Origin of the sequence: Ornithinimicrobium cavernae, assembly GCF_003121625.1 — a bacterium.
Taxonomy (GTDB): Bacteria; Actinomycetota; Actinomycetes; order Actinomycetales; family Dermatophilaceae; genus Ornithinicoccus; species Ornithinicoccus cavernae.
Genome location: NZ_QDDJ01000017.1, coordinates 1 through 57,671 on the forward strand (window position 1 = coordinate 1; position 57,671 = coordinate 57,671).

General features: G+C 72.2%; 48 protein-coding genes and 1 riboswitch (1 of these 49 running past the window's edge). Of the genes, 31 read left to right on the forward strand and 17 right to left on the reverse strand.

Annotated elements, in window-relative coordinates:
- The first annotated feature begins 188 nt into the window (after positions 1-188).
- A complete protein-coding gene (locus tag DA085_RS17610) occupies positions 189-896 on the forward strand; it encodes an NAD(P)H-dependent oxidoreductase (RefSeq protein WP_109474305.1) in 708 nt (235 codons plus the stop codon).
- An 18-nt stretch (positions 897-914) separates the two neighbouring features.
- On the opposite strand, the gene DA085_RS17615 is transcribed toward DA085_RS17610, so the two are convergent.
- Positions 915-1,997, reverse strand: coding sequence for an MBL fold metallo-hydrolase (locus DA085_RS17615; RefSeq protein WP_109474306.1), 1,083 nt, complete (start codon positions 1,995-1,997; stop codon positions 915-917).
- Between the two features lie 276 nt (positions 1,998-2,273).
- Between DA085_RS17615 and DA085_RS17620 the strand changes: the two genes are divergently transcribed.
- The gene (locus DA085_RS17620) at positions 2,274-6,047 is read left to right on the forward strand and encodes a S8 family peptidase (protein WP_109474307.1); all 3,774 of its coding nucleotides are present in this window, start codon (positions 2,274-2,276) and stop codon (positions 6,045-6,047) included.
- A 53-nt stretch (positions 6,048-6,100) separates the two neighbouring features.
- On the opposite strand, the gene DA085_RS17625 is transcribed toward DA085_RS17620, so the two are convergent.
- From DA085_RS17625 to DA085_RS17635, 3 genes are all read right to left on the reverse strand, one after another.
- Complete coding sequence (locus DA085_RS17625) at positions 6,101-7,102, reverse strand: LuxR C-terminal-related transcriptional regulator (RefSeq protein ID WP_109474308.1); 1,002 nt, start codon at positions 7,100-7,102, stop codon at positions 6,101-6,103.
- A 120-nt stretch (positions 7,103-7,222) separates the two neighbouring features.
- A complete protein-coding gene (locus DA085_RS17630; protein WP_161958542.1) occupies positions 7,223-7,864 on the reverse strand; it encodes a DedA family protein in 642 nt (213 codons plus the stop codon).
- Between the two features lie 167 nt (positions 7,865-8,031).
- Positions 8,032-8,481: a hypothetical protein gene (locus DA085_RS17635; protein ID WP_154402244.1), complete on the reverse strand. Its 450-nt coding sequence runs from the start codon at positions 8,479-8,481 to the stop codon at positions 8,032-8,034.
- 145 nt (positions 8,482-8,626) lie between these two features.
- Between DA085_RS17635 and DA085_RS17640 the strand changes: the two genes are divergently transcribed.
- On the forward strand, positions 8,627-9,412 hold the full coding sequence (locus DA085_RS17640) for an AMIN-like domain-containing (lipo)protein (RefSeq protein ID WP_109474311.1): 786 nt from the start codon (positions 8,627-8,629) through the stop codon (positions 9,410-9,412).
- A 76-nt stretch (positions 9,413-9,488) separates the two neighbouring features.
- On the opposite strand, the gene DA085_RS17645 is transcribed toward DA085_RS17640, so the two are convergent.
- On the reverse strand, positions 9,489-9,857 hold the full coding sequence (locus DA085_RS17645) for an ArsR/SmtB family transcription factor (RefSeq protein ID WP_109474312.1): 369 nt from the start codon (positions 9,855-9,857) through the stop codon (positions 9,489-9,491).
- Positions 9,858-9,912: 55 nt separating this feature from the next.
- Between DA085_RS17645 and DA085_RS17650 the strand changes: the two genes are divergently transcribed.
- The 5 genes from DA085_RS17650 (at position 9,913) to DA085_RS17665 (ending at position 14,065) form a co-directional block, all read left to right on the forward strand.
- The gene (locus tag DA085_RS17650; protein ID WP_109474313.1) at positions 9,913-11,016 is read left to right on the forward strand and encodes a cation diffusion facilitator family transporter; all 1,104 of its coding nucleotides are present in this window, start codon (positions 9,913-9,915) and stop codon (positions 11,014-11,016) included.
- Between the two features lie 331 nt (positions 11,017-11,347).
- Positions 11,348-11,438: riboswitch (SAM riboswitch) on the forward strand.
- 4 nt (positions 11,439-11,442) lie between these two features.
- Positions 11,443-11,568 carry a hypothetical protein gene (locus DA085_RS21890; RefSeq protein ID WP_272914500.1) on the forward strand — a complete coding sequence of 42 codons (126 nt, stop codon included), beginning with the start codon at positions 11,443-11,445 and terminating at the stop codon, positions 11,566-11,568.
- Between the two features lie 231 nt (positions 11,569-11,799).
- Positions 11,800-12,366 (forward strand): flavin reductase family protein, encoded by a 567-nt coding sequence (locus DA085_RS17655; RefSeq protein ID WP_109474314.1) that lies wholly within the window; start codon positions 11,800-11,802, stop codon positions 12,364-12,366.
- Between the two features lie 2 nt (positions 12,367-12,368).
- The gene (sfnG, locus tag DA085_RS17660; RefSeq protein WP_109474315.1) at positions 12,369-13,526 is read left to right on the forward strand and encodes a dimethylsulfone monooxygenase SfnG; all 1,158 of its coding nucleotides are present in this window, start codon (positions 12,369-12,371) and stop codon (positions 13,524-13,526) included.
- Complete coding sequence (locus DA085_RS17665) at positions 13,526-14,065, forward strand: OsmC family protein (RefSeq protein WP_109474316.1); 540 nt, start codon at positions 13,526-13,528, stop codon at positions 14,063-14,065. The genes sfnG and DA085_RS17665 overlap by 1 nt, the downstream gene beginning before the upstream one ends.
- An 18-nt stretch (positions 14,066-14,083) precedes the next feature.
- Here DA085_RS17665 and DA085_RS17670 read toward each other — a convergent pair whose 3' ends face one another.
- The gene (locus DA085_RS17670; protein WP_109474317.1) at positions 14,084-15,511 is read right to left on the reverse strand and encodes a M1 family metallopeptidase; all 1,428 of its coding nucleotides are present in this window, start codon (positions 15,509-15,511) and stop codon (positions 14,084-14,086) included.
- 137 nt (positions 15,512-15,648) lie between these two features.
- Between DA085_RS17670 and DA085_RS17675 the strand changes: the two genes are divergently transcribed.
- Positions 15,649-16,431, forward strand: coding sequence for an SDR family oxidoreductase (locus DA085_RS17675; RefSeq protein ID WP_109474318.1), 783 nt, complete (start codon positions 15,649-15,651; stop codon positions 16,429-16,431).
- 29 nt (positions 16,432-16,460) lie between these two features.
- Here the strand turns inward: DA085_RS17675 and DA085_RS17680 are convergent, their stop codons facing one another.
- Entirely contained in the window at positions 16,461-17,534 is a 1,074-nt protein-coding gene (locus DA085_RS17680; RefSeq protein WP_109474319.1) for a class I SAM-dependent methyltransferase, read from the reverse strand.
- An 88-nt stretch (positions 17,535-17,622) separates the two neighbouring features.
- Between DA085_RS17680 and DA085_RS17685 the strand changes: the two genes are divergently transcribed.
- A complete protein-coding gene (locus tag DA085_RS17685; RefSeq protein WP_154402245.1) occupies positions 17,623-20,541 on the forward strand; it encodes an ATP-binding protein in 2,919 nt (972 codons plus the stop codon).
- A 53-nt stretch (positions 20,542-20,594) separates the two neighbouring features.
- Here the strand turns inward: DA085_RS17685 and DA085_RS17690 are convergent, their stop codons facing one another.
- The gene (locus tag DA085_RS17690; protein ID WP_109474321.1) at positions 20,595-20,972 is read right to left on the reverse strand and encodes a type II toxin-antitoxin system VapC family toxin; all 378 of its coding nucleotides are present in this window, start codon (positions 20,970-20,972) and stop codon (positions 20,595-20,597) included.
- Positions 20,969-21,223 carry a hypothetical protein gene (locus tag DA085_RS17695; RefSeq protein WP_109474322.1) on the reverse strand — a complete coding sequence of 85 codons (255 nt, stop codon included), beginning with the start codon at positions 21,221-21,223 and terminating at the stop codon, positions 20,969-20,971. The genes DA085_RS17690 and DA085_RS17695 overlap by 4 nt, the downstream gene beginning before the upstream one ends.
- Before the next feature lie 173 nt (positions 21,224-21,396).
- Between DA085_RS17695 and DA085_RS17700 the strand changes: the two genes are divergently transcribed.
- The 4 genes from DA085_RS17700 to DA085_RS17715 all read left to right on the forward strand — a co-directional run bounded on the left by DA085_RS17700 (position 21,397) and on the right by DA085_RS17715 (position 31,139).
- A complete protein-coding gene (locus tag DA085_RS17700; protein WP_109474323.1) occupies positions 21,397-24,417 on the forward strand; it encodes a cell wall-binding repeat-containing protein in 3,021 nt (1,006 codons plus the stop codon).
- Between the two features lie 204 nt (positions 24,418-24,621).
- The gene (gene hrpA / locus DA085_RS17705) at positions 24,622-28,632 is read left to right on the forward strand and encodes an ATP-dependent RNA helicase HrpA (protein ID WP_109474324.1); all 4,011 of its coding nucleotides are present in this window, start codon (positions 24,622-24,624) and stop codon (positions 28,630-28,632) included.
- A 65-nt stretch (positions 28,633-28,697) separates the two neighbouring features.
- Complete coding sequence (locus DA085_RS17710; RefSeq protein WP_109474325.1) at positions 28,698-28,889, forward strand: hypothetical protein; 192 nt, start codon at positions 28,698-28,700, stop codon at positions 28,887-28,889.
- A 144-nt stretch (positions 28,890-29,033) separates the two neighbouring features.
- Positions 29,034-31,139 (forward strand): S8 family serine peptidase, encoded by a 2,106-nt coding sequence (locus tag DA085_RS17715; RefSeq protein ID WP_109474326.1) that lies wholly within the window; start codon positions 29,034-29,036, stop codon positions 31,137-31,139.
- A 145-nt stretch (positions 31,140-31,284) separates the two neighbouring features.
- Here the strand turns inward: DA085_RS17715 and DA085_RS17720 are convergent, their stop codons facing one another.
- Genes DA085_RS17720 through DA085_RS17730 form a run of 3 tightly spaced genes read right to left on the reverse strand, consistent with a single transcriptional unit; the run spans position 31,285 to position 33,604 of the window.
- Complete coding sequence (locus tag DA085_RS17720; protein ID WP_109474327.1) at positions 31,285-32,214, reverse strand: peptidase M56 family protein; 930 nt, start codon at positions 32,212-32,214, stop codon at positions 31,285-31,287.
- A complete protein-coding gene (locus DA085_RS17725) occupies positions 32,214-32,738 on the reverse strand; it encodes a SigE family RNA polymerase sigma factor (protein WP_109474328.1) in 525 nt (174 codons plus the stop codon). The genes DA085_RS17720 and DA085_RS17725 overlap by 1 nt, the downstream gene beginning before the upstream one ends.
- Before the next feature lie 59 nt (positions 32,739-32,797).
- Positions 32,798-33,604, reverse strand: coding sequence for an SDR family NAD(P)-dependent oxidoreductase (locus DA085_RS17730; RefSeq protein WP_109474329.1), 807 nt, complete (start codon positions 33,602-33,604; stop codon positions 32,798-32,800).
- A gap of 138 nt (positions 33,605-33,742) precedes the next feature.
- On the opposite strand from DA085_RS17730, the gene DA085_RS17735 reads away from it, so the two are divergent.
- Together DA085_RS17735 and DA085_RS17740 are read left to right on the forward strand one after the other, a co-directional pair.
- The gene (locus tag DA085_RS17735) at positions 33,743-34,150 is read left to right on the forward strand and encodes a YkvA family protein (protein ID WP_202619300.1); all 408 of its coding nucleotides are present in this window, start codon (positions 33,743-33,745) and stop codon (positions 34,148-34,150) included.
- Between the two features lie 285 nt (positions 34,151-34,435).
- The gene (locus DA085_RS17740) at positions 34,436-35,974 is read left to right on the forward strand and encodes an MDR family MFS transporter (RefSeq protein ID WP_237565592.1); all 1,539 of its coding nucleotides are present in this window, start codon (positions 34,436-34,438) and stop codon (positions 35,972-35,974) included.
- Between the two features lie 341 nt (positions 35,975-36,315).
- On the opposite strand, the gene DA085_RS17745 is transcribed toward DA085_RS17740, so the two are convergent.
- Positions 36,316-38,484, reverse strand: a complete 2,169-nt coding sequence (locus DA085_RS17745; protein ID WP_109474331.1) for a S9 family peptidase — start codon at positions 38,482-38,484, stop codon at positions 36,316-36,318.
- A 76-nt stretch (positions 38,485-38,560) separates the two neighbouring features.
- On the opposite strand from DA085_RS17745, the gene DA085_RS17750 reads away from it, so the two are divergent.
- Positions 38,561-39,628 carry a flavin-containing monooxygenase gene (locus DA085_RS17750; RefSeq protein ID WP_161958543.1) on the forward strand — a complete coding sequence of 356 codons (1,068 nt, stop codon included), beginning with the start codon at positions 38,561-38,563 and terminating at the stop codon, positions 39,626-39,628.
- A gap of 153 nt (positions 39,629-39,781) precedes the next feature.
- A complete protein-coding gene (locus DA085_RS17755) occupies positions 39,782-40,708 on the forward strand; it encodes a PAC2 family protein (protein ID WP_109474333.1) in 927 nt (308 codons plus the stop codon).
- A 109-nt stretch (positions 40,709-40,817) separates the two neighbouring features.
- Here DA085_RS17755 and DA085_RS21895 read toward each other — a convergent pair whose 3' ends face one another.
- Together DA085_RS21895 and DA085_RS21420 are read right to left on the reverse strand one after the other, a co-directional pair.
- The gene (locus tag DA085_RS21895; protein WP_272914501.1) at positions 40,818-41,678 is read right to left on the reverse strand and encodes a hypothetical protein; all 861 of its coding nucleotides are present in this window, start codon (positions 41,676-41,678) and stop codon (positions 40,818-40,820) included.
- Between the two features lie 241 nt (positions 41,679-41,919).
- Positions 41,920-43,224 (reverse strand): hypothetical protein, encoded by a 1,305-nt coding sequence (locus DA085_RS21420; protein WP_154402246.1) that lies wholly within the window; start codon positions 43,222-43,224, stop codon positions 41,920-41,922.
- Positions 43,225-43,342: 118 nt separating this feature from the next.
- Between DA085_RS21420 and DA085_RS17770 the strand changes: the two genes are divergently transcribed.
- From DA085_RS17770 to DA085_RS17830, 13 genes are all read left to right on the forward strand, one after another.
- Positions 43,343-44,023, forward strand: a complete 681-nt coding sequence (locus DA085_RS17770) for an EcsC family protein (protein WP_237565593.1) — start codon at positions 43,343-43,345, stop codon at positions 44,021-44,023.
- Between the two features lie 120 nt (positions 44,024-44,143).
- Positions 44,144-45,319 (forward strand): DUF4192 domain-containing protein, encoded by a 1,176-nt coding sequence (locus DA085_RS17775; RefSeq protein ID WP_109474337.1) that lies wholly within the window; start codon positions 44,144-44,146, stop codon positions 45,317-45,319.
- Positions 45,320-45,388: 69 nt separating this feature from the next.
- The gene (locus tag DA085_RS17780) at positions 45,389-45,619 is read left to right on the forward strand and encodes a FitA-like ribbon-helix-helix domain-containing protein (RefSeq protein WP_109474338.1); all 231 of its coding nucleotides are present in this window, start codon (positions 45,389-45,391) and stop codon (positions 45,617-45,619) included.
- Positions 45,606-46,007: a type II toxin-antitoxin system VapC family toxin gene (locus DA085_RS17785; protein WP_109474339.1), complete on the forward strand. Its 402-nt coding sequence runs from the start codon at positions 45,606-45,608 to the stop codon at positions 46,005-46,007. The genes DA085_RS17780 and DA085_RS17785 overlap by 14 nt, the downstream gene beginning before the upstream one ends.
- A 52-nt stretch (positions 46,008-46,059) precedes the next feature.
- On the forward strand, positions 46,060-46,470 hold the full coding sequence (locus tag DA085_RS17790) for a universal stress protein (RefSeq protein WP_109474340.1): 411 nt from the start codon (positions 46,060-46,062) through the stop codon (positions 46,468-46,470).
- Between the two features lie 231 nt (positions 46,471-46,701).
- Positions 46,702-48,357, forward strand: a complete 1,656-nt coding sequence (locus tag DA085_RS17795) for an NAD(P)/FAD-dependent oxidoreductase (protein ID WP_109474341.1) — start codon at positions 46,702-46,704, stop codon at positions 48,355-48,357.
- A 10-nt stretch (positions 48,358-48,367) separates the two neighbouring features.
- Positions 48,368-49,756: a sensor histidine kinase gene (locus DA085_RS17800; protein WP_109474342.1), complete on the forward strand. Its 1,389-nt coding sequence runs from the start codon at positions 48,368-48,370 to the stop codon at positions 49,754-49,756.
- 5 nt (positions 49,757-49,761) lie between these two features.
- Entirely contained in the window at positions 49,762-52,527 is a 2,766-nt protein-coding gene (locus DA085_RS17805; protein ID WP_202619301.1) for a winged helix-turn-helix domain-containing protein, read from the forward strand.
- Positions 52,528-52,662: 135 nt separating this feature from the next.
- On the forward strand, positions 52,663-53,358 hold the full coding sequence (locus DA085_RS17810; protein WP_202619302.1) for a hypothetical protein: 696 nt from the start codon (positions 52,663-52,665) through the stop codon (positions 53,356-53,358).
- Positions 53,355-54,065 carry a DUF2306 domain-containing protein gene (locus DA085_RS17815; protein ID WP_109474344.1) on the forward strand — a complete coding sequence of 237 codons (711 nt, stop codon included), beginning with the start codon at positions 53,355-53,357 and terminating at the stop codon, positions 54,063-54,065. Before DA085_RS17810 ends, DA085_RS17815 begins: the two co-directional genes overlap by 4 nt.
- Positions 54,062-54,385: a hypothetical protein gene (locus DA085_RS17820; RefSeq protein WP_202619303.1), complete on the forward strand. Its 324-nt coding sequence runs from the start codon at positions 54,062-54,064 to the stop codon at positions 54,383-54,385. Before DA085_RS17815 ends, DA085_RS17820 begins: the two co-directional genes overlap by 4 nt.
- Positions 54,386-54,388: 3 nt before the next feature.
- Complete coding sequence (locus tag DA085_RS17825) at positions 54,389-54,829, forward strand: hypothetical protein (protein WP_109474345.1); 441 nt, start codon at positions 54,389-54,391, stop codon at positions 54,827-54,829.
- Positions 54,830-55,062: 233 nt separating this feature from the next.
- Entirely contained in the window at positions 55,063-56,775 is a 1,713-nt protein-coding gene (locus DA085_RS17830; protein WP_109474346.1) for an RNA polymerase sigma factor, read from the forward strand.
- A 135-nt stretch (positions 56,776-56,910) separates the two neighbouring features.
- On the opposite strand, the gene DA085_RS17835 is transcribed toward DA085_RS17830, so the two are convergent.
- On the reverse strand, positions 56,911-57,213 hold the full coding sequence (locus DA085_RS17835) for a type II toxin-antitoxin system PemK/MazF family toxin (RefSeq protein WP_109474347.1): 303 nt from the start codon (positions 57,211-57,213) through the stop codon (positions 56,911-56,913).
- Between the two features lie 14 nt (positions 57,214-57,227).
- Positions 57,228-57,671, reverse strand: partial view of an NHL repeat-containing protein gene (locus DA085_RS17840; RefSeq protein ID WP_109474348.1) — the final stretch only. Its footprint extends 2,847 nt past the window's final position; 444 of the gene's 3,291 nt are visible here — the last part of the coding sequence; its start codon lies beyond the right edge, outside the window — the gene reads right to left on this strand; its stop codon occupies positions 57,228-57,230.

A 57,671-nucleotide genomic window follows, 5' to 3' on the forward strand; every position in this document is an offset into this window, starting at 1 on the left:
CCGACACCAGCTCTTCGGACAAGCCACTTCCCGGACCCGCACCACCTACCCTACGACCCCGCTTCCAGCAGCCTCTTGACACAGAGGGGTGCCAGATGAGCAAGGCGCCGAACCTCTGCTTCCGGGAAGGAAGCTCGCGTCCCCGATGTTGGTCACAGGAGCACCTCACGTCGGAAGGGAACACCACGATGCGAGCGCTCTGGGTCCTCGGGCACCCCGAGGCGACGTCCCTGAACGGGCAGCTCCGCGATGCCGGTGTGGCCGCGTTGCGCGAGGCGGGGTGGCAGGTCGAGGAGTCAGACCTCTACCGGGACGGGTTCGACCCCCGTCTGGTCTGTGAGGGCGGGGCCGACGTACGTGCCGAGCAGGACAAGGTGCGCGCCGCCGACCTGCTCGTCCTGCAGTTCCCGCTCTGGTGGTACGGCATGCCCGCGATCCTCAAGGGATGGGTGGACCGGGTCTTCGAGGCCGGGTTCGCCTACGACGTCATCGATCCGGCGACGGGTCGCCCGCGGAAGTATGGCGACGGCGGGCTGCGGGGCAAACGCGCGCTGACCATCGTCACGGCGGGAGACCGGCCCGGCTCGCTCGCACCACGCGGCATCAGCGGCAGCATCGAGGACGTGCTGTGGCCGTTGCTGCACGGCACGTACTGGTACACCGGCATGGACGCGCTGACGCCCCACCTGGTGACGCTCGCCCGAGATGTCGACGCCGAACGGATGGAGCAGCTGGCGGACGACCTCCGCACCCGACTCAGGGGGGTCATGACCGAGCAGCGGATCCCCTACCGGCCGCTCACCGAGGACGACTACGACCACTCCATCCGGTTGCTCCCGCACGTCGCGCCGCAGCACCGCGGGCTGGACGCTCACCTGGAGACCTGTCACGACTGACCGCCCGACGGAGGACCGTCAGGGACGCGCGTCGTCCCCTGCCAGCCGGTAGACCTCGTGCCCGCCCCTCTCGCTCATCGTGAGCCGCCCCCGGGCGACAAGCAGCAGCAGGTGCACCCGGGTCTCCATCGTCGCCAGGGCGGAGTTGAACAGGTCGAGGGAGTCGAAGGCCCGCTCGTGGCGCGTCCACGGAAGTGTGCGGGCGACGTCGTGGGCCGTGCGCTCGCCACCGCTGAACGCCTCCAGGCACAGGGCGAGCCGGTGCTCGTGGTGGTCGAGCAGCTGGTCGACCCGCTCGTGGGAGGACATCCCGACCGGTCCGTGCGCCGGCAGGACGCGCAGGTCGGGCAACCCGCGCACCTTGGTCAGCGAGGCCATGAAGTCACCGAGCGGCTGGACCGGGTTGGACCCCTCGAAGCCGATGGAGGGCGTGATGGTGGGGAGCACGTGGTCGCCGGCGAAGAGCAGGCCCGCACCCTGGTCGGCGAAGACGTAGTGGCCCTGCGTGTGTCCCGGCGTGGACACGGCGTCGAGGGCGCGTCGACCCACCGTGATCTGGTGATCGCCGTCCAACCACGCATCGGGGTAGCTCCACAACGAAGGGTCGATCTCGTGGTCGGCGTGAGCCGCCGCCCACTGCTCAGCGATGTCGGTCGCGCCCGCGCGGACCAGCACCGGTGTGTGGTGGCTCTCACCCGGGACGGCGTTGCGCAGCCGGTCCAGAGAGGGTTTCTCCGGCAGGCCGAGACTGACGTGTGAGCCGACCTCGCGCCCGAGCACCACCGCCTGGGTGTAGTGGTCCCGGTGGACGTGCGTCACCAGGAACGACTGGATGTCACGCACGCTGAAGCCGATCCCGGCCAGCGAGCGGTCCAGCACCTGGCGGGAGGCCTCGATCGCCCAGCCGCCGTCGATGAGGGTCAGACCCTTGTCCGTCTCGATGGCGTAGACGTTGACCGATCGCAGACCGTCCTGGGGGAGCGGCAGCGGGATCCGGTGGATGCCCGGCGCGACGGGCCAGGCGCCCTCCTCGGTCCAGTGCGTGCCGGAGTCGGGGGAGACGGCGCGGGCGGTCGAGGTGGTCTGGTCGGGCGTGGTCACCGCTCGATCATGTCAGTCACGCCGATCACGCCGGCACCGTGCCGGGATCGTCCCTTCCGTCGGACGCGGGATCCGCACGTCAGCCGGACGCGGGATCGCGTGGCCCTCCATCTCCGCGTGACCCGTCCCCGTGTGCGGGGCGCCTCGGTTTGTCGTGACTGCGACATGACGCAGACCCGGCACCAGGAACCCGTGACCTACCACCCAGTATCCCCACAGACTTCGTAGCGGAGCGGGGACAGCCACGTGCCCGCCGGAGCACCAAGGATCCACACCATGCGCAAGAAGACAACGGCCCCACCGCTGCGGCCGACCCTGGGCGGTGTCGCCGCCCTCGCCCTGGTCGCCACCGGACTCGGCGGCCCCACCCAGGCGGCCACGCCGCCGACCCTCCCGCCCGCCACGGCCCCCACCGCGGACGACGCGGCCGGGTCCGGACCCGAGACCTCGGTGACGCTGGTGACCGGCGACACCGTGCACCTCACGGAGCACGAGGAGGGACGACGTTCCCTGAGGTTCGAACCCGGTGAGGGGCGCGAGGGCGTCGAGTTCCACCAGCTCGAGATCGACGGCCAGCTGCACGTGCTGCCGCTCGACGCGCTGCCCTATGTCGCCGACGGCCTGCTCGACAAGGCCCTGTTCAACATCGACGGCCTCCTCGAGGCCGGGCTGGACGACGCCTCCACGGACCACGTTCCACTCATCACCACGCACGCAGCGGGCCTGCGCAGCGCCTCCGCCCTCACCACCCTGGAGGGTGTCGAGCCCGGTGTGGCCCTGGAGAGCATCGACGCCCGCGCCCTCGGGGTGGACAAGGCCGAAGCCGGCAGCTTCTGGCGCAGCATCACCGGTCTCTCCCAGAGCGAGATCGAGGCCGCAGGCGTCCGTTCCGAGGCACCCGACTACGACCTGCCGGTGGAGAAGGTGTGGCTGGACGCGCCGGTGCGCGCCAGCCTCGACCGCAGCGTCGCCCAGATCGGCGCCCCGACCGCCTGGGACGCCGGCTTCGACGGCACCGGGATCACCGTCGCGGTGCTGGACACCGGCGTCGACTCCCAGCACCCGGACCTCGCGGGCCGGGTCGTGCAGGAGCAGGACTTCTCCGGCAGCGGCAACGTCATGGACCACTTCGGCCACGGCACGCACGTCGCCGCCACCGTCGGTGGCAGCGGGGCCGGCTCGGCGGGAACCCGCGCGGGCGTCGCCCCAGGGGCGACGCTCATCTCGGGCAAGGTGCTCGGTGACGACGGCTACGGCTCGGACTCCAGCGTCATCGCCGGCATGGAGTGGGCGGTCGCGGCCGACGCGGACGTCGTCAACATGAGCCTGGGCGGCGGCGTGACGGACGGCACCGACCCGCTGAGCCAGGCGGTCAACACGCTGTCGGCCGAGACCGACACCCTGTTCGTCATCTCCGCCGGCAACGACGGTCCGGGCGCGTCAACCATCGGGTCGCCGGGGAGCGCCGACGCGGCCCTGACGGTGGGAGCCGTCGACCGCGACGAGTCCCTGGCCGACTTCTCCAGCCGCGGTCCGCGCATCGGTGACCTGGCGGTCAAGCCCGACCTGACCGCCCCCGGCGTCGACATCGTGGCCGCCCGCGCGTCGGGCACGAGCATGGGCTCGCCGGTCGACGACCTCTACACCTCCGCCAGCGGGACCTCGATGGCCGCGCCGCACGTCGCAGGTGCCGCCGCGCTGCTGGCGCAGCAGCACCCGGACTGGGACGGCGAGCAGCTCAAGGACGCCCTGGTGAGCACCGCGCTCCCCGGCGCGCTCACGGCATACGAGCAGGGTGGCGGCAGGGTCGACCTGACCCGGGCCATCACGCAGTCCGTGACCGGCACCGGCAGCGTGCACCTGGGCACCTTCGAGGACGGCGCCACCGAACCGGTGACGCGTGAGGTGACCTACACCAACACCGGAGCGGAGCCGGTCGAGCTCACCCTCGACCTGGACGTCAGCACCCGCGGTGGCGACGAGCCGTCACCCGAGGGCCTGAGCCTGTCGGCGGAGACGGTCAGTGTCCCGGCGGGCGGGACCGCCTCGGTCACCGTGACCGTGAACCCCGGCGCACTCGAGCGTGGCCAGTACACCGGACAGCTCCACGCGACCTCGGGGGACACCACGGTCCACACGACCCTGGCCGTCATCAAGGTGGCGCCGACCCACGAGGTCACCTTCCGTGGTGTCGGCTTCGACGGCGAGTCGTCCTTCGTGACGCCCCTGGCGCTGTTCGGCGAGGACCCCCGGTTCGACACCGTGACCTGGATCCCCGATGGCAACGAGGTGACCGTCACGCTCGGTGAGGGTGACTACTTCCTGCACGCGATGATGAACGACGAGTTCGAGGGTCAGGACGCCAGCATCGTGGTCACCGACCCCGACCTCGAGGTCACCGGCGACATGGAGGTCGTGCTGGACGCCCGGGAGACGACCCGGGTCCAGATCAGGACCCCGCAGCAGGCGGTGACCCGGGGGACCCTGGGCTTCAACACCTACCGCGAGTTCTTCGGGCGCTCCCTGGCGAACCTGACCATGGAGTTTGACGCGACCCAGTCGGTGTGGGTCACGCCGACCGAGGAGGCCAACGGCGGCGTCTTCGAGTTCACCTCGCGCTGGCAGCTGGCGGCACCCCCGGTGGTGGGCACCTCCACGGGCAACCCCGAGCTGCAGGTCCTCCCGCTCTACGAGCGCTCTTCGCCGGTCCTGGAGTCCCAGCGACCGCTGGAGCTGGTGTTCGTCGGCGAGGGCACCCCGGAGGACTATGCGGGGGTCGACGTCACCGGCAAGGTGGCGGTGGTCCGACCGGCCGGTTACGACCATGAGGACGTCGACGCGGCCGTGGCGGCGGGAGCCGCCGCCGTGATGGTCGCCCCTGAGTACCAGCGCTGGACCAAGTACACCGGCCGGGGCGACCGGCTGGAGATCCCGGTGGTCGTCCTGCGGCCGGCGGACGGTGACGCGGTGCTCGAGCGGCTGGGGCAGGGCAAGCTGGAGATGAAGTTCAGCGGCAACCCCGACGTGCCCTACACCTACGACGTCATGCAGGTCTCCCAGGGCCGCGTCCCGGAGGAGGTCGTGCACACCGTCACGCCGAGGAACAGCGCCACCATCAGCGCCAACTACCACGAGATGGGCGGCCAGGAGTGGGCCAAGGAGCAGCGCTTCGCGTGGCGGCCGTGGCAGCGCACCACCTCCGTGGAGAGCCAGCAGGAGCTGCACACGCCGCAGTCGCGCACCGAGACCGTCTCCGGCGGTGACACGCTCTGGCGCCAACACGTGCTGCACTTCTTCAGCTGGGACACCATGAACCCGATCCAGGGCGGCGCCATCGCGCCGCTGCAGGCCTACGAGCCCGGCGAGAAGCTCACCTACGACTGGTTCGGCTCCGTGGTGCGGCCGGTCATCGCCGACGGCCTTGAGCCGGTGCGCTCCGGCGACACCCTGTCCCTGCGCATTCCGGAGATCGGTCTCCAGGAGGGGCAGCTGCACGGCCGGGCCTCGGCCCGCGAGACGTCGATGACCCTGCGCGAGGACGGGCAGGTCATCGCCGAGGGCACGCAGGCCTGGGGCGACTACCGGGCCACCTCGGCCGAGGCCGACTACCAGCTGGACCTCACGGTCGCGCGGGAGTCGGACAGCGAGTGGGAGTTCTCCACCAGGACCGACACCTCCTGGACCTTCCACTCGCAGCGCCCGGAGGAGCAGTCGGTGCTGCCGCTGCTGCGGGTCGACTACGAGGTCCCGGTGGGTCTGCGCAACACGGTCGCGGCCGGGAGCCAGTCCACGCTCGGCTTCACGGTCACCCACCCCTCGGGTGCCGCGGAGGCCGGACCGGTCAAGCAGGTGAGCGCCTGGACCTCGTATGACAGCGGGGTCACCTGGCAGGAGCTCGGCCTGCGATCGCTGGGCAAGGGTGAGTTCACGGCCCAGGTGAAGCACCCGCGGACGGAGGGACCGGTGTCGCTGCGCGTCGAGGCCGCGGACGCGCACGGCAACACGGTGGAGCAGACGGTGATCGGCGCCTACGGCGTCGGCGGCCGCTGACCCGGACGGGACAGGTCGTCGCGGTGGGGCCCTCGCCCCACCGCGACGCCCGCTCAGTCCTGTGTGAGCCAGCCGCGTTGCGCGACCTGCCAAGCGAGCTGCATACGGGTCTCGGCACCGGCCAGCGCCATCAGCTCGCTGATCCGGCGCTGCACGGTCCGCAGACTGACACCGAGCCGGGTGGCGATCGCCTTGTCGGTCACGCCCGCGACGAGCAGGGACAGCAGCTCCAGCTCCTCGGGGCCGAGGGCAGAGGGCGGTGACGTCACCGTGACGCGGTCACCCAGGCCGGCCACGTGGAGCGGCGAGGCGTCCGACCAGTACACGTCGAACAGGGCGATCAACGCCGTGAGCAGGTTGGAGTCACGGACGAGGGCCGCCGTCGGCTCGTCGTGCCCCTCGCGGTTCGTGATGAGCGGGCACAGCGCGAGGCTCCGGTCGGCGATGGCCAGCCGGACCGGGAGGTTCGGCGCGGCGCGGGCCTCCTCGCCGGCTCGGACGCCGCGCGCCACGTTGACCAGCATCGTCGGGTCGTCCAGCATCGCCTGCTCGTAGATCACGCGGTAGCGCACCCCGCGGGCGAGGCCCACGTACTCCTCGTCGTTCTCCCCAGAGGCCATGGCGACGTGACCTGCCTTGCAGAACCAAAGCATCTCCTCGCGGGTGGACAGCTGCACCGTGCGCAGCGCCTGCCGGATGCCGGCCGCGCCGTGGACGACCTCGACCAGCTGGCCGGCGTCGCGGCGCCGCGCGTTGGCGCGGTGCTCCTCGGCGAGCTCGGTGACCGCCAGTGTGGCCTCCGTCAGGGCCTGGCGGCCGCGCAGGAGCAGGGGAGCGAAGGCCACATCGGGTGGTGCCGCAGCGATGCGGAGCGGGTCGCTCTCGACGACGGTGGCCAGGCCCTGGTCGCGCAGCCTGAGCACGGTCGCCTCCGTGTCCTGCACGGGGCGGTCGGCCAGCTCGGCCAGGTGGACCAGGTCGGTCTCCACCGCCCGGACCAGGAGCCGGTAGAGCTCCTCGTCGGAGGGGTCGAGGCCGGCCGCGCGCAGGCTCATGACAGGTGCCGGCTGGGGCCGCGCCGGCTCACCGCGGGGAGAAGCATCTGCCCATCATGACGCGACCCGGCGCGGCACCCCACCCCTTTGCGCCGGACGGCAGGTCAGGGTTCCGGCCGGTCATCCCGCGGCCGGCTCCTCGGCATACTCCTGCTCGGGCTCCATCGCGTGGTGCCGCACCAGCCGGTCCACCAGCGCGCCGAGCGCCACTCCCAGTCCGATCGCGAGCGTCAGACCCAGCAGCGGGTTGTCGTGCATCCAGGTGCCGCCGACCAGCCCCACCCCGACGCCGAACGAGGACCACACCGCGGCCGCCGTCAGGTTGAGGGGCAGGTAGTGGCGCAGCGGCAGGCCCGAGGCCCCCGCGGTCAGGTTGATGAGGACCCGCACCACCGGCACGAAGCGGCCGCTGATGAGGAACAGGGCCCGGCGCCGTTCCAGCGTGCGCCCGGTCCGCTCGAGGAGGGCTGCCGTCCGCGGCCTGCGCAGCCAGCGGAACCTCTGGGTCCCGACGCGACGACCGATCAGGTATGCCGTGAGGTCACCGAGCGCTGCACCGGCGGCTCCGGCGAGCAGCACCAGCCAGACGTTCGGTGCGCCGGTCGCGGCGCTGACCGCCGCCAGCCCGATGACGAGCGACTCGCTCGGGACCGGCGGGAAGATCCCGTCGACAGCGCAGAACAGCAGGAGCGCCAGGGGGACCCACGGCTGGGCCGCAGCATCGAGGAGGACGGTGTTGAGGGTGTCGATGACGTCCGGCACGGGTCGCTCCCAGGGTCGTGTCGCGCCCCGGTCCGAAGCGCACGCCCCACGCTGCCTGCTGACGGCGGGCGCCGGTATCGGGTGTCACCCTGGGCGGACCCTCAACCGACCCTGAGGTCGGGTCGCGCATGCTCAGGTCAGACGTCCTGACAGGGCCGTCCCGGAGGTCAGGCGGCGCGGCTCGCGGTCGGCAGGACGAGGGCCCCCTCCAGCGTCACCACGTGCACCGCGATGAGCGGCACCCCCACCTCGGCGCACGCGTCGAGGGCCACCTGGTGCCAGGCCCGGTCGTCGTCGCGCACCGGCCCGGTCTCCCGGACGATGGCAACGATCAGGCTGAGGGGGCCGTTGTGCTCGTCACCAGCCATCTCGCACAGGCCGGTGGCCCACCGCATCGCCGTCCATCGCTGCCGGTCCGTCGCCCGCTCGGGCACGTCACTGACCAGCATGGGCTGCAGCAGCCGGCCGTCGTCGTCACAGAACAGGAACGCCAGGCCACCGCCTATCCGGTCGTCCGGGTCCAGAAACGCGTCCAGGACGTCGTTCGCCACATCGGGGTCGTGCAGCGAGGGCATCTGGGCCCTCATCCCACCGTCGAATCTCGTGTCATCGCTCATGCGCCGATGCTGGCCGGAGCGGGCGATCGCGCGCAGAATCTGTCCACAGGGGCGGCCTGACCAGCACCTTCGCTGTGATCCGGGTCCTGGACGCTCGCCGGGGTTACTCTGAGGTATGGCCGGTGCTCATCGAGGAGCCGAGGCTGTGGCGGTCTTCGCCACGGTCCTGGCTCTTGCTGCCTGCGGCACCCAGATCGAGGACGACCCGTCGCTCAGCGTCGGGCCCACGGTGCCGACCGAGGACGGGGCGAGCGGCACCGGTGACGCTGATGAGTCCGATCCCACGGCCACACCGCCGGCGGCCACGGGCACAGCGACCGACGACGAGCCCACCTCCGCGGACCCGGGCGGGGAGACCGGCACCGGGACGTCCGGCACCGGGGAGGGCTCGGGGACGGCCGGGACCGCTCCGGCGGAGGCGCCGAGCACGACGGAGGAACCGCCCGGCGAGGCCGGCAGTGAGGGCGCCCCGGACGCCCTGCCGGCCTTCGCTGCCCCCACGGAGGTGCGTGCCCAGGACGCTGCCGGCCCGGCAGCGCTCCTGGTCGACGACGTGCGGGTCGGTCTGCAGGACGGCTTCGACCGCGTCGTGCTCGACCTGTCCGGGACGGGTGAGGTCGGCTGGAACGTGCAGTACGTCCCCGACCCGGCGCTGGACGGCAGCGGCTTCCCTGTCGACCTGGCGGGTGCGGCGGTCCTGGGTGTGACAGCCCAGGGGATGGCCTATCCGGAGCCCGGCGACCCGGCCTACGACGACGGGGTGGTGGTTGTCGACGGGGGTGAGCTGCTCGCCGTCACCGAGGTCCTGCGCGGGCCGCCCTTCGAGGGTCAGGTCCAGGTCTTCGTCGGGACCGAGACAGAGGCGCCGTTCCGGGTGTTCCGGCTCAGCGGCCCGGAACGGTTGGTCATCGACGTCCAGCACGCTGGCTGAGTGGCGCCCCGCCCTGCGCGCGGAGGACGGGTCGTCACGGTATGCAGGTGGGTGGCGTCGCGCTCACATGTGCGCGTTAGTCGTGGACCGGCTCGCCGGTGACCTGGTGGTCGGCGTGGAAGAGTGCCTCGTTGAGGAAGTTGCGCACGTGCGCACCACGCAGCTCGTAGAGCACGCGACGGCCGTCGCGCGTGCCCTCGACGAGCCCGCCCAGGCGCAGCTTGGACAGGTGCTGGCTCGCCGTGGCGGGGCGGCACCCGGCCACCTCGGCAAGGGTGCCGACGTCCGCGCTGCCGTCCCGGAGGGCCCACAGGATGCGGACCCGGGTGGCGTCGGCGAGGAGGCCGAAGGACCTCACGGCGGCAGCGACCTGGTCGCCGGTGGGCTCCGAGACCTCGTGCACGGTGGACACCCTGGGCGTGTGCAGAGGGGGAGTCGCGGTCATGTGACCAAGAATAGCCACGTGTGATCGTCACCTTCGCATGTGCGAAGATGTCAGCATGACGCAGTTCGGTAGCCAGGGCCACGATCACGACGTCGATCCGCACGTTCATGGTTCCCATCACGACCACGAGGGCGACCATGGTCACGGGCATGACCACGAGGGCGACCACGACCACGACCACGACCACGACCACGGTGGTGGCCTGTGGGCCCGGGTCCGGCACGCACTGACGCCGCACAGCCACGACCACACCGAGGCCATCCAGACCGCCGACGAGGCCAGCCGCGAGGGCATCCGCGCGGCGTGGTTCAGCCTCGCCGGGATGGGCGCGACCGCCGTCATGCAGATCGTCATCGTCGCCCTGAGCGGTTCGATCGCTCTCCTGGCCGACACCGTCCACAACCTGGGGCACCTGGCCACCACGATCCCGCTGATCATCGCCTTCCGGCTGGGCCGGCGTGCTCCCACACGCCGCTACAGCTACGGCTTCAAACGGGCCGAGGACCTGGTCGGCCTGTTCATCGGGCTGGTCATTGCCGCCTCCGCGGCGCTCATCATCTGGGAGTCGGTGCGGGCGCTGAGCAACCCGCGCGAGCTGACCCACCTCGGGTGGGTCCTGGCGGCCGCATTGGTCGGGGCACTCGGCAACGAGGCCGTGGCGATCTATCGCATCCGTGCTGGTCGCCGCATCGGGTCGGCCGCGCTGATCGCCGAGGGGCAGCACGCGCGCACCGACGCCCTCACGTCCTTGGCTGTGGTGATCGGTGTCGCCGGTGCCTGGGCGGGCATGCCGCAGCTGGACGCGATCATCGGACTGGTCATCGCCGCGGTCATCCTCGCCGTGCTGGTCTCCTCGATGCGGACCGTGATCCGCCGGCTGATGGACGGTGTCGATGACGGGACGCTGGACCTCATCGAAGGCGCCGCAGGTGGCGTCGCGGGTGTCGTCGCGGTCGACCGGTGCCGGGCGCGCTGGATCGGGCACCGCCTCGAGACCGACCTGGACATCAGCGTGCATCCCGACCTGAGCCTGCAGGAGGGGCACGCGATCGCTCACCTGGTGCACCACACCCTCGTGCAGAGCGTCCCGCACCTGGACCGGGCCACCGTGCACGTCAACCCCGCCGGGATCCCGGCGGCGCACGCTGCCCTGGACTGACGTCCCGGACACGGTCACGTCGTCCAGCCGACGGCGTGCCAACCGCCCGGGTGGGGCGGTTCTGTTCCGCCTCCTTTGACGACGCCAGCCCCACAGTCGGGAGACGTGACATCGGTGCGCTGACGTGCACCAGCCGACTCATTGGTCTGCTCCGGCGCACCAGTCGACTCACTGGTCCTGTTGGGCTGCACCAGTCGACTCATTGGTCTGGCGTGGCGCACCAGTGTCACGTCCCCGTGTCACAGCCGTTCCGTGCCCTGACGGTGGCGGATCCTTCGGTGGGTGGGGCGCTGGTCTTGACATTCTCGAAGATCCTGTGGTTGTCTTGCGCCACCCATCCAGAGCGGCCGAGAGATCTGGCTCGAAGACGCCGCAGCAACCATCCCGCCCGGGACAGGTGCTCACGCCAGGATCGATGGAGGCATCGTGCAGGAGCGCACCACGCACCCCAGTGAGCCGCGCAATGTCGCTACGGTCGGCACCGCGCACATCCCGCACCTCCGGCGCACGGTCGACCTGATGCGCCGGGCGGTCAGCGCCTGTCGTCACTGAGCGCTGCCCGCCGCCCATCGCGCAGTATCCCGTTCTGCGCACAGCGCGCCGCGCACGGCTGACCGCCGTACCCCGGTGACTGCCGCACCGGCTGACCGCCGCGCCCGGCCCACAGCCGTCCGACGATCGCCCGAACCGGGCCCCGCGCAGGGGCACCCGCTGCCCCTGCGAGCCCCACGTCATACGCCACTGCCGTCCGTGCCCACGCCGGACCACGCCCACAGGAGAACCATGTCTGCCCAACCGATCACCCGTCCCGCCGTCCCACCCGAGAGCGCGACGGTCGACCTGCGCCACGCCTTCGGCCGCGCCGCCTCCAGCACCTGGGTCGTCACCGGCTCGGGGGAGCGGGGGCCGGTCGGCTTCACCGCGATCTCGGTCGTCTCGGTGTCGCTCAGCCCGCCGCTGCTGTCCTTCAACATCTCCAAGGACAGCTCCTCGCTGGTCACCATCGCCCAGAGCGGCCGCGCCGCGCTGCACCTGCTCGCCGACGACCAGGAGCCGGTCGCCCAGCGGTTCGCCCGCGACCGGAGCCGGCGGTTCGCCGACGACGGGGCGTGGGCCTACGACGACCACGGCCTGCCCGCGGTGCGGGGCGTCGCCTCCCGCCTGATCACCCGCATCCACGACCTGGTCGACGCCGGCGACAGCTTCCTGGCCATCGCCCGCGTCGAGCACGCCACCACCACGGACCGTCGACCACTGGTCCACCACGCCGGCGCCTACGGCGCGCTCGGCGCCCCGGCCGCCGCGCCGACCCACCCCACCGCCACCCAGCCCACCACCCCAGGAGCCTGACCATGACGACCCACGACACCGCCACCGAGGACCTGTCCTTCGCCTACTGGGTCCCGAACGTCTCCGGAGGCCTGGTGGTCTCCACCATCGAGCAGCGGACGAACCACACACCGGACTACAACCGGGATGTCGCGCAGACGGCTGAGCGCGTCGGCTTCGACTACGCCCTGACACAGGTGCGCTACCTGGCCTCCTACGGCGCCGACGCGCAGCACGAGTCGGTCTCCTTCTCCCTCGGGCTGCTCGCGGCGACCGAGCGGCTCAAGGTCATCGCCGCGGTCCACCCCGGCCAGTGGCCGCCGGCCATCCTGGCCAAGCTCGGCGCCACCGCGCAGGAGCTGCACGGCAACAGGTTCGCGCTCAACGTGGTCTCCGGCTGGTTCAAGCGCGAGTACACCGACCTCGGCCTGCCCTGGCTGGACCACGAGGAGCGCTACCGCCGCGCGGAGGAGTTCATCGAGGTGCTGCGCGGGCTGTGGACCGAGGACGGGTTCACCTATCGTGGCGACTTCTACCGCACCCGCGACGTGACCTTCCGGCCGCAGCCGAGGCTGCAGCCGGAGGTGTTCCAGGGCGGCAACTCCACGTCCGCCCGGGCGATGGCGGGCCGCCTCTCGGACTGGTACTTCATGAACGGGAACACCCTCGAGGGCGCCGCCGAGCAGATCCAGGATGTGGGCGCCCAGGCGGCCGCACACCGCCGGCGGGTCCGGTTCGGGCTCAACGGCTTCGCCGTCGTGCGCGACACCGAGGCCGAGGCCCGGGAGGTCGTCGAGGAGATCATCGCCAAGGCCGACGCCGACAAGGTCAACGACTTCGGCAACGCGGTCAAGCAGGCCGGCGCAGCGACCGCCGACCGGAAGGGCATGTGGGCCGACAGCGAGTTCAGGGACCTGGTGCAGTACAACGACGGCTTCCGCACCGGTCTGATCGGCACCCCCGAGCAGGTCGCCCGCCGTATCGTGGACTACAAGCGGGTCGGCGTCGACCTGCTGCTGCTCGGCTTCCTGCACGTGCATGCGGACGTCGAGCGGTTCGGGACCGAGGTGATCCCGCTGGTGCGTGAGCTCGAGCGCGAGGCGGGCCTGGTGCCGAACGACCTGGCGTATGCCGGGGTGCCGGCTGGCACCGACGGTGCGCCCGAGGAGGAGGTGGCCTGATGACGGAAGCCGCACAGGTGGGACTTGACGTGACGGCTGCCGCCGCCGCCCTGCGGGAGCGGCAGCGGCCGATCAAGACCGGCTACAAGCAGGATCCTGGGTCCGCCCTCATCACCAGCATTGCGACCGCGCAGGTCGACCAGGCAGGCCTGACCGCCACCGTGCCGACCTGGGCCGGTGACGTCGCCGCCGGGTTGCACCCCGCCGCCGGCGGCGACGGCAGCCAGGCCTGCTCGGCGGACATCGTGCTGCAGGCCCTCGTCGCCTGTGCCGGTGTCACCCTGTCATCGGTCGCGACGGCGCTGGGCGTCCGGCTGCGGTCGGCCACGGTCACCGCGAACGGCACGTGGGACGCGCGCGGCACCCTCGGTGTGGACCGCGAGGCCCCGGTGGGACTGACCGGGGTCGAGCTGGTCTTCGACGTCGACACCGACGCCGACGAGGACAAGGTGGCGCGCCTGCTGGAGCTGACCGAGCGCTACTGCGTGGTGGCCCGGACCCTGCAGGACCCACCGCCGCTCACGGTGCGCCGCGCCTGACGCCAGCGGGCGAGCCGCTCACCAGGTGGTGGGCTTCACCGGCTCGTAGAGCCACACCTGGAAGAACGCGTCCAGCTCCTGTCCCGAGACCTCCTTGGCGAGTGCCATGAAGTCGGCCGTGGTGGCCGTGCCGCCGCCGAACTCGGCGACCCAGGTCTGGGCCAGCTCGAAGAAGGCGTCGTCACCGATCTCGACCCGCAGCGCGTGCAGCGTCGCGGCGCCGCGGTCGTAGATGGGGCCACAGAACAGGCACAGCGGGCCCGGGTCGGCCACGACGACCGACCAGAAGTCGTCGTCGGCCGGGATCGCCATCACCTCGTCGAAGCTCTGCTGGGTCGTGTCCCGCCCCTGCTCCTCGCTCCACATCCAGGAGGCGTAGGACGCCCAGCCCTCGTTGAGCCAGATGTCGGCCCAGCGGCCCGGGCTGACATGGTCGCCCATCCACTGGTGGGCGAGCTCGTGCGCGACGGTGCCCTCGCGGGCGTTGCGGCTGAAGAACGAGCGGGTCTGGGTCTCCAGGGCGTAGCCCACCGAGTCGTCGTCGACGATGGCGCCGTAGGAGTTGAACGGGTAGGGCCCGAAGGCCTCCTCGAAGAACACGAGCATGTCGCTGGTGAGCGCCAGGCTGGCCGAGTTGGCCGGCGGCAGGGCCGGGTCGACCGCGTCGATGATCGGGGTGCCGTTCGCCGCGACGTAGGAGTTGAGCTCGAAGTCACCGACGGTGGCCGTGGCCAGGTAGGCCGCCATCGGGTCCGGCGCGTCCCAGGTCCAGGTCGTCCATCCGTCGGCGGTCTCCGAGCCCTCCAGCAGGCCGTTGGCCACGGCCACCGACCCCTCGGGCACGGTGATCTCGTAGGCGTAGCTCGCCTTGTCGGTCGGGTGGTCGCTGACCGGGAACCAGGTCGCGGACCCGTCCGGCTCGCTGACGACCATGGCGCCGTCCCGCGTCGTGACCCAGCCGTAGAGGGCGCCCTCGATGTCGGTCGGCCGGGTGGTGGTGCCGCCGTAGGTGATCTCCACGGTGACCTCGTCGCCGGTCTGCAGCTTGGGGCGGGGGCTGATCCGCAGCTCGTTCTCCACCTGGTCGAAGCTCATCGCCCTGCCGTCCACCAGCACCTCGGTGGCGGTCAGCCCACGCAGGTCGAGGTTGAACCGGTCCAGGTCCTGGGTGGCGCGCAGCTCGATCGTGGCGACCCCGTCCAGCTGGCCCTCCAGCGGGGCGGGCTCCGGCTCGGGCAGCTGGTAGGTGAGGTCGAGGTCGTAGTGCAGCACGTCGATGCCGCCGTTGCCGGCCAGCGGGAAGTACGGGTCGCCGGCCCCCGCAGCGCCCTCGGAGTAGCGCGGCTCGCCCGGTCGGTCGGGCGCCGCGCCGGCGAGGGCGGGGGTCAGGGTGAGCGCGAGGGCGGTGGCGCCGCCGAGCGCGAGACGGATGGGTGAGGTGTTCATCAGGACTCCCTTGTCGACTCGAGGAACCTGATCGACGCTAGTCCTCCCCGTGGGCGGGCGCCACATCATTGTGTATGCCGACAGCCGGCCGCCGCGGACGCCGCCACCGGGGGCCGGGGGCGGGCCAGAATGGACACATGCGGATTGTGGTGCTGGGTGGTCGTGGTGACCTCGGGGCGCGGGTGGTCCGGGCACTGGTCGCGCGCGGGCACGACGCGGTCGCTGCCAGCCGACGCAGCGGCGTGGACCTGCGGACGGGGGATGGGCTCGAGGGTGCGCTCGCCGAGGTTGAGGCGGTGGTCCACGCGGCCACCTCGATGCGCCGACCCCAGGACGTGGACGTTGCCGGTGCCCGCCACGTGGGTGCGACGCTGCGGCGCCTCGGCTCTCCCGCCCACGTCGTGTCGATCTCGATCGTGGGGGCGGACCGGATCTCCTACCCGTACTACCGGGCCAAGGTCCACTCCGAGGACGCCCTCGCGCAGGCAGGCGTCAACACGACCATTGTCCGGGCCACCCAGTTCCACGCCCTGGCGGCCGTCCTCGGCGCGGCGTTCCGGCTCGGCCCGCTGTCCTTCTCGCTCAGGGACATGCGGGTCCAGCCGGTGGACATCGACTGGGTCGCTGAGCGCCTCGCCGACCACGCCGGCGGCCCCGCGCCCAGCGGCTTCACCCGCGCCACAGATCTGGCGGGACCCACGGCATACGACGTCCGTCAGATCGCCGAGCTGGTGGCCGGACACGACGGCCGGAGACCGCCGAGGGTCCTGCGGGTGCCACCACTGGGCGACGTTCTCCGCGGCTTCTCCGAGGGGAGGATCGTCCCCGGGCCGGGGGTCGAGACGGGCGGTCGGACCTTTGAGGAGTGGCTCGACGGCCAGCCGCGACCGCTGCCGCGCCGGATGCACCTGCCCGGCTAGCCACGAGCCGACCAGGTGCAGCTCCCACGCTAGGGACGGGCCTCGAGCACCATGTTGAAGTCGTTCTCGGCGACCCGACGGACCCGGGAGTACCCGGCTGCGGTGAGCACATCGCGAAGCCGCGCCTCGCCCGCCTGGGAGCCCAGCGCCAGCCCGACCGGCTGGGAGAGCGAGTTGGCGGTGCACAGGAACGTCGACGCCGCGAAGCTGACTGCCGCCATCGGCACCGTCGCCAGCGTGGTGGCCAGGTCGTCGCCGGCGCGCGGCTCAACCAGCACGAGGGTGCCGCCGGTGGCCAGGGCGTGGCGGGCGTGCTCGGCCGCGCCGACCGGGTCGCCGAGGTCGTGGAAGGTGTCGAAGAACGTGATGATGTCGACGTCCTGGTCGGGATAGCCGTGGCAGTGGTTGACCTCGAAGCGCACCCGGTCACTCACTCCCGCGTCGGCCGCCCGCCGGTTCGCGGTCTCGACCGAGGCCGGGTGCACGTCATACCCCACGAACAGCGAGTTCGGGTAGGCCTCGGCGAGCAGCAGCACCGGGGCGCCGTGCCCGGAGCCGACGTCGACCACCCGCGCACCCGCCTGCAGCCTGTCGTGGACACCGTCCAGGGCGGGGACCCACTCGCTGAGCAGGCTGTTGCGGTAACCGACGCGGAAGAACCGCTCGGTTCCCTCGAACGTGGTGGGGTCCTGCTCACCCCACGGGATGCCGGTGCCGTGCCGGAACGCCTCGACCAGCTGGTCGGTGCGGCGGTGCATGCCGCTGATCACCGGGGCGCCCCCGATCATCGAGGCCGGTGAGTCGTCGGAGGCCAGCACGGCGGCGTGCTCCGGCGGCAGGGTGAAGGTGTCGTCGGCCGGGTCGTAGCCGACGAAACCGACGGCGGCCTGCTGGGCCAGCCACTCCCGCACATAGCGCTCGGCGGTGCCTGTCCGCGCGGCGAGCTGCGCGGAGGTGAGGGGTCCGCCTGCTGCCAGTGCGGCATACAGGCCGGTCCGGTCGCCGATCACCATCATGGCGGCGGTCGCCCCGCCGGCGAGCGCGGCGCCCACCTGCTGGGCGAACGCGCCGACCTTCTGCAGATCCGGTGTCGTGGTGGTCATGGTGCCTCCTGGGTCGAGTGGATGCCGCCAGCGTGCTCCGCCCGGGATTCACGGGAGTTTCACGCGGGTGTCGGGCACACTGGGGGAGATGCCTGAGCTGCGATGCGGCGTGCTCGGAGCGCTGGAGGTCCACGTCGACGGACGACCGGTCACGATTCCCCCGGGCCGTCAGCGGGCGGTGCTGACCTGCCTGCTCGTCCAGGGTCACCCGGTCCCGGCGGACGCCCTCATCGAGGCGGCCTGGCCCCGTGACCTTCCGCAGGACCCGCACCGGGCGCTGCGCACCGTCCTCTCGCGGCTGCGCGCCGTGGTGGGCCACGACACGATCACCCTGGGGCCGGCGGGCTACGAGCTGAGCGGCGGCAGCGTGGACGCCGAGGAGTTCGAGGACCTCCTCCGACAGGCCAGATCCGTTGAGCCGCAACGGGTCAGGGAGCTGCTCGGGCGCGCCCTCGCCCTGTGGCGGGGCACGGCCTACGGCGAGTATGCCGAGGCCTCCTTCGCGCGGCCGGCCAGTGAGCGGCTGGCCCGGCTCCGGCTGGATGCGGTCGAGGCCCACGCGTCGGCGCTGGTCCGGCTGGGGGAGCCCGGTGCCGCCGTCCCGCCCCTGGAGGAGCTGCTGGCCGAGGAGCCGTTCCGGGAGCGCGCCGTCGAGCTGCTGGTGCGGGCGCTCTACCACGCCGGCCGGCAGACGGAGGCGCTGGAGCGGCTGCGGGAGCATCGCTCGGTGCTGGGTGCCGAGCTCGGGCTGGACCCCTCGCCCCAGCTCGCCGCCCTGGAGTCGCGGATCCTCGGCCACGCGCTGGCACCGGTCCGGCCGGCGGAGCAGACGCTGCCGGAGTGGCTGGACACCTCGACGGCGTTCATCGGCCGGGAGGACGAGCTCGCCGACCTGGCGGCAGCGGTCTCCGCGAGCCGGGTCACGGCAGTCACCGGGCCGGGAGGGGTCGGCAAGTCACGACTGGTCGCGGAGGCCCTCGGTGGCCTCCACGCGAGCCTGGGCCTGCCGGTCACCGTGGTGGAGCTGGCCCCGGTCCTCCCGGGTCGGGTGACGATGACGCTGATGGACGAGCTCGGTCTGCGGCCGGCCGGGGCAGGGGCCGGCCCTCCGGAGACCGGCGTCGACAACCCGGCGGACGCCCGCCCCGGTGCCGACCCGGTCGTCGGCGACCTGGTGGAGTACCTCAGCGCCGTGCCCCACCTGCTGGTGCTCGACAACTGCGAGCACGTGCTTGAGGAGCTGACCCCGCTGGTCTCGACCATCGCCAGCCGCTGCCGGGACGTGCGGGTGCTTGCCACGAGCCGGCGCCGGCTGGGCGTGGCCTCCGAGCAGGTGCTCCCCCTCGCGCCGCTCGGGGTGCCGGACCCGACGGAGACCCTCGGTCGTCAGGGGTCGGCTGCCGCCGTGAGGCTGTTCGGGGACCGGGTCCGCCGTCTGCGGCCGGCCTTCGCGGTGACCGCCGACAACCTCACCGACGTCGCCGAGCTGTGCCGGCGCTGCGAGGGGCTCCCGCTGGCGCTCGAGCTCGCGGCCTCGCGCACCGCCCGGTCCGGGGTCGGTGAGGTGCTCCGTCGACTGCCGACCGATGCCGTCGGCGAGACGGGCGGACTCTGGGCCGTGGTCGCCTGGTCGGACGGGCTGCTCTCACCGGACCAGCAGAGCCTGCTCGACTGCGTCACCGTGTTCGCCGACGACTTCACCGCGGAGGACGTGGCCGAGGTGGTGTCGCGGCTCCCGGAGTGGACCGGCGACCCGGCACCGGCGCTCGCCGAGCTGGTCGAGTCGTCGCTGGTCGTCCGGCGCGACACCGCCGGCGGTCCCCGGTACGGGCTGCTGGAGATGGTGCGGGCCTTCGCCGCTCGCCGGCTGCGGGAGTCGGGACGCGCGGCGGAGGTCGGGGCCGCCCACGGTGCCTGGGTGCGTGAGCTGGTGACGGGCATCCGCGAGGACTGGTCCCGGCTCGACGGCGCCGTCGTGGGTGCCCGGCTCTCTGCCTCCAGCAGCGAGGTCACCGGTGCGCTGCGCCGCGCGCTGGACGCCGGGCAGCTCGTCCTGGCCGCGGACATCTCCCACGCCGTCGCGCGCTGCCTGCACTGGACACCCGGCCTGGAGCTGCGCGACCTGATGATCGAGGTGGGGGAGCGGTGCGCCGAGGCGCCCGGACCCGAGGTGGCCGGCGGCGTCGCGGCTGCCGCGTTCGGTCACGCCGAGCGGGGCGACCCCGCACGGGCCCGGGTGCTCGGCACCGCCGCGCTGGACATGTGCCGCGAGCCCGACCACGCAGCCATGGCCCACCTCTCGCTGGCCGTGGCGGCGATCTACGGAGGGGACCTGGCCGACTCCGCCCGCTGGTTCCGCGGTCTGGCCGCCGACCCCGCGCTCCTCGGCGAGGCGAACACGTCGCTGGCGCTGATCGCCTGCTACGCGGGAGACCGAGCCGGCGCGCGGGAGCACGCCGCGATCGCGCTCGCCGCCGGACCCTCCGGCAGCGACGCCTCCCACGCGTTCGCCCGGTATGCGGCGGGCGAGGTCGAGGCGCTGACCGACCCCGACCGCGCGCGACAGCTGCTCGCCGAGGCGGCCGCGGAGGCCGACCGGGTCGGCGCCGAGCAGGTGAGCCGGGTGTCCCGCCTCGCCCTGTTCGCCCTGCTCGTCCGGGGTGGTCGGCACGAGGAGGCCGTCGCCCTCGGCCTCCGGGTGCTCGCCGACCTGCGGCGTCTCGGGGCCTGGACCCAGGTGTGGACCCTGGTGCGGATGCTCGCCGAGCTGCTCGCCGGGGCAGGGCGGTGGTCCGACGCCGCGTTCCTCCTCGGGGCGGCCCGCGGGACGTCGGGCGCACCGCCACCGGTCGGCGAGGACGTCGAGCGGTATGCCGCGCTCGAGAGCCGGCTCTCCGACCACCTCGGTGCGCACGTCCTGCAGCAGATCCACACCCTGGCCGCTGCGACGCCCCGTGCCCAGGTCCTCAGCCGTGCCGAGCGGGTCCTGCGCGACCTCGACGACTAAACCGGTCGCCCTCGGCCAGACCCGGTCGCCCTCGGCGACACGAGGGGGACCGGTCAGGACGGCACGGTCACGGTGACGCCGTGTCGCCTCGCTGTGGTGGCTGCACGTCGATCGGTCGTGAGCCACGTCGCCCCGCGACGCAGGGCAAGAGCGGCGTACCAGCCGTCAGTCACAGACAGCGAGTCCCGCCACCGCCACGCCTGGTGGACATCGGCCTCGTCGCGCTCGACACCGAAGTCCGCCCGGAGGTGCTGCCCGAGGGCTCGCTCGGCGGCCTCGTCGGCCAGGACGCCGCGCTGGTTCAGGGCCCTGAGGGCGCCGACGACCTCCGCGTCGAAGTGAGGAGGGACGATCACCGACTCCTCGGCAGGCGGCGGCGCGATGATGCCGGTCAGGATGTCGACCCACGCCGACGCGTCGAGCACGATCATCCGGTGCCCATCTCACGGCGAACCTCTGCCAGGGCGCCGGCCGTGTCCTCACGCCGGACGTTGCGGGGCGAGGTCTCGGCGATCTCGGCGTAGAGCGCTGCGCGGTGTCGGCTTGCCACGTGCTCGGCAAGGTCGCGGGCGATCAGCTCCTTGAGGTAGTCGGACAGGCTCATCCTGCGACGGGCCGCCTCCGCCTTCGCCGCAGCCGCCATCTCCTCGTCGACCGATCGGATCTGCAGGTTCGTGGCCATGGGCTCAGTATAGCGCCGTGCATGCTCCTGCATGCAGTGCTGCGTGGAGGAACTGATTGGGAAACCTTGACCAGTCGGCGTGGAGCCGACAGGATGGGGCCATCCCACTGCGTCGCCGTCCTGGCCTGCAGGTTTGCCCGGACGCCGGCGCACCAACCTGCCGGAGGATCGCAATGACGCGACGCACCATCGCCACCGCCCTGTCCGCAGCACTCCTGGTCGCCGGCCCGTTCGCCGTGGCCTCACCGGGGGACGGTGATCCACCGGGTGCCACCGCGGAGGCGGAGGCGATCCAGCTGCCCGACGACGAGCGGGCCCTGCTGCGCCTCGAGCTGCCGGACCGGGCTGCCCTGGAGCAGCTGGTGCGCGACGGTGCCGACGTCGCCGCGGTCCCGGCCACCTCGCCGGACACCCGTGGGGACCGGGTCCTGGTCGACCTGGTGCTCTCCGGGCGTGAGCTCGAGGCGCTCGAGGCCGAAGGCGCCACGGTGGTCCAGGTCATCCAGCGCGAGGGCGAGGGCACCAGGAACTTCGAGGCCAGCCGCGAGGCGGCCGCACGCCAGCACGCCGTCGGACTGAGCAGCACGACGGCCGGCGCCGAGCCCCAGGACACGCTGACCTTCGACCACGCCTACTGGTGGACGTCGGGGGAGCAGACCTTCGTCCAGGTCCAGGTGGCCACGTCCGCGGAGCTCGACCCCGACCTCGAGATCACCGTCGAGTGGGAGACCGAGACCGGTGAGACCGGCACCTTCTCCCTGTTCCGCTACGAGGACGCCGACGAGTACCTCTTCCACTTCCACCTGCCCCAGTCCGTCCCCGACGTCCCCGTGAGCCTGACCGCGACCTCCAGCGAGGGCGGCACCGCGACCGCCGTGCCGGAGGCCTGGCCGGGCAGCGAGCCGCCGGAGACCCCGAGCGGCTACCAGCAGGACTTCATCGACTCCTACATGACCCCGGCCGACGTCAACGAGCGCATGGACCGGCTGGTCCAGCAGTACCCCGACCTCGTCGAGGTCATCGAGCTGCCCCACCAGACCCACGGCTACTCGCGCACGGCCAAGAGCCACGTCGGCGACCCGGAGTCGGCCGCCATCGTGGTCGAGTCGGTCGAGCCCGGGACGGAAGGGATGAACGGCACCGTGGTGCGGGTCATCGACCCGGGTGCCGCGGACAGCCCGCTCAGCGCCGTGTACGCCGACGGTACGCTCACCATCTCCCTCGCCACCGACGCCCTCGGTCTGGTGACGAGCACCACCGAGGAGGTGTCGGCATACCTCAATGAGCAGTTCCCCGACACGTTCAGCGCGTTCGTCGAGGAGGGCTCGGAGGGGCAGCAGATGCCGACCGTCGAGGAGGCCGTGCTGGACGACGGTCTCGACGCCTCGCACCTGAGCCCGGAGGGCAGCACCGTCCGTGCCCTGCGGATCGGGGTGCACCGCGACGGCTCCCGACCAGGTGTCTACACCTACAGCCAGGAGCACGCCCGCGAGTGGGTCACGCCGCTGGTGACGATGGAGTTCGCCGAGCGCATGCTGGCCAACGCGGCCACCGACGAGGAGACTGCGCGGCTGCTGGAGGAGGTGGAGATCTTCGTCCTGCCGGTGGTCAACCCGGACGGGGCCAACTACTCCTTCTACGACTACAACTTCCAGCGCAAGAACCTGTCCGACCACTGCGAGGGCACCGACCGCGACCCGGCCAACGAGGACCGCTGGGGCGTGGACGTCAACCGCAACTACGCCGTCGGCTCGGTCTTCGACGGCTACGTCGGCGGCTCGCTGGAGTGCCTGTCCGGGACCTTCGCCGGCACCGGTGAGCTGTCCGAGGCCGAGGCCAACAACGTGGTGGCCATTGCCGAGCAGTTCCCCAACATCACCCACGCCATCAACGTGCACAGCTACGGCGGCTACTTCATGTGGTCCCCAGGTGCCTACGCGATGCCTGGGCGGGTGCCGCTGCCCGTGCCCGGTCCCGAGGTGGCCGAGGAGTTCATGGACGCCGCCCAGCGGATCGTCGGTGCCATCAGCGCGCACCGCGGCACGATGACGTGGCCCTCCAACACCGGCCCTGTCGTCGACGTCCTCTACAGCGCCGCGGGCAACTCCGGTGACCACCTGTTCTACGAGCACGACATCTACGCCTGGGACTTCGAGGTCGGCAATGACCTGTGGAACGAGGAGGAGCAGGGCTGGGACGGCGTCGGTTTCCAGCCGCCCTTCGAGGAGGCCCACCCCGAGTCCCAGGAGTATGCCGCGGGGCTGGTCGAGCTCGTCCGCATCGCCGCGGACGCGGCACCGGTGCACCGGTTGAGCGGCGCGGACCGCTACAGCACCTCCGTGGCCATCGGCCAGCAGGCCTTCCCGGAGAGCCAGACCGCCGTCCTGGTCAGCGGTGCCGAGGCGGGCATGGTCGACGGGCTGGTCGCCGGACCGCTGGGCCGGCACCTGGAGTCGCCCGTGCTGCTGACCCGTCCGGACCTGCTGCCCTCGGTCGTGGCGCAGGACCTCACCGACCGAGGCGTCACCGACGTGGTGGTGGTCGGCGGTGACTCCGCCGTCAACGCGTCGGTCGTGGACACCCTGACCGGCATGGGCATCGAGGTCGAACGGGTCTCCGGATCCGACCGCTACGGCACCGCCGCGGCCGTTGCCGAGCAGCTCGGTGCCGGGGGCGAGGTCGTCGTGTCCTCCGGTGAGTCCGGACGCCTCGTGGACGCGCTCGCGGTCTCCGGACCGGCGGCCGCGACCGGCACGCCGGTGCTGCTGGTCCAGCGGGACCACGTGCCCAACGTGACCGCGGAGGCCCTGGACGGCTATGAGTCGTCCCTGGCGATCGGTGGTGACGTCGCCATCTCCGACGAGACACTGGCCGAGCTGCCCGACGCTGAGCGGGTGTCTGGTGCGGACCGGTGGACGACCGCGACCGCCATCGCCGACCACTACGCCGGCGAGGGCATGGACGTCAGCTCGGTGGCGATCAGCTCGGGCACGAACGACCACCTGGTCGACGCCCTGCCGGGCGGCACGCTCGGTGAGCTGGTGCTGCTCGCCCGCCCCGACGCCCTGCCGTCGGCCACCACGGGCTGGCTCGAGGCCTCGACCGGGACCGAGCACGCCTGGGTCCTCGGCGGCGACGGCGCCGTCGGCGAGGCGGTGATGGACACCCTGCGGGGGCTGCTCACCGCCGAGTGACCCCGCGCCCCTGACACGTGCACGGGAACCAGCCAGCGCCCCTGACACGTGCCCGGGGACTACCCAAGGATCTCGAGATCTGCGGGTAGTTCCCGTGCACGTGCCGCCGTCGGCCTGAGCGTGCGACCCCGTCGCAGCCGCCAGGTCGTCGTCCACCCATCAACCGGTGTGCAATTCGGGCGGCGATTTGTGACGATGTCTCCCATGCCCTCCGAGCACGCCACCCCACCCCGGCGTGCCCGCGACCAGCAGGACGCTCCAGCCGGCGGGGGCCCCCGGCAGCGTGACGGCGCGCCGGGGCGCGGCCGCCGCTCCCGCCCGGAGCGACGGCGTCCGCGCCAGGAGCCCAACCCGGAGCACAGGGCGCAGCGGGCGGAGGCGCGTCGGGCGATGCTGCCGGCGCGGATCAGCTACCCGCCCGAGCTGCCGGTCGTCGAGCGCCGCGCCGACATCGCCGAGGCGGTCCGCGACCACCAGGTGGTCATCGTGGCGGGAGAGACCGGCTCGGGCAAGACGACCCAGCTGCCGAAGATCTGTCTGGAGCTGGGACGCGGCATCGAGGGGACCATCGGGCACACCCAGCCGCGCCGGATCGCTGCCCGCTCGGTGGCCGAGCGGATCAGCGAGGAGCTCGGCGTCGAGCTCGGCAGCACGGTCGGTTACCAGGTGCGGTTCACCGACAGGTCCACCCGGGACACGCTCGTCAAGGTGATGACCGACGGCATCCTGCTCTCCGAGCTGCAGCGCGACCGCGACCTGCGCCGGTACGACACCCTGATCATCGACGAGGCGCACGAGCGCAGCCTCAACATCGACTTCATCCTCGGCTACCTCAGGCAATTGCTGCCCAGGCGGCCCGAACTGAAGGTGATCATCACCTCGGCCACCATCGACGTGCAGCGCTTCTCCGAGCACTTCGCCGACGCCGACGGCCGGCCCGCTCCCGTCGTGGAGGTCACCGGCCGCAGCTATCCGGTCGAGGTCCGCTACCGCCCGCTGACGCGCCCCGCGCCGCCGGGCAAGGACGGGGTGGCCAGGGACGTCGAGATCGACCAGGTCACCGGTGTCTGCGAGGCGGTCGAGGAGCTATGGACCGAGGACCCGGGTGGGGGACCGGCCGACATCCTCGTGTTCTGCTCCGGGGAGCGGGAGATCCGCGACGTCGCCGACGCCCTCGACGGCATGAACCTGCCGGGCACCGAGGTGCTGCCGCTCTACGGGCGCCTCTCGGCGGCGGAGCAGCACCGGGTCTTCGCCGGGCACTCCGGGCGCCGGATCGTGGTGTCCACCAACGTCGCCGAGACGTCGCTGACCGTGCCGGGCATCCGCTACGTCATCGACACCGGCACCGCCCGCATCTCCCGTTACTCCCAGCGGCTCAAGGTGCAGCGGCTCCCCATCGAGCCGATCAGCCAGGCCAGCGCCAACCAGCGCTCCGGCCGGTGCGGGCGCCTGGCCGACGGCATCGCGATCAGGCTCTACTCCGAGGAGGACTTCCAGGCGCGCCCGGAGTTCACCGAGCCGGAGATCCTGCGCACCAACCTGGCCTCCGTCATCCTCCAGATGACCAACCTCGGGCTGGGGGACATCGCGCGCTTCCCGTTCCTGGAGCCGCCCGACTCCCGCCAGGTCGCCGACGGCGTGCGGCTGCTGGACGAGCTCCAGGCGATCGACCCGGAGGCGCCGGCCCACCTGCCGCGCAAGCGGATCACACCCTACGGTCGCGCGATCGTGGCGCTGCCCGTGGACCCGAGGCTCGCGCGGATGGTGATCGAGGCCGAGCGCAACGGAGCGCTGCGTGAGGTCCGGGTCATCGTCTCCGCGCTGTCCATGCAGGACCCCCGCGAGCGACCGGCGGACGCCCAGGCGCAGGCGGACCAGTCCCACGCGCGGTTCAAGCACGAGGACTCCGACTTCCTGACCCTGCTCAACCTCTGGCGCTACCTGCAGGAGCAGCAGAGGGCGCTGTCGGGCAGCGCGTTCCGGCGGCTCTGCAAGCGCGAGTACCTCCACTACCTGCGGGTCCGTGAGTGGCAGGACCTGCACACCCAGCTCAAGGCGGCGACCAAGTCCCTGGGCCTGCAGCCGAACTCCAACGAGGCGAACGCCGACCAGGTGCACCAGTCCCTGCTGGCCGGTCTGCTGTCGCACGTGGGTCTCTACGACCGGGACAAGCGGGAGTATGTCGGGGCGCGGGGGGCGCGCTTCGTCATCCAGCCCGGCTCGGTGCTGCACCGCAAGAACCCCGACTGGGTGATGACGGCCGAGCTGGTCGAGACGACCCGGCTCTGGGCGCGGGTGAACGCCCCGACCGACCCGGCGTGGGTGGAACGCTCGGCCGCGCACCTGGTCAGGCGGTCCTACTCCGAGCCGCGCTGGTCCCGCAGCCGGGCCTCCGCTGTGGCGACGGAGCGGGTCACGCTCTACGGCGTGCCGCTGGTCGCGGACCGGACGGTGGCCTACGGGCGGATCGACCCCGAGGTGGCCCGCGACCTGTTCATCCGGCACGGACTGGTCGAGGGTGACTGGGACACCCGGCACGACTTCTTCCACGCCAACCGCCGGCTCATCCGCGAGCTCAGCGAGCTCGAGGCGCGGGCCCGGCGCCGCGACATCCTCGTCGACGACGAGACGCTGGTGGAGTTCTACGACGCCAGGATCCCGCAGGAGGTGGTCTCCGGGGCGCACTTCGACACCTGGTGGAAGTCGGCACGCCGTGCGGACGCCCAGCTGCTGACCTTCACTGAGGACCTCCTGGTCAGCGACGACGCCTCGCTCGTCAGCGACCGGGACTACCCGGGCACCTGGCGCCAGGGCGAGCTGGAGCTCACCGTCACCTACCAGTTCGAGCCCGGGTCTGCGGCGGACGGCGTGACGGTGCACGTCCCGATCGAGGTCCTCAACCGGCTGCGGCCCGACGGCTTCGACTGGCAGGTGCCGGGGCTGCGCGAGGAGCTGGCGACCGCGCTGGTCAAGTCGCTGCCCAAGGACATCCGCCGCAACTTCGTCCCCGCGCCCGACCACGCGCGGCAGGCCCTGGCCGCGATCGGGGAGTCGCGCGACGAGCAGGAGACCTTCGTCGAGGCCCTCGCGGCCGAGCTGAACTCCCGCCGCATCGTGCCCGTGGCCGCCGCCGACTTCGACCCGGACCGGGTGCCCGACCACCTGCGGGTCACCTTCGCCGTCGAGCGGGCCGCGCGGCCCGCGGCCCGCAAGGGGCGCGGTCGCACCCGGGTCGAGCTGCTGGGCGAGGGCAAGGACCTGGCCGCGCTGCAGGCGCAGCTCGCCCCTCAGGTGCGCACCACCATGGCCCGTGCGGCAGCCAGCATCGAGCGGACCGGACTGACCTCGTGGACCGAGGCGATCGGCATACTGCCCGAGACCTTCGAGCAGCAGGTGGGCAGCAGGACGGTGGTGGGCTATCCCGCGCTGGTCGACACCGGTCGGGCCGTCGACGTGCAGGTCCTCGGCACCGCCTCCGAGCGCGACCGGGCCACCCGGGTCGGGGTGCGCCGGCTGCTGCTGCTCAACACCACCCCGCCGTGGAAGCGGTTGCTGGCGCTGCTCACCAACCAGCAGAAGCTGTCGCTGGGGCACAACCCGCACGGGTCGGTGCCGCTGCTGCTGGAGGACGCCCTGGCCTGCGCCGTCGACTCGGTGGTGGCGGAGCAGCCGGGTGCGCGGGTGCGCTCCGCGGAGGACTTCGACCGGGCGCTGGCGACCGTCAGGCAGCAGGCCGTGCCCCGGGTGCTGCAGATCGTGGAGAGCCTGGCGCCGGTCCTGGACACCGCCCGGGAGGTGTCGCTGGGGTTGCAGCGGCTCACCGCCCCGGCGGCTGCGGACCTGGCCACCGACCTGCGCCGGCAGCTCGACGACCTCATCCGGCCGGGCTTCGTCGCCGACACCGGGTACCGACGGCTGCCGCACCTGCGGCGCTACCTGGCCGGGATGGCCGAGCGGCTGGAGAAGGGCGCGCAGGACCTGGCCAGGGACCGTGACCGGATGGCCACGGTGCACACGGTCGAGGGGGAGTATGCCGAGTTCCTGGCCAGTCTCCCACCGCACCGTCGAGCGGACGAGGACGTGGTGGAGATCCGGTGGATGCTGCAGGAGCTGCGCGTCAGCCTGTTCGCCCAGCGCCTCGGCACACCGCAGCCGGTGTCCCCCAAGCGGATCTATGCCGCCATGGACCGGGCGGAGGACCTGTCCTCGTAGCCTGGCCGCTCCTGGGGCGTCCGGAGGGGATTCCTTGGCCGCCCGAACGGTGCCATGCTCGGCAGATGGCCGACGAGAGCACGACGGACAGCGACGTCTGTCCCCGGTGTCAGAAGAGGACCCTCCTGAGGGCCGTGATCGACGAGGTGCAGGCCGCGCTCGCCCCCACCGAGCGGCACGAGCACCCCGAGTTCCAGGTCTGCCCGGTCTGCGGGTGGAACAACCTGCCGGAGCGGTGGGAGAAGCAGCAGCGCTGACCCCGTCAGGAGCGGTTCGGGGTCCCGCCAGGATTTCTGCTCCCGGACCCTGGTGCGTGACTCATCGCCTGGTTTACGTTGGGCGGTGGTGCGGCACGCAGCACTCCCGCTGCCTCCCTGGCCGCGTCAGAAAGAGGTACAACGATGTATCGCAAGCTGTTGGCAGGGGCCTCTCTGGTGGCGGTGATCGCCGCGCCGGCCGTGGCCCTCGCCGCACCGCCACAGGCCCAGGACACCGACACCGGGACCGACTACGCCATCGTGACGTTCAAGGACGCTCCGCTGGCCACCTACGCGGGCGGCACGAACGGCATACCGGCCACGAGACCCGTGCACGGCCGACTCGACCCGAGCAGCCCGGCCTACCGGGCCTACGAGCGCTTCCTGGCCAACGAGCACGCGAACTACAAGGCGTTCGTGGCGCAGAAGCTCCCGGGTGTCGAGGTGGTGGGCGAGTACGACACCGTCCTCAACGGCGTGGCGGTCAAGCTCAACGGCGCCAGCCTCACCTCCCTCTCCAAGCACGCCAAGGTCGCCTCGGCGAGCCCGAGCTGGACCTACCAGCCCACGATGAACGTCAGCACCGACATCATCAACGCCCCCGCCGTCTGGGAGCAGCTGGGCGGTCAGGCCGGGGCGGGTGAGGGCATCGACGTCGGCATCGTCGACTCCGGCATCCGCGATGACCACCCGTTCTTCGCCTGCAAGGACGAGATCCCGCACAAGACCTACGCCTCCGGCACGTCCGGTCCGGGCATCGACATCGTCATCAACCACGGCACCCACGTCGCCGGCACGGTCGGCGGCTGTGTCACCGACCTCGCGGCGGTCGACCCCGGTGGTCCGGTCCAGGGCACGATCAGCGGCGTCGCACCCGGCGTCAACCTGCACGACTACAACGTGTTCCCCGGCTTCGGTGGCGGCTATGTCGCCTTCGGCGGCAGCGCGTTCAGCCACGACATCGCCCGCGCGCTGGAGGACGCGGTCAATGACGGCATGGACGTGGTCAACCTCAGCCTGGGCGGCACGGTCCAGGGCCCGCACGACTACCTGGCCGACGCCATCAACGCGACCGCCGCAGCCGGCGTCGTGCCGGTCGTCGCGGCCGGCAACTCCGGGCCGGGCGCGAGCACGGTCGAGTCGCCGGGCAACGCCGTCGACGCCCTGACCGTGGGCGCGACCACCAACGCCCACTACGTCGGCGTCAACGTGGTCACGCCCGGAGGCACTTTCGGTGCGGCGGTCGGCGACTTCGACCCGTTCGCGGCCTCGCCGGTGACTGATGCGCCGTTCCTGAACTGGAACACCGCGGACCCGCTTGCCTGTGTGGGCAGCACGCCGGAGGCCGATGTGACGGGTGCGGTTGTGCTGATCAGCCGCGGGTCCTGTGCCTTCTCCGACAAGGTGGCCACCGCTGCGGCGGCCGGCGCCATCGGTGTGGTGATGGCCAACAACGTCGGGGGTGACCCGATCGCGATGGGTGGTGAGGGCACCATCCCGGCAGTCATGGTCAGCCAGGAGGACGGTGCGACGCTGACCGCGAGCCTGCCGAGCACGGTCACCATCGACGGGTCCAGCCCGACCGAGGTCCTGACCGACAACGCGGACATCATGGCCGGCTTCAGCTCCCGCGGTCCCGGTCCGTTCCTGGGCAACATCAAGCCGGACGTCGTGGCGCCGGGTGTGAACATCTACTCCTCGGTGTTCGACGAGGCGGCCCCGGAGAACCTCGGCTGGGCGATGTTCCAGGGCACCTCGATGGCCACGCCGCACGTCGCCGGGTCCGCCGCCTTGCTGCTGGCGCAGAACCCGGACCTCGACGCGTCAGACGTGAAGTCGCTGCTCGGCAACAACGCGGAGCGCCAGGTCTGGGCCGACGAGGTCGGTGGCACGCTGGCCTCGGTGATGGAGCGCGGCGGCGGCCGGATCGACCTGGAGCGGGCCTCCGCGGCCACGACCACGTTCGACCCGATGTCGCTCAGCTTCGGCGTGACCAACGGCAACAAGCCGGTGAACAAGGCGATCACCGTCACCGTCACCAACCTGACGGACACGGCGAAGACCCTGTCGCTGTCGGGCGGGGACGCCAACCTGTCCTTCCCCGCGACGGTGGACCTGCCGGCCTCCGGCACGGCGACGTTCACGGTGGGCCTCAGCGTCCGCGGTGCCACCACTGCCGAGGGTGATCTGACGATCACCGACGGGAACGAGACCTTCTTGGTGCCGTTCCACTACTCGACGGGCAACTGACGTCTGAGCAGCACCGTCACTGAGGGTGGTCCCGGGTCTCCGGGGCCACCCTCAGGCGTTCCGAACCTCCCTCACGAGGCGCAGGAGGCGGTCCGGATCTCCCTCACAATGGGTGGGCACGGGAGCCGGACGCGTGACTGGGCCGTCACGGAGCCGTGGCGGTGGACGTGGAGAGGTCGCCGACGCCCACGGTGGCGGTGGCGCTGTCACCTTCGCCGCCGGTGGCATCCCCGAGGACGAACTCGCCGACCACCGTCTCGCCGTCGGACTCATAGACCGGGATGCTGACCGTCTGACCCTCCCGCTCCTCCTGCATCCGGTAGGCGTGCTCCGGAGAGGTCGGCTCCGGCCCATACGCGGCGTTCATGTCAGCCACGTAGGCGTAGCCGAACTCACCGTTGGTGGCGGTCACGGCGATGAGGTCGGGCTCGCCGTTCTCGTTCTGGACGCCATAGGTCTCACCCTTGGCGTTGACACCCCACTCCGTCTCGGTTGAGCTCACATAGCTGGTTGTGATCTGCCACGAGGATCCCTCGGTCGCCTCGATCTCGATCGTGTCCCGGGTGCTCGCCAGACCGATCACATAGGCGGCACCGGCGAAGTCCTCTGGGGGTAGGAGCTGGTCCTCGGGGACCTCGCAGATCGTGCTCGCGCCGTCCGGATAGATGAACTCGCCGGCACTCAGGCAGTCGAGCCACACCGCCACACCGTTGGCCCCGTCGGGTCGCTCACCGAGCTGCACGGTCGCGGTGCCGGTGTGCGTGGCTGTGAGCGGCTCGCTGAGGTGGGTCACCCGGTCCCCGCCGGGCCGCACCTGGGGTGGGTCACCGGCGTTGCCTGTCGCACTGCTGGTCGCGAGCACCCCTCCGGCCGGGCCGACAGCAGACTCGGGCAGCAGCCCGTTGGCCACCGGCACTGCGAGCGCGAGCACCGCCACGCCGGCGGCGGCAGCCATGGTCGTCTGCTGTCGCCGCCTGCGCCGGACACGACCAGCGATCTGCTCGAACCGGTCGTCGGGCTCGGGCAGGTCCGGGGGCAGCTCCCGCAGCCGGCTGATGATCCGTTCGGTGTCCATCACAAGTCCTCCTGAACGAGCGTGTCCTGACCGATGGCCTGACGCAGCCGGACCAGAGCCTTGGCGGTCTGGCTCTTCACGGTGCCGGCGGAGCAGCCCATGATCTGTGCCACCGCCTCGACCGACAGGTCGTCGAAGTAGCGCAGCACCACGGCCTGCCGTTGCCGCACGGAGAGCTGGGCCAGTGCCTCTGCCAGCACGACTCGGTCGGTGACGGGCCCGCTCAGGTCCGTGTCGGCATACGCCTGCGTCGGTATGCCGACACCCGCCGCGGTGAGATCCGTCGCCTTCTCGCGGGTCCAGAAGCGCGCCCGCCAGCTGGCGTTGGTGTGCACCATGACCTGGCGGACGTAGGCCTCGGGGTGGCCCTGGCTGACCCGCGACCAGTGCGGCCAGGTGCGGGCCAGGGCCGTCTGCAGGAGGTCCTCGGCGCCCTCGGCATCGCCGGTCAGCATCCAGGCGGTCCGCAGCAGGGACGGTGACCGCCCGACCACGAACTCCCGGAATCCGTCCGGCTCACGCATGCGGGCCTCCTTGCCTCTGACCAGTTAACCGGCTGGGCCCCGCGATTGGTTGCCTCTGGTCAGCGCAGGTGACTCGCGCCATTGAAGTCGACGACGGCTCCGGAGACCCACTCGGCGCCCGGCTCGGCCAGGGCACAGATGGCGCTGGCCACCTCTGGCGCCGTGGCCACCCGCCCGAACGGGCTCTGCGCCCGGATCGCGTCCCCCGAGGGGCCCTCGAGCAGGCTGCCCGCCATGTCCGTGGCGATGAAACCGGGAGCGATCGACACCACGCCGATCCCGTGCGGCGCGAGGGCCACCGCCATCGACTGGCCGAAGGCGTGCAGCCCGGCCTTGCTCGCGCCATAGGCCGGGACAGCCGGCTCCCCGCGGTAGGCGCCGCGCGAGCCCACGTTGACGACGCGACCCACGGAGTGGCCGGGGGCCGGTGACACGGCCAGCATGTGACGGGCCACGCAGAAGGTCAGGTTGGCCGGCCCCATCAGGTTGGTCTCCAGGGTGGTCCGCCAGGCCCTCACCCAGCTGTCGTAGTCGGTCTCCGTGACGTGGTGGTCCCCGCGTCTGCTCCCGCCGGCGGCCGGGTCGAGGAAGAGCGCGGCGTTGTTCACCAGGACGTCGACGCGCCCCAGGATCTCGATGGCCTCCTCCGCCAGCGCCTGTGTCTCCTCCGGCGAGGCGAGGTCGGCCCGCACCAGACCGTGCCCGTCTCCCGGCAGGGATGCGAGCACCTCGCGGGCCCTGTCCTCGGAGCCCCGGTAGTGCACGACGACCCGGTCCCCGCGCTCGGCGAACTCCCTGGCCGTCGCCGCCCCCACGCCTCGTGACGCCCCCGTGACCAGAACTCCTCTGCCGCTGCGCTCGTCCATCGGCACAGTCTATTTCTGCCGCTGTCGGACGATTTCTGGCGGTGCCGGGGCTGTCGGGGAATCCTCGTGCGAGGCTGTTCGTTAGGAACCTTCGAGCACGACAGGCGCATCCTCGCGCCCGGACGAACGGAGCCGAACATGGCCGCAGCCGCACGCCGACCCCTCCGCTGGGGCGCCCTGATGGGTGTCGCCTCCGCGATCCGATCCGCCAGCCGCCCCGGCGCGCCCGGCCTGTCCGAGCGTCTGGCGGCGCTGCCGCGGATGGCCCGCGCCGTGCTGACCAGGAAGTACACCGGTGTCGACACGTCCAAGCTGCTGATGATGCTGGCCGCGGTGGGCTATGTAGTCAGCCCGATCGACCTGATGCCGGAGGCGATGCTGTTCCTGGCCGGGATCGGGGACGACGCGCTTGTCGTGGGCTGGCTCGCGGTGACGATCATCAACGCGACCGACGACTTCCTGGACTGGGAGCGCAACGGTGACGCCATCCCGGGGCAGGTCTACCGCTCCGGCCCGCACCAGCCGCCGCACTACGACGTCATCTGACGTGCCCGCAGGGGGCGACCACTCGGAGACGGGTGACTGAGTCGCTGGGTGACTCAGTCACCCGTCTCGGCCTCCCGGGGTTCGTTGTCCTGCCGAGCTGGAGCGATCTGCCGTGGCTCCGACCCCCTGGGCAGAGCGGCCATTCCGGCCCGTGCCACGGCAAAATCGGTTGCCGTTTCTCCGGGCCGGAGTGCACCATCGAAGGGTCGCCGATGAGTCAGGCGGCCCGCCACGGTCTCAACGTCCGTGAGCCACACACCTTCACCCCGTGACGGAGAATCCCCTATGTCTACGCGCATGCCGGCCGCGGCCAGCCACGCACCCGCCGAGGCGGGCCGCACCCCGGCCGTCGTGCTGTGGCTGGTGGCCGCCGCGTTCGTCGTGATCCTCAACGAGACGATCATGATGAACGCGATCCCGCAGCTCATGGAGGGGCTGGACATCGACGAGGCCGCTGCCCAGTGGCTGTCGACCGCCTTCCTGCTGACGATGGCCGCAGTCATCCCCGTGACCGGCTGGTTCCTGCAGCGGGTCACGACCCGCGCCGCGTTCGCGACCGCGATGACGATCTTCATCGTCGGCACGGTGCTGGCCGCGGCGGCCCCGGCATACCCGGTGCTGCTCGTGGCACGGATCATCCAGGCGTCCGGCACCGCGATCATGATGCCCCTGCTCATGACGACCCTGATGACGGTCGTCCCCGAGCGTGACCGCGGCCGCGTGATGGGCAACGTGACGCTCGTGATGTCGGTGGCCCCCGCCCTCGGCCCGGCAGTCTCGGGCCTGCTGCTGGGGCTCGGTTCGTGGCGACTCATGTTCCTCACCGTCCTCCCGATCGCCGTGGTCGTCACCATCGCGGCGCTGCGCCGGCTACCCAACGTGGGCGAGCCGCGGCAGGTGGGCATCGACTGGTTCAGTGTCGTCGTGGCCGCGCTCGGCTTCGGCGGCCTGGTCTTCGGGCTCAGCCGGTTCGGTCAGGGGCTCGGCGCACTGCCGTGGCTGCTGGTCGGGGGCAGCCTCGTGACCATCACCGTCTTCGTGCTGCGCCAGCTGCAGCTGCAGCGTCGCGGCAACCCGCTCCTGGACCTGCGCACCTTCCGGCACCGGGTCTTCACCCGCGCGGTGCTGCTGCTGTCGGTCGCTTTCATGGCGATGCTCGGCGCGATGCTGCTCCTGCCGCTCTATCTGCAGCAGGTGCGTGGCCTCTCCGCGCTGGAGGCCGGCCTGCTGGTGATGCCGGGTGGCATCGCGATGGGCCTGCTGGGTCCCCGCGTCGGTCGGGTCTTCGACCGGTTCGGCAGTCGCGTGCTGATCATCCCCGGCGCGGTCGGCGTGGCCCTGGCCATGGGATCGCTGACCCTGATCGACACGCAGACGCCCTACTGGCAGCTGCTGGCCGCGCACATGCTGCTGATGGTGAGCCTGGCCGGCGTGTTCACCCCCACCTTCACCCTGGGGCTGGGTGACGTCCCGGGCCACCTGTACTCGCACGGCAGCTCGCTCCTGGGCACCCTGCAGCAGGTTGCCGGAGCACTCGGGACCGCGATCGTGATCACGATCATGACGGCCCGTGCGGACCGGCTCATCACCAGTGGCACGGCGCCCCTGGAGGCCACGGTCGAGGGCATGCGCTGGGGCTTCGGTTTCGGCGCGGTGACCGCCGTGATCGTCATCGGGCTGGTGCTGCTGATGCCGAACCGACTGCCGCAGCAGGAGGCAGGTGAGCAGGAGCCGGGCCGGGACGAGGCGGGGCTGCAGGAGACAGGGACCTCCGAGCTCTCGGAGCCACTCGAGGACGAGCTCACCCCCGACCCGGCCACCTGACCTCGCTCAGCCGGCGGACCGGCCCTGCCCGGCCGGTCGACTGACCACTCAGCCGGCCGACTGACCACTCAGCAGGCCGACGGACCACTCAGCCGGCCGACTGACCACTCAGCAAGCCGACTGGGTGCAACACGTGCACGGGTCCTACCCACGATCTCGCGAGATCTCGGGTAGAACCCGTGCACGTCTCAGTGAGGGCTCGGCAACGTGGCGTTCGAGGCGGTCCGAACCTCCCTCACAAGGCGTTCGAGGCGGTCCAAACCTCCCTCAAAAGGTGAATGAGGCGGTCCGAACCTCCCTCAAAAGGTGAATGAGGCGGTCCGGACGTCCCCAAAAATGGGTCAGGGGCGGGCGGACTCGCCGTCGACGCCGTCGCCGGTGGCCTCGTCCAGCTCCTCCGCGGCTGCGGCCGCGCGCAGCTGCTGCTCCGTCGGCGCGGTGCGGCCCAGCTCGACCGGCAGCTCCGGCAGCTCGGCGCCCAGCACGTGCTCGGCGAGGAACCCGGAGACCACCTGGTACCAGACCTTCGCGTGCTGCGGGGACAGGATCCAGTGGTTCTCGTTGGGGAAGTACAGGAAGCGGTGCACGGTGGTGCCGTCGTCACCGGCGGGCAGACCCGAGGACGACAGCAGCTCGTACCAGAGGCGCAAGCCCTCACCGATCGGGACGCGGTAGTCCTTGTCCCCGTGGATCACCAGGACCGGGTTGACGATCTTGTCCACCGACAGGTGCGGGCTGTTGGCCTCGCCCATCTCGCGGGTCATCTCCCGCTGCCAGAAGAACGCCGCGTCGGTGGTCGGCCCGAACTGGTCCAGCGCCCACAGCGACGCGTGCGTCACGATCGCCCGGAACCGGTCGGTGTGCCCGGCCACCCAGTTGGCCATGTAGCCACCGAAGGACCCGCCCATCGCGGCGGTCCGGGTCTCGTCGATGTCGTCCCGCGCCACGACCGTGTCGGTGATCGCCATCAGGTCCTCGTACGGCGCCTTGCCCCAGGTGCCCCACCCGCGCTGGATGAAGTCCTGCCCGTAGCCGGTGGACAGGGCCGGGTCGGGCATGAGCACCGCATAGCCCTGGGCGGTCATCAGCCAGGGGTTCCAGCGCCAGGTCCACGCGTTCCAGGACCCCAGCGGCCCGCCGTGGATCCACAGCAGCAGCGGGTGCGGCCCCTCGCCCTCGGGCAGCGCCAGCCAGCCCCGCACGCGGGTGCCGTCGGCCGCGGTGGTCTCGACGTCCTCCAGCCGCCCGGGGATCTCCGGGCGCTCCACCGGCCCGGGGAGTGCCGCCACAGCGCCGGTGGCCAGGTCGATCGCCACGACCTCCGGAGGGAAGAGGTAACCGGACCGGACGGCATACGCCCGGGTCCCGTCGGGGGACACGACCACCTCGCCGTAGGCGGCGTCGTCGGTGGTCACCGGGCTCACCTCACCGCTGCCCACGTCGATCCGGAAGATGGGGGAGCGGCCGTTGTCGTCGGCGGTGACCAGCACGGCGCTGCCGTCCGGCAGCCACGCGGCGGGGCTCGCCCAGCGGTCCCAGTCGGCGGCCAGCGGGGTGCGCCCGCCGGTGGCCAGGTCCAGCAGGTGCAGGACGGGACGCGGGGCGCGCTCGGGGGTGCTCTTGCGGTCGACGACGATGAGCGCCCGCGCGCTGTCCGGGCTGATCAGCGGGTCATAGAACTCGTGCTCCGCCTCGTCGGCCAGCACCGTGCGCTCACCGCTGACCAGGTCGATGCGCACCAGCTGGCTGCGCTGCTCGCCCCGTGCCTCCGGCACGGTCAGCGACACCAGGGCGAAGGTGCCGTCGGGGCTCACCACGGGGGTCGCGTCCCGCATGCGGGCACCGACCCCCTCGCTGACCCAGCGCAGCCGCAGCGGCGGGACGTGGTCGGTGGTGGTCGGTCGCTTGGGCTCGTCCTGCTCGTCGGGCTCGGCGACGAACAGCTGCGGCGCGGAGGGCCCCAGGTCGGCGTCCCAGTAGCGCACCGGGTAGCTGTCGTGCAGGATCGCCTGCACCCCGCCGTCCTTGCGGGCCTTGTGGATCGCCGCGTGCGTCTTCTCGTCCGTGGCCCCCGGCAGCAGGCCGGCGACCACCAGGGTCACCTCGGCGTCGCGGGCACACAGGACCTTGCCGACACCGCCGGGCCGGGACAGGACGACGCGCGCCTCGCCGCCGCCGGCCGGGATCTCCCACAGCGCCGCCTCGGGCGTCTCGTCGTCGGCGTCCGGGTTGGGGCGGGCTGAGGTGAAGTACAGGGTGCCGGTGCTGCTGAAGGCCGCGCCCGCCTCACCCTTGGCGCTGCGCGTGATGCGGTATGCCGGACGCTCACCCTGTGGGTCCACCCCCCACAGTGCGGTGGCATAGCCGGTGCCGGCCTTGGTGATCGTCGAGACCGTCGTCACCAGGCGTGTGCCGTCGGGGCTCAGGGCCAGCCCGCTGAGGCGGGGCATCGCGACGTAGTGGTCGAGATCGTGGAAGATGGTCGGGGACGGCTGCGGCTCCGAGGTCATGGCAGCAACCCTAGTATCCCGAGACCCGGGAACCTGCGGCAGTTCGCACCCCCGAGGGGCGAGGAGGGACCGATCGATGAGCGCCGCGCGCTCGAGCACGGACGTGGAGACGATCGTCGTGGGCGGCGGTCAAGCCGGCCTGGCCGCGGCCTACCACCTGACCCGGCGCGGGCGGGAGTTCGTCGTGCTGGACGCCGGGGAGCGGGCCGGTGAGAGCTGGCGTCGGCGCTGGGACTCGCTGCAGCTGTTCACCCCCGCCGGGTTCAGCCACCTGCCCGGGTGGGCGTTCCCCGCACGTCGCGACGCGTTCGCGACCAAGGACGAGATGGCCGACTACCTGGCCGGCTACGCGCGCCACCACAGCCTCCCCGTCGAGCACGGGGTCCGGGTCACCGGCGTGGAGCGGCTCGGGGCGGACTACCTGGTGACGACCGCTGGTCGGACCTGGCGGGCCCGCAACGTCATCGCCGCGACGGGAGCGCACACCACGCCGCGGGTCCCCGCCTCCGCGGCCGAGCTCGACGAGGGCACGCTCCAGCTCTCCTCGGTCGACTACCGCAGGCCCTCGCAGGTGCCGCCCGGGCCGGTCCTGGTCGTCGGTGCGGGCAACTCCGGCGCCGAGATCGCCCTCGACCTCGCCCGGGCACGGGGCACCGCCGGCCCGGACGTGTCCCTGTCCGGTCGCGACGTCGGGCACATCCCCGGTCTCGGGCGCGCGTCGTCGGCCTTCCGGCTGATGCAGCTGCTCGGTGGGTGGGGAGCCCAGCTGGTGAGCCGCCGCCTCGGCGGGTCAGCGGACCCGCTCGGCCGGGTGCGGCCCGCCGACTTCCGCGAGGCCTGCGTGGCGCGGCTGCCACGGGTGGTCGGCGTGCGCGACGGGCGGCCGCTGCTGGCCGACGGCACCACCTGCGAGGTGTCCACGGTCATCTGGTGCACCGGTCTGCGGCCCGACTTCGGATGGGTGCGGCTGCCGGTCCTCGACGCTGCCGGCGTGGTCCGGCAGGAGCAGGGCCTGACCGAGGAGCCCGGGTTCTTCGTCCTCGGTCAGCCCTACCAGCGCAGCATCGCCTCCCACCTGGTCGGCGGTGTCGGCCGGGACGCGGCCCACGTGGTGGACCGTCTGCTCCGCCGCCCGGCCTCCTGAGGTGCCCAGCGACTGGCTGGCGGGACAGCCTGACCCGGCCCCTCCGCATACCGGAGGGTGGGGAGAGCCGGCCACCCGGCATACTGGGGCGGTGGGGGAATCACCGGACGACGCGGGGCGTTGTGCGTCTAGAGGAACCTGAGGAGGACTGACGTGATCGAGCCGAGTTCGCTGTACCGCCTGGAGGCTGACACCGAGCGGCAGCCGCTGCACACCCCGCTGCTGCACGTGGCGCTGGAGGGCTTCATGGACGCGGGGCACGTGCGCGGCCAGCTGACCGACCACCTGCTGGAGCACCTCGAGCACACGGTCGTCGCGTCCTTCGACATGGACAGCCTGATCGACTACCGCTCGCGGCGCCCGATGATGACCTTCGACCGCGACACCTACTCGGCCTTCGAGGACCCGTCGCTGATCCTCTACCGCGTGATCGACCGCTCCGGAGAGCCGTTCCTGCTGCTGGACGGGCTCGAGCCGGACTACCACTGGGAGGCCTTCGCCGAGGCCGTGCACCAGCTGTGCCTGGGCTTCGGCGTGCGCCGCATGGTGTCGGCGAGCGGGGTGCCCATGGCCGTGCCGCACACCCGCCCGATCGGCGTCACCCGCTATGCCAGCAACCGTGAGCTGATCGGTGACGTGGAGCCGATCTTCGGCCGCGTCCAGGTCCCCGGCAGCGCCGAGGCCCTGCTGCACCTGCGGCTGGGCGAGGCCGGTGTCGAGACGATGGGCGCCGCCGTGCACGTGCCGCACTACCTGGCCGAGGCGCGCTTCGGTGACGCCGCCGTCGCTGCCCTGGACACGCTCGTGGGCTACACCGGTGCGGACCTGCCCCGGGACGAGCTGGTCGCCGCGGCGGGTCTGAACCGCGCCGACATCGCCAAGGAGCTCTCGCAGAACGAGGAGGCGGCCGAGGTCGTCGCCGCGCTGGAGCAGCGGTACGACCGGTTCGTGGAGGGTCAGCGCAAGCGGAGCCTGCTGGCGGCCGAGGTCGCCGAGATCCCCAGCGCCGACGAGATCGGTGCGCAGTTCGAGGACTTCCTGCGCGCACAGTCCGACGACGACGAGCCGGCGGGGGAGTAGCCGCTCCTCGTTCGGCCGGCCCGACCACGCAAGCGGTCCCGGAGCCGCCGGGAACCGGCTCGGGGACCGCTGCGTGAGGCCCTCATGGGGGTCGGGCCCGGGGGACTCGTCAGTTGGCCGCGACCGAGATCGACGCGGTGGACACTGGCGAGAAGAACGGGAAGCCGGTGAACGCCGACGAGCACGACGGACGGTTGGCCGTCACGTTCGGGATCGCGGCCGGTGACTTGCAGCTCGGCATGTTGACCGTCAGGACGGCGTTGCCGAAGCCGGTCTTGCCGGTGATCTCCCACGCGTTGCCCAGGGTGCCGATGACCAGGATGCTGCCGCTGGGGCGCTGGACGGTGACATTGCACTCCGGCGTGCCGAGCGTGACCGTGCCGCCGCGCCAGGTCTGGTCGAAGTCGTTGACCTTGCTGGCGCTCATCGTGTGGCCCAGCGTCGTCGCGGAGCAGGTGGGCACCGGCGTGACGTCGCTGCAGACGATCGTGCCGTCGTCGGCAAAACCGGTGACGTAGGCGCCCGCGTCGCACGACTGGCCGGCCAGACCGGAGACCCCGTCGGCGCCCTGCGGCCCGGCCGGTCCCTGCTCACCCTGTGCGCCCGTCTCGCCCTGGATGCCCTGCTCGCCCTGGGGGCCGGTCGCACCCGTCTCGCCCTGGGGGCCGGTCTCGCCCTGGGGTCCGGTCTCTCCCTGGGGGCCCATCTCGCCCTGCGGACCCTGCGGTCCGGTCTCGCCCTGGATGCCCTGCTGGTTCCAGGTCACCGGCAGCTCCGGGGGACGGCACTGGTCCTGCCAGTTCTCGTCCTGGGAGTCGATGAACCGCAGCTGACCCTGGTTCTTGTGATAGCAGGCGTGGATCAGCTCGGTCTCCCCAGCATCCTGCATCGCAAAGGATCCCACTCCGGCAAAAATCATGGCCATGGCACTCGCCGCCACCGCCAGGGATCGCCATTGTGCAGTGAACATTGTGCTGCCCCTCTCACGAAGTGATGATGCGGAAGGCTGACCCGGCCGGTTGGCGGGGCGCTCCTTCGCGGCACTCACGCTAGGAAGATCCGGCGAGGACGGCATCGGGCGAATGCCCTATTTCTCGCACCTTTCGGGCACCGCTCTAGGGCAACCGCCCTAGCCGAGTCGACACGACGGGCAAACGCAAAGGACCGGTCGAGCTGCTCGACCGGTCCTTCGGTATGCGGCTGGGTCACCCTCAGCTGTTGTCCCACCTCGGCGGGGGCGGCGGGAACTGCTGCGTCCGCTGGTCGTCGTCCAGCGGGTCCTCCGCGGACTGGTCACCGTCGGCACCGGTTGCGCCGTCGTCGTCGGTGTCGGGGTCGGTCCCGCTGTCTGCGGCGCTCCCGGGCTCGGGGTGCCCGGTGCCGTAACCGGGGGGCGGCGGGATGTCGGAGTAGGGCGACCGGGCGGGTGCCGGCTGCTCCGGCGTCGTCTGGCCCGGGGTCCACGCAGTGGCGCCGCCGCCCGAGGACGGCTGGTCGCTCCCGTACTGCTGCTGGCTGTACGGCTGGCCCTGCTCCTGCGGGGTGCCGTAGGCCTCGGTCTGGTCCCGGTCGCCGTCAGCCTGCTGCTGGTCGGCGCCGTACTGTCCGTAGCCGGTTGACCCGTAGCCGGCGACGGGCGGGTAGGCCTGCGTCTGGTCCTCCTGGCCGTAGCCCTGCCCCTGGGGGTAGCCGTAGGGCTGCTCGCCATACCCCTGGCCCTGCTGGCCCGTGCCGTAGGGCTGCTCGCCGTAGCCCGCCTGCTGGCCGTAGCCGCCCTGGGTATAGCCGCTCTGTCCGTAGCCGCTCTGTCCGTAGCCGCCTGCCGGCGGGTACGCCTGGGTCTGGTCCTGGCCGTAGCTTGCCGGCGGGTACGCCTGGGTCTGGTCCTGGCCGTAGGGAGACGGGGGATAGGAGGACTGGTGCGGGTCGGCATACGGCTGGGAGGGGTAGCCGCCGGCGGCCGGGGGAGTGCCGTAGGAGCTGTACTGGTAGGGGGTCTCGACGGGCTTGGGCTCCTTGCTGCGGGTCAGCAGCGCACCGAGACCGAGCAGCACCGCCAGCCCGAGGAGGATGCCGCCGAGGACCAGGCCGAGCTGGCCGATGAGCCCCGGCGCGGAGGTGCGGGCGGCGTTGGGGCCGACGTAGACGCCGGCGTCCGTCCCCTCGCAGGTCACCACGTAGCTGTCCGCCTCCAGGCCGGAGGGGGTGCGCGCGACCTCGAAGAACTCACGGTCGCCCACGTCGACGGAGTAGGTGGAGGTCGGGCGCTCCATCACGTCGTCGCCGACCCTGCAGACGACGTCGTTGCGCACGTCCTCCTCCGCCCACAACGACATGCCGGAGTCCGGGATGCGCACGGACTGGCCGGAGTTGATGCCGGTCATGTTGGGCGTGGCCGTGTTGAGCACGCCGAACAGCCCGAGGCCGAGCAGGACCAGGCCCGCCACGGCGCACAGGGCACCGAGCGCCCCGAGTGCCCTGGTCGGACCGCCGGATGTCTTCTCCCCTTGAGCCATGGCCGGAATCTATCGCACGGAGGGGGCAGTCCGAAGCCGGGCAGCGGGGCCCTCCGGGTGGCAGGATGACGCTGGAAGCGTCGCGAGCAAGCAGCGGCCGAGACGACAGGGAGGGCCCGTGGGCCTGTTTGGAATCGGCAAGGACGACGACCCGGAGGCCGCCGCGGCGGTCGAGGAGGCAGGCGTCGGCGCCAAGACCGCCAACGCCATCGTGGGCAAGCTGATGGACATCGGCATCGACGGCCTCGGTCCGCTCGACTCGGTGGCGCGCGTCGTCGACGAGGCCCTGGGCAAGAAGGGCGACCGCGAGAAGGCGATCGACGACATCGTGCGCACCCACATCAAGATGGGCGCGGCCGGCGGGTTCCTCACCGGCATCGGCGGGTTCGTCACGATGGTCGCCTCCATGCCGGCCAACATCGCCGGCTTCTACGTGCTGGCCACGCGCATGGTCGGCAGCATCGCCCAGCTCCGCGGCTACGACCTGAGCCGGCCCGAGGTCCGCGCCGCCGTGCTGCTGACCCTCGTCGGCGCCGACAGCCAGGACCTGCTGGCCAAGGCCGGTGTCGTGGGCACCGGTCGGCTCGCGCAGGTGGCCATGGGGCGCCTGCCGAAGGCGGCGGTCATGGTGATCAACAAGGGCGTCGGCTTCAAGCTCGCCACCCAGCTCGGCAGCAAGACGCTGAGCCGCTTCGGGCGCTTCGTCCCGGTCCTCGGCGGCGGCATCGGCGCGGGTGTCGACGGCTTCCTGATGAACCGGATCGCCGACCACGCCCGCGAGGAGTTCCCGGCGCGCTGACCGGCGCCCGGCGACGGGCGCGACCACGCGGCATACCCAGGGGTCCGGTGGTCGCGCTCCTCGTCCACAGGCCACGGCGCACCCCTGTCGCGGGGGTGCGCCGAGCCGCACCGTGGGGTGATGACGACCTCACAGATCCGAGTCCGCGGCATCGCCGAGCTCATCGCGACGCTGCCGATGCAGCTGGGCTACCGCCCGGAGGACAGCCTCGTCCTGGTCCTGCTCGACCCACCGGAGCAGGCGCCGACCGCCGCCAGACCCTCGGGCGCGATCCGGGTCATGTGCCGGTTCGACCTCCCGCACGACGCGGGTGGCTACGAGGAGGCGCTGCGGGCCCTCACCACGGTCCTGCGCCGACAGGCGTCCGGCGTGGCCGAGCTGGTCGCCTTCGAGGACGAGGAGGGCACCGACGCCACCGAGGTGCTGCGCGCCGTCGCGCGGCTCTGTGCCCTCGAGGGGGTGGGGGTCGACCGGGTGGCCCGGGTCCGCGGTGACCAGTGGCTGGAGGTGGGGCCCGAGGACCTGCCGGCCGTATGGCGCGTGCTCCCCTCCGTGGACCGCGTCCCCGCCGCGGCCGACCTGGTGCTCGCCGGCGCGGCCGTGGGGCCGGGCCGGGCCGAGCTGTCCCGCCGGATCAGGGAGGGCGACGCGGTGCGGCAGGCGGAGGTGCTCGCCGAGGTGCAGGACTACGTGGCGCGGTTCGAGCGGGCCGTGGCACCCGGTGGGGAGGCGGCGGGCGAGCCGGAGGAGGGGGGCCCCCCGGGAGGGGACCCGCTCGCGGTCCTGCGGGCGGAGGCCCACTGCCTGCGGATCCACGCCCGGTTCGTCGAGCGCGGGGCGCGGGCGTGGCGGCGGATCCTCGACGCCACGCCGGAGGGTCCGTCGGTCGCTGACCTGCCGTCCGCCGTCCTCGCGCAGGGCCTGACGGTGCTCTGGAACCGTGAGTTCCGGGACGGGTTGATCGCCTGGCTGGCACCCGGCAACCTCGGGCCGGGCCTGCTGCCGGGGGAGATCACCGACGCCCTCGTGCGCCACCTGCCGATCTCGCGGGTGGGCGGGCCGGCGCCGGTGGACCGGCTCGTGGACCTGTGCGCGCTGGTGCCCGACGAGATCGCCGCACCCCTGCTCACCGTGACGGCCCAGGTCGCGTGGGCGCTGAACAAGGGGACCCTGGCCAACCTCGCGATCGAGCGTGCACTGCAGGTGGAGCCGGACTACTACCTGGCCCGGCTGACCGACCAGCTGCTCCAGCACGTGGTGCGTCCGCCCGCCGGCCCCTTCGCGGCCACCGCCTGAGCCGTGGCGCCACGGTCGAGCACACGTCGAGCGCTACCCCTCCGGAGCAGATGGCGCCATAATGGCGCCATGCCCAGCATCCAGATCAAGGACGTCCCGGAGGAGACTCACGCGGTGCTGCGACGCCGCGCGGCGGCGGCTCACCAGTCGCTGCAGGAGTACCTGCTGACGCGTCTTGTCGAGGAGGCGGCACGCCCCACCCTGGACGAGATCCTCGATAGGGCGGGTTCGCGGTCCGGCGGCGAGGTGCCTCTGGCCGACGCGGTCTCGGCGATCCGGTCCGACCGTGCTCGTCATTGACGCCAGCGTGCTGGTCGTGGCACTCGCCGATGACGGAGCGGACGGGGAGCGCGCCCGGTGGCGGCTGCGCGGTGAGCAGCTCTGCGCACCGGACCTGATTGACCTGGAGGTGGTGTCGGTGCTGCGCAGGCTCACGAGCGTCGGCCGGGTTCTGCCCCATCGGGCTGAGCTCGCACTCTCCGACCTCCGCGAGATGCCGCTCCAGCGCGCAGGTCACCGAGATCTGGTCCCTCGGTGCTGGGCACTGCGGGACGACCTGACGCCCTACGACGCGGCGTACGTCGCGCTGGCCGAGCTGTCCCGGGCGCCGCTGCTCACCGCCGACGAGCGACTCGCCGGCGCCGCGGGTCCGCAGTGCGCCATCGAGGTCCTGCCCGCGAGGGGGTGAGCGTGTAGCCTCCCCCTAGAGGAAGGCTGCACCCTGACAGAGAGTGGATGACATGACGATCATCGTTGGATACGTGCCCACCAAGGAAGGTCGCGCCGCCCTGCGTCGTGCGGCCCAGGAGGCGTCCCTGCGCCACCTCAAGCTCATCGTGGTCAACTCCCACCGCGGAGGCCGCGACTTCGACGCCAAGGAGGCCCAGCGCTTCGAGAACGAGCTCGCGCGGGTGCAGGAGCAGCTGGACGCCGAGGGGATCGAGCACGAGGTGCGGGCGCTGGTGCGCGGCAACGAGCCCAGCGAGGACCTGATCGCCGTCGCCGAGGAGACCTCGGCCGACTTCATCGTGATCGGGCTGCGCCGCCGCACCCCGGTCGGCAAGCTGATCCTCGGCTCCAACGCCCAGCGGATCCTGCTGGACGCGACCTGCCCCGTCCTCGCGGTGAAGGCCGACGAGGTCGAGGACTGACCTGACCACAGACTGACCGGTCGGGCCTCTCCGACCGCCGGGACGGCCCGGGTGCGCCACGGCGTGCCCGGGCCGTCCTGATGCTCCGGGAGGGCGGGTACCGACCGCAGCGGCCTCGTGCACGGCTCACGCGCTCGGCGAGAAAAGGGGGCGCGGGGCCTACCGCGGAGCGCTTCGCCACCCCTAGACTGACGCGCAGGCTCTCTCCCGTGACGTCGGAAGCAGTTCCGCATGAGCAAGCCCGCCATCCTGACGGTCGATGACGACCCGATGGTCTCCGCCGCGATCACCCGTGACCTGCGTGATCGCTACGGCGGCGACTACCGGGTCCTCGGCGCGACCTCGGGCGCCGACGCGCTCACGGTCCTGGACCGCCTCGCGCTGCGCGACCAGCAGGTCGCGCTCATCGTCACCGACCAGCGGATGCCGGCGATGGCCGGGATCGAGCTCCTGGAGCAGGCCCGGCCGCAGGCGCCGACGGCCAAGCAGCTGCTGCTCACGGCCTACGCTGACACCGACGCGGCGATCCGGGCGATCAACGACATCGGCCTGGACTACTACCTCCTCAAGCCGTGGGACCCGCCGGACGAGCGCCTCTACCCCGTCGTCGACGACCTCCTCGAGGACTGGCGACGTGCCCACCCGGCTCATGCGCCCGACCTGCGGGTGGTGGGTCACCGCTGGTCGGAGCGGTCCCATGCGACCAAGACCTTCCTGGCCCGCAACCACGTGCCCTACCGCTGGGTCGACGTCGAGGAGGGCGAGGAGGGAGAGCGGCTGCGTGAGGCGGCCGACGCCTCCCTCGAGGACCTGCCGCTGGTCCTCGTCCCGGACGGCACGGTGCTGCGCTGCCCCTCGAGCATGGAGCTGGCCACGGCGCTGGGGCTGCGCACGCGGGCCGAGCAGCCGCTGTATGACGTATGCATCGTCGGCGGGGGACCGGCCGGTCTGGCGTCGGCCGTCTATGCGGCGTCGGAGGGGTTGCGGACCGTGCTCGTCGAGCGCGAGGCACCGGGCGGGCAGGCCGGGCAGAGCGCCTCCATCGAGAACTACCTCGGCTTCCCCCGCGGGCTCAGTGGGTCGGACCTGACGCAGCGGGCCGTGGCCCAGGTGGTCAGGTTCGGCGCCGAGATGGTGGTCGCCCGCGACGTGGTCGGGCTCGAGCAGCGGGGACCCGTGCGGGCGGTCGTGCTGGACGGTGAGGGCGAGATCGAGGCGCGGTCACTGATCGTCACCACCGGTGTCTCCTACCGCCGGCTCGACGCCCCCGGCGTCGACCAGTTCACGGGTCGCGGCGTCTACTACGGCGCGACGGCGAGCGAGGCGATCCAGGTGGCCGGCGACGACGTGTTCGTCATCGGCGCCGCCAACTCGGCCGGTCAGGCTGCGCTCAACCTCTCCCGGCACGCGGCCAGCGTCACCCTCCTGGTGCGCGGCGCCGCGCTGGAGGACTCGATGTCGCAGTACCTCGTGGACCGGATCCGCGCCGCGGACAACATCACGGTGCGGCACCGCACGGAGGTGGTCGACGCGCGCGGCGACGGGCACCTGGAGTCCCTCACCCTGCGCGACCGGGACACCGGTGCGACCGAGGAGGTCCCGACCAGCTGGCTGTTCGTCTTCATCGGCGCGGTCCCGCGGACCGACTGGCTGGGCGACCTGGTCGCCCGTGACGACAAGGGCTTCGTGCTCACCGGGCCGGAGCTGCTCCGCGCCGTCGACGGTGCCTGGACCCAGACACGGGCCCCGTTCGCCCTGGAGACCAGCCTGCCCGGCGTGTTCGCCGCCGGCGACGTCCGGCTGGACTCGATGAAACGTGTCGCCTCCGCCGTCGGCGAGGGTGCCATGGCGGTGCACTTCATCCACCGCTACCTCGCCATCACCTGAGGAGCAGCCCGTGGACACCGCCGACCTCCGCCCGATCGAGCTCTTTGCCGGCCTGAGCACGGAGCAGCTGCAGGAGCTCCTCGACGCGGGGGAGGAGGTGCTCTTCGGACCAGGAGACCACCTGTGGACCGAGGGCGAGCACGCCGACGACTGGTGGGTCCTCATCGACGGGGTGGTCGAGCTGGTGCGGCGCGCCGAGCGCGAGGAGATGGTCGTGGGGCGGATGGACGCCCCCGGCCGCTGGGCCGGCGGGTTCCGGGCCTGGGTCGAGACCGGGGTCCACCTCGCCGGGGCGCGCGGGCTGACGGCCGGCCGCGTGCTGCGGGTCCCGGCGACGTCGCTGCGTGACCTCGCGGCGCGGTGGTTCCCGTTCGGCAGCCACCTCATCAAGGGCATCTACGGCATGGCCCTGTACGTCGAGTCGACGGCCCGGCAGCGGGACGCCCTAGCCACCCTCGGCAAGCTCGCCGCGGGCCTGGCCCACGAGATCAACAACCCGGCCGCCGCCGCGACCCGCGCCGTCGACGCCCTCGGTGCGGCCGACGACCGGCTGTTCGCCTCCCTCAGCGAGCTGGCCCAGCAGGGGATCTCGGCGGACCAGTTCGTCGCCCTGGACACGCTGCGCCGCGACCTGGCCTCCCGGCCGGCCCCGGCCTACGTGGACGTCGCCGACATCGAGGACGCCCTCGCCGAGCGGCTGGAGGCCAGCGGCGTCGACCGCTCCTGGGTGATGGCGCCGGTCCTGGCCGCCGCCAACGCCGACCAGGAGTGGTGCGAGCGGCTCGCCGGCGTCGTCGACCAGCGCTCCCTCCAGGCCGGGCTCGACTGGGTGGTCAGCAGCCTGGAGGCCACCGTCCTGCGCGCCGAGATCACCGAGTCGACCCGGCGCATCTCCGAGCTGGTCGCCGCGGTCCGTTCCTACTCGCAGCTGGACCGTGCCGCGCTGCAGCAGCTCACCGTCAGCGAGGGCCTCGAGAGCACCCTGCTGGTCCTCGGACACCGCCTGCGCGACGGCGGGGTGGAGGTGGTGCGGGACTACGGCGAGGTGCCCCGGATCGAGGGCTACGCCGGCGAGCTCAACCAGGTGTGGACCAACCTCATCGACAACGCCATCGACGCGATGGACGGCACCGGCAAGCTGCGCATCGCGACGCGGGCGGGGGAGGACGGTGGGGTCGTGGTGGAGATCGCCGACACCGGCCCGGGCATGCCGCCGGAGGTCGTGGAGCGGGCCTTCGAGGCGTTCTACACCACCAAGCCGGTCGGGCAGGGGACCGGGCTCGGGCTCGACATCGCCCGCCGGATCGTCGTCGAGCGCCACGGCGGCACGATCGACATCGACTCCCGGCCCGGTGACACGGTGCTGCGCGTCGGGCTGCCCGCCGCCCCACCCACGTGAGGGAGGTGGCTGACCCGGCCATGCGGCATACCCCCGTTCTTGCCACCAAGCTGTTCGTGCCGGCGCGGCGGGCGACCTCGGTGCCGCGCCCCAGACTGTTCGCGCAGCTGGACACGACCCTGGCGGCGGGCAACCGTCTCACGCTCCTGTCCGCCCCGGCAGGCTTCGGCAAGACCACCCTCATCACCGACTGGCTCGCCGAGCTGGGGTCGCGGCCCGCGGAGACCCGGGTCGGGTGGTTGTCCCTCGATGCGGACGACAACGACCTCAGCCGCCTGCTCGCCCACCTGACCGCCGCCCTCAGCCGCTCCGGGATCGAGGTCGACCCCGCGCCGACCGCGACGCACGACGGCTCCCCGGCGACGGCGATGACCGGCATCCTCAACGAGGTGACGCGCGCCGCCGAGCGCTCGCCGGGGACGCACTGGGTCCTGGTCTGCGACGACTTCCACGTCCTCACGGACCCGGGCGCCCACGAGGCGTTCTCCTTCCTCGTCGACCACGTCCCCCCGGAGCTGCACCTGGTGGTGGCCACCCGGGCCGACCCGCCCCTGCCCCTGGCCCGGCTGCGCGGGCGCGGGGAGCTCACCGAGCTGCGGGCCGCCGACCTGCGCTGCACACCGGGTGAGGCGACGGAGTTCCTGAACCGCGTGATGGGGCTGAGCCTGACCGACGCCGACGTGGCGGCCCTCGAGGAGCGGACCGAGGGGTGGATCGCCGGGCTGCAGCTCGCCGCGCTGTCCCTGCGCGGCGTCCACGAACGGCACGCGGTGGACGCCTTCCTCGAGGACTTCACCGGCAGCAACCGGTTCATCATCGACTACCTGGTCGACGAGGTCCTGGCCCGCCAGCCCGCCGAGGTCCGCCACTTCCTGCTGCGCACCTCCGTCCTCGACCGGCTGACCGCGAGCCTGTGCGACGCCGTCACCGGGCGCGACGACGGCAGCACGATGCTGGACCGGCTCGAGCGCGGCAATCTGTTCGCCGTCCACCTCGACGACCAGCGCCACTGGTACCGCTACCACCACCTCTTCGCGGACGTGCTCGGCGCGCGCCTGCTGGCCGAGCACCCGGAGGAGCTGCCCGTGCTGCACCGGCGGGCCAGCGACTGGTTCGCCGCCCACGACCTGCCCGTCCGGGCCGTCCGCCACGCCCTGGCCGCGGAGGACCTCACCCGGGCTGCCCGCCTGATGGAGGAGGCCCTCCCGGCCGTGCGACGGGCGCGCCAGGACAGCCTGCTGGTGACCTGGGTGCAGGCGCTGCCCGACGCCGTGGTGCGCCGGAGCCCGGTCCTGAGCCTCGTCGCCGCCTGGTCGCAGCTCGTCGCCGGCCGGCTCGACGCCGTGGAGGGCCACCTCGACGCCGCCGGCCGGGCGTTGGCGGCGGGCGCGGACGACCCCGACCTGGCAGGGGAGTGGGCCCCGACCGAGGACCTGCGCACCGCACCCGCCATGATCGCCGTCTACCGCGCCGCGCTCGCCCAGGCACGCGGGGACGTGACCGCCACCGCCGGTCACGCGCGCGAGGCCCTGGACCTGGCGGGCCCCGAGGACCACTTCGTCCGGGCAGCCGGTCTGGGCTATCTCGGGCTGGCCGGCTGGGCCAGGGGTGACGTCGCCGAGGCCCTGACGACCTTCGACTCGGCGGTGCAGAGCCTCCACAGCGCAGGCAACCTGGTCGACGAGCTGGACGCCACGATCGTGCGGGCGGACATGATGGTCGCGCTGGGCCGGCCGGGCCGCGCGCGTCGGCTCTACGCGGACACCCTGGAGCGCGTCACCGCCGCGGGGGAGCCCTTCCCCAGGGTCACGGCCGACCTGCACGTCGGGCTGGCCGAGCTCGATCTCGAGCTGGACGACCTGCCCGGTGCCGAGGAGCACCTGGAGACGGCCCGCGCGCTCGGACACCGTGCGTCCGTCACGGAGAACCGGCACCGCTGGTTCGTCGCCTCCGCAGGGGTCCGGGCCGCGCGGGGTGACTACCAGGCTGCGGCGGGACTGCTGGACCGGGCAGAGGCGCTGTATCGGCCCGGGTTCTATCCGGAGGTCCGCCCTATCCCGGCGGTCAGGGCCCGTGTGCAGATCGCGGCGGGAGACCTGGACCCGGCGTGGGTGTGGGCGCGGGAGCGCGGCCTGGGCGTCGAGGACGCGCCGGTCTACCTGCGCGAGTTCGAGCACCTGACGTTCGTGCGGCTGCTGCTGGCGGGGCAGCACCCCTCGCACGGAGCTGACCCTGCCGATGACGCTGCGCCGGCCGACGCCGCACTGCGCCTGCTGGACCAGTTGCACGTCGCGGCCGGTGGCGCGGGCCGTGCGGGCAGCCTCGTCGAGATCCGCTGCCTGCAGGCGCTCGCCCACGGCGCCCGGGGCGACCGCGAGCAGGCCCTGGCCGCCCTGGAGTCGACCTGGCTCGAGGCCCCCGAGCCGGCGGGGTGTGTCCGGCTCTACCTGGACGAGGGCGAGCCGATGCGTGAGCTGCTCCGGCACGCCGTCGCGCACGGCGCACCGGTGCCCGAGCGCCTGCGGCGGCGCCTGGCCAGCGGCAACCCGACGACGTCCAGGACACATCCCGTCCTGGCCGACCCGCTGAGCGCGCGCGAGACCGAGGTGCTGCACCTGCTCGACAGCGACCTCACCGGCCCGGAGATCGCCCGGCAGCTCTATGTCTCGCTCAACACACTGCGGACCCACACCAAGCGCATCTACACCAAGCTCGGTGTCACGCACCGGGCCGCGGCCGTGCGCCGGGCCCGGGACCTCGGTCTCCTGTAGGGGGCGGGGCGGGCACCGGCCGACGATCACATCGGCAGTCACCACACATGGTGACGACCGGTCACCCCGGCGCGCCCTACGTTGCGGAGATCCGCGGCACTCCCGCCACGGACCGCACGAGAGCTGGAGCAGGTCATGGCCATCAACCCCACCACCCTCACCCGGGGCGCCGCGCTCTCCGCCATCGCTGGCGGAGCCCTCTTCATCGGCGTCCAGATCGGGCACCCCCACATGGACGTCGAGTCCATCACCACCACCGAGGTGATCGTCCGCAACACCCTGAAGCTCGTGATGGTCGCCCTCGTCCTGTGCGGCATCACGGGCATGTTCCTCAGCCAGGTCCGCCGGAACGGCGTCCTCGGGCTCATCGGCTACGTCCTGTTCGCGCTCGGCTACCTGCTCATCATGGGCACCACCTTCGCCTCGGCGTATGTGCTGCCCGCCATCGCGGACACGGACCCCGCGTTCGTCGCGGACGTCATCGCGGCGGGCACCGGCGGCAGTCCCGCCGGTGACCTCGGGTGGTTGGCGGTCGCCTTCCAGGTCCAGGGCGCCGCCTACCTGGGTGGTGGGCTGCTGCTGGGCATCGCCCTGTTCCGTGCGGGCGTCCTCGCTCGCTGGGCGGCCGCGCTGCTCGCGCTGAGCGGCGTCGTCAGCGCGGCGCTCGTGGTGATGCCGGACGCGTTCTACCGCCTGCTGGCCTGGCCCAACGGCATCGCCATGATCGGTCTCGGCTACTCCCTGTGGGCCACCACCCGTGCCGTGAGCACCGCCACCTCCGCGGCGGGTGCTGTGGGCGACGCGCCGGTGGCGATCGCGGGTGCGGAATGACACCGCACACCAGCACGGTGCTCCGGGCCGAGCAGCATCAGGCCGGTGGTCCCGGGCGGTCGAGCTGGCTGGTCCCCGCCGCGCTGGTCGCGCTCGGCACGGTCCCGGTGGTCGCGGGCTCGCTCCGTCTCGCCGACCTGTCCGGGGCCGCCACGGGTATGCCGGTGGACCCGCGCTACGACGCCTCACCCCTACCTGTCGTGACCCACATCGTCTGCGCCACCGTGTTCGCCATCGTCGGAGCCTTCCAGTTCGCGCCGCGGCTGCGCCAACGACGTCCTGCCTGGCACCGGCGGGCCGGGCGCGTGCTGGTGGTGGCGGGACTGGGTGTGGCCCTGTCCGCGCTGTGGCTCAACCAGTTCTTCCCTCGGGCGGAGGCCTCCCGCGAGGTCCTGTATCCCCTCCGGCTCGCGTTCGGCACGGCGATGGTGGTCACGATCGTCCTCGGGTTCCGTGCGGCGCGCCGCCGCGACTTCACCCGCCACCGCGCCTGGATGATCCGCAGCTACGCGATCGGCCTGGTCGCCGGCACCCAGGTCCTGACCCTCGGCCTGGGTGCGCGGATCCTCGGCACCCACGACGTGACGACAGCGTTGCTCATGGCCTTCGCCTGGGTGGTCAACCTGGCCGTGGCGGAGCGAGCGATCCGCACCGGCCCACGGCGTCGTCGGGCACCGGAGCGCTCGGCGCAGCCGGCGTCGCCATGAGCGACGGCCCGGACAGGCGAGCCACCCCGGGCGTCGAGGACGCAGGGCGCGGCTACCAGATCACCCTGGCCGGGCACCTCGACGCGCACTGGTCGACCTGGTTGGCCGGCCTGACCCTCACCCACGAGGAGGACGGCACCACGACCCTGCGTGGCGTCGTGTCCGACCAGGCGCAGCTACACGGCCTGCTCGGCAGGATCCGCGACCTGGGCGTCGCCCTGATCTCCGTGATACCACTCGGCCCCGGCAGCACCGACCCCATCCATCCCAGCAGCACCGACCCCATCCATCCCAGCACCACCGAGCCCACCCAGGAGTGACCCGTGTCCACGCTCACCACGGAACCACGCACCACCCACGTCCCGCCCGAGCTGACGCTCGTGCAGCTCCACCTCATGCGCGCCGGCTTCCTCCTCATGGGCGTCGGGATCGCCCTGGTGAAGTGGCCACTGCTCATCGACGGCGCCGACTCCCTGCCCCTGTTCGAGGGAGTGGTCGTCTGTCTGCTCACCGCCATGTCCCTCCTGGCCTTCCTGGGGCTGCGTTATCCGGTCAGGCTGCTCCCGCTGCTGCTGTTCGAGGTGGCGTGGAAGCTGCTCTGGCTGGCGGTGGTGGCCCTGCCGAGTGCCGTGGCAGGCGACCTCGACCCCGCTACGCAGGAGGTCGTGGTCAGCTGCTCCCTGGTGGTCGTCATCATCGCCGTCACCCCGTGGCGGTATGCCTGGCGCACCTATGCGCGGGCCCCCGGCGACCGGTGGCGCTAGCCACGCGACGGGGAACAAAGAGCAACAGCGCAGGTCAGCACGGGTTGTCCCACCGCGGGAACATCGCCGCGAACTTCCTGGTTCTATAATGTCAACAGGTGCCTATCCGCTCCCTCGAGTGGATCGCCTGGATTGCCAACACTCACATACGTCCTGGGCGCTCCGCCGTGCCCGGCGCGCTTCCCCCGAGTCCGCCGCCCTCGAGCTCCCCACGAAAGTAGCTGGTGCAACCCGTGACAGCCAAGAAGGCCTCCTCCACACCCCCCACCGTCGAGCTGCCTGCAGAGTTCAGCAAGCCCGAGCTCGAGACCCTGTTCAAGCGGGGCAAGCAGTCCGGCGAGCTGTCCCTCTCCGAGGTGCGTGACGCCCTCGAGGCCGCTCAGCTGCCCAACAAGAAGACCCAGACCAAGGTGCTCAAGGTCCTCTCCGACAACGCGATCCATGTGGTGCTCGACGGCACCGAGGCGACCCCCGCCAAGCGCACCGCGCGCAAGACCACTGCGCGCAAGACGGCGCCCGCCAAGACCACGGCAGCCAAGACGACTACGGCCAGGACCACGGCGGCGAAGACGACCGCGGCGGCGGCCGACGGCGCGGCGCCCGCCACGACCGCGCGCAAGAGCACGGCCAAGGCCGCCACCTCCACGACCGCGGCCGCCAAGGCAGCCGAGGCCGAGAGCACCGACGAGGCCGCGCCGGCCGCGAAGACGACCGCGCGCAAGACGACGGCCCGCAAGACCGCCACCAAGGCCACGACGACGCGCGCCGCGGCCAAGGCTGCGGCTGGCGAGACGCCCGCGCCCGCCAAGAAGACCACCACCCGCAAGACCGCGGCCGCCAAGAAGGCCGCCGCCGCGGAGGCGGTCGAGGACGAGGACGTCGAGACAGACGACGAGGACGACGAGGATGCCCGCGAGGGCGAGGTCGTCGCCACGCCGACCCCGGCAGCCGGCGCCTCCGACACCGAGCGCGGCGGCTTCGTCCTGAGCTCCGGTGACGACGACGACGCGCCCGCCCAGCAGGTCGTGACCGCCGGTGCGACGGCCGACCCGGTCAAGGACTACCTGAAGCAGATCGGCAAGGTCGCGCTGCTGAACGCCGAGCAGGAGGTCGAGCTCGCCAAGCGCATCGAGGCCGGTCTGTTCGCCGAGGAGCGTCTCAACTCCGGCGACAAGCTGGACGCCAAGCTCAAGCGCGAGCTGTGGTGGATCGCCTCGGACGGCAAGAACGCCAAGAACCACCTGCTCGAGGCCAACCTGCGACTGGTCGTCTCGCTGGCCAAGCGCTACACCGGCCGCGGCATGCTGTTCCTGGACCTGATCCAGGAGGGCAACCTCGGTCTGATCCGTGCGGTCGAGAAGTTCGACTACACCAAGGGCTACAAGTTCTCGACCTACGCGACGTGGTGGATCCGCCAGGCGATCACCCGGGCCATGGCCGACCAGGCCCGCACCATCCGCATCCCGGTGCACATGGTCGAGGTCATCAACAAGCTGGCCCGCGTGCAGCGTCAGATGCTGCAGGACCTGGGCCGGGAGCCCACCCCGGAGGAGCTGGCCGCCGAGCTGGACATGACGCCCGAGAAGGTCGTCGAGGTCCAGAAGTACGGGCGCGAGCCCATCTCGCTGCACACCCCCCTGGGCGAGGACGGCGACTCCGAGTTCGGTGACCTGATCGAGGACTCCGAGGCGGTCGTCCCGGCCGACGCGGTGTCGTTCACGCTGCTGCAGGAGCAGCTGCACTCGGTCCTGGACACGCTCTCCGAGCGCGAGGCCGGTGTCGTCTCGATGCGCTTCGGCCTGTCCGACGGCCAGCCGAAGACGTTGGACGAGATCGGCAAGGTCTACGGGGTCACGCGTGAGCGGATCCGCCAGATCGAGAGCAAGACCATGAGCAAGCTGCGCCACCCGTCGCGCTCCCAGGTCCTGCGCGACTACCTGGACTGATCAGCACGACCCGGCCGGTCGGCATACGACCGGTTGCCTGTGCCCTGCCCCGCACGTCGGGGCGGGGCACAGTGCGTCTCGGGGGTATGCCGTGGGGTCGCGGCCCGTGGACCCGCCGGCTCAGCAGTCGTCGGCTCAGCGTCGCAGATCGAGAGCGAGCACCAGGTCGAGGGCGTCCTCCACCGCGTCCAGGTCGGCGCGGGCGAGGTGGTCGACCCTCCGACCGAGCCGGGTGACGTCGACCGCCCGCAGCTGTTCGACCAGGACGCAGGTGCGGCGTCCCGCGAGCCCGACCTCCGGCCGGAACACCCGCGGCGCGACGGACGTGGACGTCGGCGCGAGGAGCACCGTGGACAGGGGGAGATCCTCGGACCGGAGGATGACGGCGAGTCGCCTGCCGCGCTGCTCATGACCACGTGCGCGCGGGTTGTGAGGCACCTGTGGCTATCCACTCACCGGGGCTGCCTGAGTCGCCAGACCAGGACGGCCCCGCCCAGCAGCGCCAGGCCACCGGCACCGGCGGTGATCCCCACCCAGGGGAGCTGGCCCGGCGGGACGACCTCGGCCGGGCGCACCAGGGCCGAGACGCGGGCCAGCTGTCCGTTGCCGTAGTGCGACAGCGTGTACACGTTGCCGTGGCGGTCCGCCGCCACCCGCACGTTGGACTGGGGGCCGGTCCACAGGCCGTCGTGGAAGGCGTACGTGTCCTCGGCGGGGTCGACGACCAGGACGCCCTCGGACGCCACCAGGAAGAGGTGACCCTCCGGGCCGACGGCCAGGTCCCGGGGCTGACCGGACGGCAGGGCGGTCGCGGTCCCGAACGGCTCCTCGGCCAGGTCGGCACCGGCCTTCGCGTCCAGACCGACCACGACGGTCGCGCCGCCCTCGGCGTCGAG

Coding starts and splice junctions, on each gene's coding strand:
- DA085_RS17610 (WP_109474305.1), top strand. CDS start 189: ATGCGAGCGCTCTGGGTCCTCGGGCACCCCGAGGCGACGTCCCTGAAC.
- DA085_RS17620 (WP_109474307.1), top strand. CDS start 2,274: ATGCGCAAGAAGACAACGGCCCCACCGCTGCGGCCGACCCTGGGCGGT.
- DA085_RS17625 (WP_109474308.1), bottom strand. CDS start 7,102: ATGAGCCTGCGCGCGGCCGGCCTCGACCCCTCCGACGAGGAGCTCTAC.
- DA085_RS17635 (WP_154402244.1), bottom strand. CDS start 8,481: ATGAGCGATGACACGAGATTCGACGGTGGGATGAGGGCCCAGATGCCC.
- DA085_RS17645 (WP_109474312.1), bottom strand. CDS start 9,857: ATGACCGCGACTCCCCCTCTGCACACGCCCAGGGTGTCCACCGTGCAC.
- DA085_RS17650 (WP_109474313.1), top strand. CDS start 9,913: ATGACGCAGTTCGGTAGCCAGGGCCACGATCACGACGTCGATCCGCAC.
- DA085_RS17655 (WP_109474314.1), top strand. CDS start 11,800: ATGTCTGCCCAACCGATCACCCGTCCCGCCGTCCCACCCGAGAGCGCG.
- sfnG (WP_109474315.1), top strand. CDS start 12,369: ATGACGACCCACGACACCGCCACCGAGGACCTGTCCTTCGCCTACTGG.
- DA085_RS17665 (WP_109474316.1), top strand. CDS start 13,526: ATGACGGAAGCCGCACAGGTGGGACTTGACGTGACGGCTGCCGCCGCC.
- DA085_RS17670 (WP_109474317.1), bottom strand. CDS start 15,511: ATGAACACCTCACCCATCCGTCTCGCGCTCGGCGGCGCCACCGCCCTC.
- DA085_RS17675 (WP_109474318.1), top strand. CDS start 15,649: ATGCGGATTGTGGTGCTGGGTGGTCGTGGTGACCTCGGGGCGCGGGTG.
- DA085_RS17680 (WP_109474319.1), bottom strand. CDS start 17,534: ATGACCACCACGACACCGGATCTGCAGAAGGTCGGCGCGTTCGCCCAG.
- DA085_RS17685 (WP_154402245.1), top strand. CDS start 17,623: ATGCCTGAGCTGCGATGCGGCGTGCTCGGAGCGCTGGAGGTCCACGTC.
- DA085_RS17690 (WP_109474321.1), bottom strand. CDS start 20,972: ATGATCGTGCTCGACGCGTCGGCGTGGGTCGACATCCTGACCGGCATC.
- DA085_RS17695 (WP_109474322.1), bottom strand. CDS start 21,223: ATGGCCACGAACCTGCAGATCCGATCGGTCGACGAGGAGATGGCGGCT.
- DA085_RS17700 (WP_109474323.1), top strand. CDS start 21,397: ATGACGCGACGCACCATCGCCACCGCCCTGTCCGCAGCACTCCTGGTC.
- hrpA (WP_109474324.1), top strand. CDS start 24,622: ATGCCCTCCGAGCACGCCACCCCACCCCGGCGTGCCCGCGACCAGCAG.
- DA085_RS17710 (WP_109474325.1), top strand. CDS start 28,698: ATGGCCGACGAGAGCACGACGGACAGCGACGTCTGTCCCCGGTGTCAG.
- DA085_RS17715 (WP_109474326.1), top strand. CDS start 29,034: ATGTATCGCAAGCTGTTGGCAGGGGCCTCTCTGGTGGCGGTGATCGCC.
- DA085_RS17720 (WP_109474327.1), bottom strand. CDS start 32,214: ATGGACACCGAACGGATCATCAGCCGGCTGCGGGAGCTGCCCCCGGAC.
- DA085_RS17725 (WP_109474328.1), bottom strand. CDS start 32,738: ATGCGTGAGCCGGACGGATTCCGGGAGTTCGTGGTCGGGCGGTCACCG.
- DA085_RS17730 (WP_109474329.1), bottom strand. CDS start 33,604: ATGGACGAGCGCAGCGGCAGAGGAGTTCTGGTCACGGGGGCGTCACGA.
- DA085_RS17735 (WP_202619300.1), top strand. CDS start 33,743: ATGGCCGCAGCCGCACGCCGACCCCTCCGCTGGGGCGCCCTGATGGGT.
- DA085_RS17740 (WP_237565592.1), top strand. CDS start 34,436: ATGTCTACGCGCATGCCGGCCGCGGCCAGCCACGCACCCGCCGAGGCG.
- DA085_RS17745 (WP_109474331.1), bottom strand. CDS start 38,484: ATGACCTCGGAGCCGCAGCCGTCCCCGACCATCTTCCACGATCTCGAC.
- DA085_RS17750 (WP_161958543.1), top strand. CDS start 38,561: ATGAGCGCCGCGCGCTCGAGCACGGACGTGGAGACGATCGTCGTGGGC.
- DA085_RS21895 (WP_272914501.1), bottom strand. CDS start 41,678: ATGTTCACTGCACAATGGCGATCCCTGGCGGTGGCGGCGAGTGCCATG.
- DA085_RS21420 (WP_154402246.1), bottom strand. CDS start 43,224: ATGGCTCAAGGGGAGAAGACATCCGGCGGTCCGACCAGGGCACTCGGG.
- DA085_RS17775 (WP_109474337.1), top strand. CDS start 44,144: ATGACGACCTCACAGATCCGAGTCCGCGGCATCGCCGAGCTCATCGCG.
- DA085_RS17780 (WP_109474338.1), top strand. CDS start 45,389: ATGCCCAGCATCCAGATCAAGGACGTCCCGGAGGAGACTCACGCGGTG.
- DA085_RS17790 (WP_109474340.1), top strand. CDS start 46,060: ATGACGATCATCGTTGGATACGTGCCCACCAAGGAAGGTCGCGCCGCC.
- DA085_RS17795 (WP_109474341.1), top strand. CDS start 46,702: ATGAGCAAGCCCGCCATCCTGACGGTCGATGACGACCCGATGGTCTCC.
- DA085_RS17810 (WP_202619302.1), top strand. CDS start 52,663: ATGGCCATCAACCCCACCACCCTCACCCGGGGCGCCGCGCTCTCCGCC.
- DA085_RS17815 (WP_109474344.1), top strand. CDS start 53,355: ATGACACCGCACACCAGCACGGTGCTCCGGGCCGAGCAGCATCAGGCC.
- DA085_RS17820 (WP_202619303.1), top strand. CDS start 54,062: ATGAGCGACGGCCCGGACAGGCGAGCCACCCCGGGCGTCGAGGACGCA.